Below are 57,671 nucleotides of genomic sequence, written 5' to 3' on the forward strand. Positions count from 1 at the left end.
ACAAGCAATCACATCGCCCTGTCGCGCTGACCCCAGATACATTACACACATGCCCCTATTTAAGCGAATCCGCTGGTAGAACCTGGAAAACGAATCACTTTAGTTAACTCTGTATGCCAGATTTGAGCCTTCCTACGGCTCGGGCGCTACTTTTCAGCAACTCAGCAATTGACCAATTACTTAGTCAGAGCCGCCTTGTCACCTGCGAGTCGTCGCCAAGCAGTGGCAGACGCGACCCCCATCAGCGCACCCGCACCCAGAAACACGCTGCCTGCACCCATCGCGGTAGCACCCAAACCAGCAACCGGCGGCAGGATGACCTGCGCCAAGCGGTTACCCATCAGTCGGATGGATAGCGCCTGAGCGCGCACCTCGGCATCCACCAGGGAGCTCACCCACGTCATTGACATGGGCATGACAAAACCCCACGCCAAGCCACAGATACCAACCGCGACAACCATCAGCCACGCACTCTGTAGCCACGGCATTGCCAAAAGCGGCAGGACACCGGCACAAACTGCAATGATAAGGACTCGATTGCGATTAGCTCGGTGCAAAACAGTCGGCATGAGGGCTCGGGAAATAATCGCGAGGCCACTACGCGCACCAAGGATTACCGTCACCTCGGCAACACTAAAGCCCAGTTCGCGTCCCAGCACCGGCACATATGCCGTCAACAGGTCAATGGCTACGATGACCGCAATTGATACAGCCATGGCGCTGGACATGCCGTCGATACGCAGGATGCTTAAGACCGATGCGCCGCTGGCTTCGGCCTGCCCCGGCCGCCTCTCGTCCATCCGGCTGCGGTCGCTAACAGTCGACGCCGGGGATTGCTCAGTTGAGCTAGCAGCTTGCACTTCGGCGGCTGCATTCGCTTCGTGCCGTCGATAAGCAGTTGCGACCGGCCAGCCGATGACCAGGGCGACCGCGCCGATTCCCGTCATCACCCAGAGCGCGAAAGTTGTAGCGGTCATAGTGCTGCCGTCGTGGTTGGGAGTGAGCAGACCTGCACCGACAATGCCGAGGAACTGCCCGACGGAAATTCCGAGCGTGAAATAAGCAAAGAGGCTATCGAGCCCGGCGACGCCGCCACGCAGGTGCGAAACCATGCCTTGAGCGGCGATGAGCGTGGTCATGTGGGCAAAACCCAGGGCCACGTAGCCGAGCAGAAGAATAGGTAGGTTCGGCGAGAGCGCCATTACTGCTGCCGCGATGACGGTGGCGACGAGACCGGAGTACATGACTTCGGTGGCGCGATGACTGTCGACAAGCTTGCCGGCGGGAAGCGCAATAATAAGAGGTACAAGTGAAAATGCGGCAGTGAACCAGCCGACGGTGGCGGCGGAACCGCCAAAATCGAGGACTCGCCAAGAAAGCAGCACGCGACCGCCGTTGAAAACCGCTTGTCCCAACACAGTAATGAGAACCAATAGGCCGAACCAGCGTCTCATAACTGTTTGTAACTCCCCTTCTCCTGTGTGGTCGTACTCTTCGCGGGGCGATTTCTTTGCACGTCAATACCTAAATTGATCGGTGCCTTCTCGTCGACTCGCACTCCTGCCAACCCGCGAAGAGCGGTCAAAGTGATGCGGCTTATTAAGAATAGTCCCTGAAGTTAAACATGTTTAGCGCATAGAATGAATTATTCGGGCATCCTTGTCGATGTAACCGGTTTGCTTATTTAGTTAATAAAGAATCAGGAATTAGGAGCCATGCTTGAACGCACATTGGTGTTCGTCGATACGTCATATTTATTGGCGAGCTTTTACAACTCGTGGGAAACCGGAGCCCGCGGGCAATTAGAAATCGACCTTAGAGAAGTAGTTAGTGTCCTTGACCGAATGATTAACCAGCAGCTGAACCAGCCAGTTCAGCGGCAACTTTGGTACGACGGCATCCCGGAGTCGGGGCCGCATCGTTACCAGCGCTCACTGCGCACGATCGATGGTGTGCAGCTGCGCGCAGGTCAACTCATTGAATGGGGTGACCGACGGACGCAGAAGGCCGTCGATACTCGGCTCGTCGCAGACATGGTTGTCGCCGGCCTGCGCAACCAAGTTTCCGATATCGTGCTGGTCTCGGGCGATGCGGACATGCTGCCCGGCGTCGCTGAGGCTTCGGCTGCCGGTGTGCGTGTGCATCTCTACGGCTTCGGCTGGGACTCCATGTCCGGTGCACTTCGCCATGCCTGCGATTCGACGACAATCCTCGATCCCCGCGAGGACTTCGCCGACGCCATGCAGCTCAATGTCCTCGAAGGCCCAATCCCGCCGGTCGTCCGCACGAATAAGCCGCTGGGCGATGCCGAACCAATCGAAGATCTCGGCGCTACCTGCGTGCCGGATACGCGCATCACTCCTCCGGGCGAGGGCTCGCTTGCCGACGGCACGGAGAACACTCCCTCCGCCGCCGACGGTGACGCTGCTTCGCCGGAGGCCGGAACTCCGGAGGTTCCGCAGGACCAGCGCGTTGTGCCATCCCCCACGGCTGACAGCGACTCCGACTGTCGCAGCGAAGACAATGCCGCAGCCACGCCGACGGCCAAGGCCGACTCGCCGAAGTTCAACGAGGTCGAGCACGCGGCCAAGATGGGTGCCCGGGAAATCCCGGCGCAGGCTGAGCACCGCGCTGAGGTAGAGCGCACCGGCGGTTCGGAAGCTACACGGGTGGATTCCGCTGCTTCGGGCGTTTCGGCTGCCTCACCAACGCAGCCAACGCAGCCAGCACAGCCTTCTCCAGCGGCCATGCCCGGCGCGACAGTCAACACTGGCAGTGGGGCTGGTAACGACACTGCGAACAACACCGGAGCCGAGCATGCAGGCGCGTCTGCCTCCGATTCCGCGTCGTCGACTGCAACCGGCAGTGGGGAGTCGGCGACGGAGTCGTCGACAAGCGAAGACGGTGCCAACACGAGTACGCCGAAACCAAGCCCGCGGCCGAATCCTTCGATGATGGCGCCAAGGAGGAAGCTGCGTAGTCGATACGTGCCCCTGCCGAACGAGGTGTGGGCATCCGCGGGTTTTCAGACGCCGTTCGATGTGGGACAGCAGTACGCGAACTGGTGGTACGAGAATATTGCAAACGAGCAGGCGCGCGATAGTGCCCACTTGCTCTCTGGTGGTGGGCTGCCACCGGACATTGATCGTCCGCTGCTGCAGTTTGCGTGCGAAACCCTGCACGAATACACGCTGACGGAGACGCAGCGCGTCAATCTGCGCGATGGTTTCCACGCCGGTATCCGCGGAGTGCTGCTGGCGCGGAAGAACGGCGAATTGGAGTAGTAGCGCGCCTTACGGCTTCGGCAGTTTCAGCGGCGTCAGCACCGCTGGCGCTACTGTCGCTGCTGGCGCTGCTGGTGCGAGAAAGTGTCGGGGTTTATGTCAGTTTAGGGTGGTTTTTCCCGCTCAAACTGACATAAACCCCGACACTTTCTTGTTGGCGATCGTTGGCAACTGGTGAACGCTACTTCGCTTCGTCTGCGTCCGTTGTGGTGTCCTCAACGGCCTCGGCGGACTCGGCGGACTCGGCGGCCTCGGCGGCCTCCAGCTCGCCGGCGTTATCCTTCGCGGCAGAACCGGATTCGAGAGCAGCGTTTTCATTATTCATCTGGGCACGAATTTCGGCCAGACGCATGTCAGCAGCGGCATCGCGAGTCGAAGTCTCGATCTCAGCCATACGACCTGCCTGTGAGGATTCCGCGAGCTCCTGAGCGCCCAACGCATTGGCGTAGCGGCCTTCAATCTTCTCACGGACCGAATCCAAAGTCGGCACATTCGGATCCTCGGAAATACCCTGCATGCTCTGGAGAGTCTTCGACGCGGTCTCTTGCATCTTGGCCTGATCCGCCTGCGACTCCAGCTTGCGGATATCCTGCTTAATCTGCTCGTAGCGAGCCTGCGACTGCTGCGCCTGACGCTGTGCCTCCTCAGCAGCAGATACGGCCTGCTGGTGGAGCTGCGTAGTATTGTCCAGCTCCTTTTCAACATTCACCAGCTGAGTGGCAAACACCTCAGCAGTGCTTTCCATCTTCTGTGCAGTGGCCTCATCACCCTTGGCACGAGCTTGATCCGCATTGGCGAGTGCCTGCCGGGTGTTCTCGGTAATCTTGTCACGCTCAGAGGTCAACCGCCCCAGCTGCATTTCCAGCTGATTGCGGTTGCCGATGATAGCCGCAGCCTGACGCTGAATCTCCTGATGGCGCTGACGCTCGGCCTCAGCTGCCTGTGCAATCTGAACCTTAGGATCCGCATTGTCCTCGATCTTCTTATCGAACGAAGACATCATGTACTTCCAGCCCTTGGCAAATGGATTAGCCATGCAAATCCAACCTTCCTCAACATATGCGGAATAACTAACCGGAACCGAGAAGATTCCATCTCTTAAAAAATTGTACGTGAGCTAGCTCGCTCTCTCTCGGCAAACGGAAAGAGCTGGTTACCGACAAGCAAGACTCACCCAGAGTTGTAAACTCTCTAAACATGGTTCATTGCCCTCAACGCGCGTACCGCGGACTTGCCGCGAGTCTCGCCGCGGTAATTACTCTGTCAGCAACTGCGTCGCTGGCTAACGCAACAGTCACCGCAACTGCTGACTCCACCGATACCGGCGCATTTTCACAGGTAGTCGTCGCAGCTCCATCGTCAACGGAGCCGGCTAAGCCCTCCGACGCAAAAACCAAGAAGACCACCGAAAAGCCAACTGAAAAGGCTCCCGAGAAGAGCACAGGGCGAACCGCAGAGAAGTCGGCGGAACAGTCGGCTGAGAAGTCGACCGAGAAAACCTCTTCACCGACATCGGAAACGTCCTCGACGGAGCCGTCGGAAAGCACTGTGAAAAGTGAGCCGAAGGAGTTTCCCCCACTTGTGCCAGGGGCGAAGACCCAGTGGGGCCTTGGCGTGCAAACTCGTCTCGACGAAGTGACTGAGAAGTTCGACGCTAAGGGCGGCATGCTCGGCATGGGCATTCTGGATCGCCAGACCGGTGAGTTCATCTGCAACTCACACTGTGATGATGTTTTTCGCCTCGCCAGCCTGATGAAGGTATTCGTCGCCGACGTTGTGGCCTATTCCAACTACACGCAGCCGAAGAAGGGCGAGATCGTCGCTGGCCAGGGCGATATGCCGGTTGAGGGCAACCCCGACGCCATGTTGCGCGACGACATGATTCGATACTCCAACAACGAAGCAACTGACGAGCTGTGGGATTCCTACGGCGGTGTACGCATCGTTGACAATGTCCGGCAGCGCTACGGCCTGTCGGATAAGACTGTCGGCTCACCTATGTGGGGAGCTACCACCAGTACGCCAGCCGACATGGTTGCCTACTTTGACCGGATGCTGAGCGAAGAAGGCGGGCTGAGCGACACGGAGACCAAATACATGCGTCAGCTGATGTACTCACTGCCGCGCTACTCCTACGGCGATGCAGACCAGAACTTCGGTCTGCGTGCAGCGCTACCGAAGGAAACGATTGCCAACAAGTCCGGTTGGTACGAAGAGCAGCACACCACTGCCGGATTCCTTGGCGACGATGACCGTTACGCTATCGCGGTTCTGGGCAAAAACCTGACCGCCAACGAACTCACCGAAGCTGTCAAGCACGTGTTCCCAGACGGGCAGGTTCTGCCAACAGGTGAGAAGGAGACAAAGCACGCCCGCACCAGCGCACCACTGTCGATTGAGGAGGACTCAAACAAAGTCGCTCCAGCCCTGTGGGCGCTAGTAGCAGCACTCGCTGGCTTTGGTATTGGCTGGCTCATTCGTGGCCAGCGCGCGGACTAGATACAAAAAGCCCCCCCCCCGCGCGCTTGAGGGCTAGTTCAGGCGCGGGGGCTTACGCGGAAGTGCTCCAAGTCGGAAAACGCACAGTATGCGGGCTGAACCGCAGAGTTTACTCGGTAGCGCTATCCTGTGCAGCCTGCTCGGCAATTTGCGCACGGACATCATCCATGTTCAGCTCCGAAGCCTGGCCAACCAGATCGCTCAGGGCGGCCTCCGGCAGCACACCAGAGTGCTGGAACAGCAGGATTCCCTCGCGGAAAACAAACAGCGTCGGAATCGACTGAATGCCCAGGGCTGCCGAAACCTCCTGGTTGGCATCGGTGTCCAGCTTTGCGAACACTACCTCTGAGTGCTTCTCGGAAGCCTTCTCATAAATCGGGGCGAACTGGCGGCACGGACCGCACCAGGATGCCCAGGCATCAACGAGCACAATGTCGTTGTTCTGAATAGTCTCAGCGAAAGTCTCGTTCGTAATATCAACAGTTGCCATGGGTCTAACTCCTCTTACTCTTTAACGTCGTGTTCTAACTTCACGTTCTTTACGTAGGTTTTTACCCGTTAGTCTCCCACAACGCACGCGGGGGTCGATTCATTCCCGCCGGGTTCGCGGGAACGTCGTAAAGCGGCGCGTGCTAGTGGTTGATGCGGACAGTGTTGGCCTGTTTACCCAGACCATCGATGGTGATGACCATTTCCTGACCATCCTGAAGGTAGGTCTGCGGGCTCATGCCGTGGCCAACACCCGCCGGCGTTCCTGTGGAGATGACATCGCCCGGGTTCAGCTGCACGAACTGTGAGATGTAGGCGATCAACTTCGCCGGGGAGAAAACAAGGTCCGCAATCGGTGCATCCTGGCGCAGCTCTCCGTCGACGTATGTGCGCACCCGCGCGGAGTCCGCATCGAAAGCATCAGCCGTGAGCATCCACGGCCCGAAAGCACTGGCGCGCTGCAACGTCTTCCCCTGTAGCCACTGCGCGGTGGCATACTGGAAATCGCGCTGGGTGAAATCATTCATAATCGCGTACCCAGCGATAGCGTCCTGTGCCTGCTCCTCCGACACCCGCAGGCAGGTCTCGCCGACGATAACCGCGAGCTCGCCTTCGTAATCGAGTTTCTCCGCGCAGGCCTCCGGCACTCGGATGTCATCCTTCGCGCCAGCGACGGCATCGGCAAACTTCGCGAATAACGTCGGCACCTCGGGGCGCTGGTGTCCCATCTCATCGATGTGCGCGGCATAGTTCAGGCCGACGCAGACGATCTTGCCCGGCCGCGTAATCAGCGGTGCGAACGCCCACGCGCTCTCCGCCATGACGTTGTCAGGGTTGTTCCCCGCCTCCGCCAAGAGTTCTTCCGCTTCACGACGCCACGTTGGCCGCGCTAACACATCTCCGAGACAGTGGTCATCAAAAAGGACCGCTACGCCGTCGCCGAGAACAGCGGCGCGGGTTGCACCCTGGTATCGCAACGTTGCTAGACGCATGGCTTTCTCATTTCTTCATGGCTATTCTCTGTGTCACTTCTGCCGCCTGATCGGCTCTCGGTTCCACGCTACCGCCTTGTTGAGCTGAATTAGGAAGCAGGTTCGCTCTTCGGCTGCCGCGGAGCCTCGCCTTCAGGCAGGGAAGAAGGATTCTGGCTGCGCTGAAGGGCACGCTGCCCCGGCGTAGTCATGCGCACTACCCACGCAGGACGGACAAAGAGCCACCCGGCACCGATGGCAAGCAGCAACCTGTGCAGACCAAGACACAGCATCGCCGCAATGATAGTCACCAGCGGCGTCATGATGACCAAGTGTGGGTCCTTCGGCAGGATGAGGTCACAAATAATCATGACCACAACCAACATTGGAATGTGCATGAGGAAGATAGGCAGCGTTCGGCCGCCAACCTTTTCAAAAGGCACAACTAGGCGAGTGTTCTGCAGCATCGCCATGACATTGATTGCAGCCAGTGCGCCAGTGGTGGACAGGTACACGCGGGTGAAGCCGACGTTGCCTTCGTTAAAGCTCGAGTAGGTCGCCTGCACCCAGATTGCCACCGACAGGAACGCCGTCAGTGTCACTAGCAGTGAGAGGCCGCTGCGACGCTGTGCCATCCGGAAAATCCAGGGCGCACCGTACATGCCCAGCACGTAGAAGAACAGCATTTTGCTGACGAAGTCCCACGACCAGCTGGACGAGGCAAAAGGTGCCCATGCACTAATGAGGCCTGTAACGATGAGCTGAATCACCGGATGTACCCAGCGAAATGCTCGTGTGAGAATTGCAAACAGCGCCAGCGCCCACAGGAACCACAGGTAGGAAGTTGGTTCGATGATCGCGTGAAGCGTGTTGTAAATTCGCGGCCCCCACGCGCTGTGGTCCGTGATCGGCGGCGGAGACACTATGCCATCGGCATCCACGTGCGTATATGGCATGAGGAAAAGCACGAAGTCACGCAGTGGCACCCAAATCACGTAGAGATAGACCATCACCCAGATTCGGCGATTGGCCAGCTTATGCCACGACTCCTTGAGTGCCTTACCGGCGAACAGACCAGATAACAGGAAAAACAGCGGCATACGGATTGGTCCGAGGAAGAAGTTAATCCCCGCCCACTGCGCCGTGTAGTAACCGTGCGCTTGCAGCTCTGTGATGGCATGGCCAAGCACAACTAAAAGAATGCACAGCCCCTTAGCCGCATCTACCCAACCGACGCGCTGTTTCGGCGCACTCTTCTGCCTTTTCGCTTTGGCCTCCGCTGCCACGGGAGCGGCAGTTGGTGACATAGTGCTTCCCCGCTTCCCGACGACTCCGCGTAACCCTCAAAACCTTCAAAACCATCAACGCACGAAAACTCGCCCCATTGACTGTCACTCACCTTACCTAGCCACCCGGATTGCACTAATTCTGGGTGGCTAGGCCAGGCACCTAGAGAGAACCGCTGGGCTCCTCCGCCAGGTTGGCGAACCTGGAGTAATGCAGCTGGTGGGCCACAGCAATGCTTCCGGTCGGTCCACCACGGTGCTTTGCGACGATAATATCCGCCTCACCAGCACGTTCATGGTCAGCCTCCTGCGAGTCCGGCCGGTAAATCAGCATGACGATATCGGCATCCTGCTCCAGCGAACCCGACTCACGCAGGTCCGAGACCTGTGGCTTCTTATCTGTGCGAGCTTCCGGACCACGATTCAGCTGCGAAATTGCAATCAGCGGTACCTCGAGCTCCTTCGCCAACAACTTGAGCTGACGGGAGAACTCCGAGACCTCTTGCTGCCTGGACTCGACTTTTTTACCCGAGCTCATCAGCTGCAGGTAGTCGACCACGATCATCTTCAGATCGTGCTTCTGCTTCAGCTGACGTGCCTTCGCGCGAATTTCCATCATGGTCAGGTTCGGCGAGTCATCAATAAACAGCGGAGCATCGCGGATCTTGTCGCCGACCTCGACCAGCTTTGTCCAGTCCCGCTCATCCAGGTCACCGGAGCGCAAAGATGCCATGTTGATCTTCGCCTCTGCGGACATGATGCGCATCATGATTTCGTTGCGCGACATTTCCAACGAGAAAATTGCGCTGGTCATGCCGTTGCGAATCGAGGCCGAACGCATGAAGTCCATTGCAAGCGTGGACTTACCCACACCCGGGCGAGCCGCAATAATCACCATCTGACCTGGGTGAAGACCGTTCGTCAGCTTGTCCAGGTTGGTAATCCCCGTCGGCACACCCTGCGCCAGACCGCCGTTTTGGGTAATAAGATCCAGTTCCTCCAGTGTGTCATCCAGGACATCGGCGATGGGAACGTAGTCATTCTTCGTGTTCTCACGTCCAACGCTGAAGATGAGCTGCTGCGCCTCATCCACCAGCTGCTCCGGCTCCGTGTCCTCCGCGCCCGCATAGCCAATCTGGGCGATTTTCGTGCCGGCCTCGACCAGGCGACGGATTGTCGCCTTCTCCGCAACAATGCGGGCATAGAACTGCGCATTCGCCGCTGTTGGCACCAGGGAGGCCAAGGTGTGCAGGTACAGCGGACCACCGATACGCTCCAGGTCTCCAGTTCGATCCAGACGACCTGCCAGCAAAATAGGGTCAATTTCCGAGGACTCACCGTAGAGGTGCAAAATCGCCGAGTAAATCGTCTGGTGCGCTGGACGGTAGAAATCCTCCGGCGTCAGCTGCTCGTACACATCCGCGACGACCTCTGAGTTCAGCAGCATCGCGCCGAGCACACTCTGCTCCGCCTCGATATTGTGCGGCGGCGTGCGCTCAAAAGTCGCGCCCGCGACGGCACTCGCACGAGCGCCACGACCGCGGTCTCGCTCCCAGTCCCGCGCCCCAGATCCGCTTGCCGACGATCCGTTGCCCGAGCTCTGCGAGAAGGAATACTCCTCCGGTGGCGCATCCTCTACCGGCGGTTCCGGGGGCAGCGGAACGTCATCGAAGGAATCATCGTGGGAATTTACCGAGTAGGAGGACGCCTCGTCCCCTGCTCCTGAATGACCACTATCACCTACAGGCTGACTCATCGTGAGCAGCTCCTCCCCTTCTGGACCACTTAGGTGCCTTTTCAACCCTGTTGCTGACTGACCCTCACACTCAATATGTCTGTTCGGACCGCCAGCATTGGACACCTGACTACCTACCGCAGTTATACCTGTTCGAGCGGATTGAGGGACCTGTAAAAGTACCCTTTAAGGCCCCAGAAAACAATCCTCGACAGGGGTTATCCCCGAAGTTATCCACAGCACCTGTGGATAAGCCTGGGGAGAACATGTGCACAATCAAGAAAAGTCCAGGTGAACGGTCCGTAACCCTAAACCGCCGCTTGAATGTTAACGGGGGTAGCGGAGTTTCAACCCGAAAATATTCTATCTACGCAGGTCAGTGCGTATTTGCCTTAATCCTGCACAAATGTAATCCTCTGGTACCCCTTTAGCATCGATGCTGCTCATGCGGAGATTATTAACGATGAATTAATAAAAATCTCGTGCACTCCAGAAGAGTTATCCACGGCAGCCAGGCAAGTTACCCACAGGTTTATCCACAGAAATCATCGTTAGCCTGTGGACAAGTCGTAGACGCTCTTTCCAGCACCTGCGTAAAAGGCTTTAAACCAGCCTTAAACCACGAAAAGCCCCGACCTTTCATTACGAAAGATCAGAGCTTCACGTGTGCTGTTGTCATTGGGCCTCAGAGCCCGCGCAGTCTTTAAACGCGGTGCTCGTCAGCCGCCGTCAAAGTAAAAACTCTAAACCGCGAACTTACGCGGCGACGACCTGTACGGAAACATGCGCGGTAATCTGCGGGTGCAGCGCGATGTCAACGGTGTGCTTACCAAGGGACTTGATCTGGCTCGGAGCAAGCACGACTGCGCGCTTGTCGATAGCCTGACCGGAAGCCTTACGAACTGCATCGGCGATGTCACCCTTGGTGACAGAACCGAACAGCTTGCCATTTTCCGAAGCCTTCACAGCAACGGAGACGTTGTCGAGCGAATCAATCTTCTGCTTGACTTCACGTGCATGGTCGAGGTCGCGGATAGCGCGAGCCTCCTGGGCACGACGAATGCCCTCGATCTGCTTTTCTGCGCCGCGGGTGGCAACAATTGCCAGTCCGCGAGGAAGCAGGTAGTTACGTCCGTAGCCGGCCTTGACCTCTACGATGTCGCCTGCGACACCGAGCTTGTCAACGTCGGCGGTGAGGATCAGCTTCATGATCCCTGCCTTTCGCTGGATATGTCTTTAAAAGATTATGAGAATTGTGGATGCTAAATCTGCTGCAAACTAGTCACGTAGTGCCGTGGCTGCAAGGAGCTTAGAACGGAGGCTCATCGCCGCCGAAGCCGCCACCGGCCGGAGGAGCTGAGTTCCACGGATCTTCCGCAGGAGCTCCGCCACCAAAACCGCGATCGCTCTGTCCACCCTGGTTGCCCTGGTTTCCACCAAAGCCACCGCCGAAACCACCGCCGGCATTTCCACCCTGGCCGCGGTTGCCGCCGCCAAAGTTTCCACCGCCGTTGCGTGGAGTGCGCGTGACCTGAGCTCGAGCGAACTTCAGGGACGGACCCACCTCATCGACCTCAACCTCAAAGACGGTACGACGCTCGCCCTCGCGGGTCTCGTAGCTGCGCTGGCGCAGACGACCCTGGACGATGACGCGCATGCCCTTGGAGAGACTTTCGACAGCGTTCTCCGCTGCCTCACGCCACAGGCTGCAGGTGAGGAACATGCCCTCGCCGTCAACCCACTGGCCATCTCGGTACACCCGCGGAGTCGACGCGACGCGGAAGTTCGCGACGGCGGTGCCGTTCTGGGTGTACTTAAGCTCCGGATCAGCAACCAAGTTGCCAACCACTGTGATTTGTACGTCTCCCTGAGCCATGCTTCTTCTCCTCGGTTGTATTCTGTCGAGCTGATGATGGGGCTTTCGCCCGCTATCCTACGGCTTTCGCTTTACCGGTGTGCCCCATTCGAGCACTCTGGCTACGCAAATATGACGCAGATTAACGATCAACCCGCAGCACCTTGGTGCGCAGGATGCTGTCGTTCAGATTCAGACGACGGTCGAGTTCCAGCACGGTTGCGGACTCGCAGGTGAGGTCGACGACAACGTAGATGCCGTCTTCCTTCTTCTCGATCGGGTAGGCGAGGTGGCGCTTACCCCAGATGTCCACCTTCTCCACCTTGCCGTTCTCCTTGCGGACAACGTCGAGGTACTTCTCCAGGGACGGGCCTACGGTGCGCTCATCCTGAGACGGATCGATAATAATCATTACTTCGTAGTGACGCACGGACCTCATCACCTCCTATGGTCTAGTTCTTGTATTTCGGCTACACAGCGTGTTGCGCTGGCACTGTCTTTCATGCCAACCGCTATGCAGCAGGAGGATCGTTGCGTCAAGCAACCCTGCCAGGGTACCGCAGGCAGAGGTATATGTCCTAATCGCAGGCGCCGTCGGCAAGCAGTACTGGCAAGCGGTGTCAGGGCGCCGAATAAAAAGAGACGCACACAGAGCTACTGCGTGCGTCTCTTTGAATTGTGAAGTTGTCGCGTGCTTGGTGGGCAGTTAACGCTCTAGCAGCTGACTACCTGGCCTGCGTCCTACATTGATGTCGAGGAAGCATGTGCCAACGCAATAATCACCGGAATGACTGTCGCGAATAGGAAAGCTGCTAGGCACAGAGCCCAAATGATTGCCGGTTTCCACTTCTGCATGAAGCCCCAAAAGGCCGTGCCGAACATCAGGAAGCCGATCGCGACGCAGACGATGGTGAAAATCACCCACGTGTCCACTTACTGTCCACCTCCAGGGTTACCGGGGTCTCCGCCGCCTTCATTGCCATCGCCGAAACCACCGCCTCCCGGAATCGGGATGGGCAGTAGGTCAGCGATTCCGCCGCCACCGCCGCCGCCATCGCCACCCGGAACCGGAAGCGGTGCAGGCTGCTCCTCGGAGGACTCAGAGGTCGACTCCTCGGCCGACTCCTCTTCTGTGGTCTCCGGGGCATAGCCCTGGTCATAGCCAGAGTCAGAGGTCGACGGCGCCTGGTACTGCGGCGCACCTGCGACACCACCGATTGGCTCCGGCTTGGTGAAGTACTCAAAGTCCTCGTTAGACAGTGCGTTATCCATGGTGTACTTCCACAGATCGCCCGGGGTTTGCGAGCCGTACATGATGCCACCATAGGAGTTGTAGAGCGCCGAACCATCGACGTTGCCAACCCACACTGCAGTCGACAGCTGCGGTGTCGAACCGATCATCCACGCATCCTTGTTCTGGCCGGTGTCACCCAACTGCGTAGTACCGGTCTTGGCGGCCGACGGGCGACCACCACTCAAGGGCTTGTTGCTGTAACCGGCAATAGGCTCCATGGCCGATATCATATTGGTGGCCACTGCCTTGGAAACTCGACGGTCGCCCTTGTCAGCGTTGGACTCGTAAACAATCTCGCCCTTGGAGTTTTCGACCTTCTCTACGAAGTGAGTCTGCTGATAGACGCCATCGTTAGTCAGGGTAGCCAGACCAACGGCCATATCCAGCGGACGTGAGAGGTACTGACCCAGGGCGATACCGTCCTGCGAGTGACCGTTGTCGTCCATCAGAGTCTTTTCAATACCCGGGATGGACTCAGCCACGCCCAGACGATGAGCCATTTTGGCGGTGTCATCCGGACCATTCTTCAGGTCGCGCTGCAGGCGAATAAACGGGGTGTTCAGCGACTGCTTCAGGGACTCATAAAGCGGAAGCACGCCACCGCCGGCACCGCCGTCGTTGTGCAGAGTGACGTTACCGGACTGCACAGGTGCCGAAGAGTACTGCGCGGTCAGTGGAATACCTTGATCGAGAGCTGCTGCCAGCGCAAAAATCTTGAAAGTAGAGCCGGTCTGCAGACCGCTGTTTGCGTAGTCCCAACCAGTCGGATCGTCGCCACCGTAGTAGGCGCGGACAGCACCGGTCTTCGGCTCCACCGAAACGATGGCGGCACGCAAACCCGTTGACTGATCGACGTAGTTTTCCATCGCATCCAGGGCAGCCTGCTGCACCGTCGGGTCAATGGTCGTCGTAATGCGTAGACCGCCAGTGTTGACCTCCTGCTCGGAGATACCTTCGCGCTCCAACTCAGCCAGAACCTGATTCTTAATCATGGCAGCCGGGCCGGGCTCCGGAGCCTGCTTCGGCGCCAACGCCGGATCGATGGTCTCCGGGTACTGCATTCCCGCGCGGTCCTGCGGCGAGACGATGTTCATCTCCACCAGGCCATCGAGGACGTAGTTCCAACGCTGCTCAGCCTCCGGGCGGTTAGTCCACGGATCCAGTGCAGATGGACGCTGAATCGAGGCTGCCAGCACAGCACCCTCTTCGGCATTCAGCTCACCGACTTCCTTACCGAAGTAGGCCTTCGACGCTGCCGCGATACCGTATGCGTTACGACCAAAGTAAATCGTGTTGAGGTAGGCCTCAAGGATTTCGTCCTTAGTCCACTCCCGCGCCATCTTCGCCGACATGACCAGTTCCTTGGCCTTACGGGTCAGCGTGCGCTCATTGCCCACCACAGCATTCTTGACGTACTGCTGCGTAATGGTCGAGCCGCCACCGGCACTGGAATTACCAGTCACGACTCCCAGAGCCGCACGGGCATAACCAGTCAAGGAAAAACCCGGGTTGGTATAGAAATCACGATCCTCAGCTGCCAGCACTGCATTGCGTACAGCATCCGGCACCTTGTCGATAGTGATGTTGCTTCGGTTACCGCCCTCGGGGACGATGCGCGTGATTTCCTTTTCACCACTGCGGTCATAAATCACCGCAATCTGGCTATTGGCCAACTCCTCTGGCTCCGGCACGTCCGTTGTCGCATAAGCAACACCGAACACAACTACCGGCAACAGCACGACCAGCGCCACGGCTAGACCGAGCCACGCTAAAATTCGCCGCTTATTATCAGTCGGCTGTTCTTCTTGCGCCATCGAGCTTTCCTCTTCATGGTCATCTGGTTCATGGTCATCTGGGGCGGACTGCCCCTTCTCCGGGTCCGGCTCGCTTGCCGACGTCATCTCTGAACCGGTAGCCAGACCCTCGTCATTGCCACCGACCGAAACAGCATCAATACTGTCGCTGGAATCGTCGTCGAGCGATGCGTCATCGGAGTGTGCATGCGTATTGAAGGAATCAGCATCCGGCTGATCCCACCACTCGCCTGATGAATTAGAACCCTGGCCCTCGTGAGGGCTGTTAGGACCGCCTGGGCTATCGGGTCGATCATTGCTCACGGGTGCTCTCCCTAGTTTTCTGACTCTTCTCGAGCTGCCTGAAGTGTCCGGGTCAGGAAACTCCACTTGCAGTCGGGGCACACCTCAACTTCTTTGACGGTGCACGAACCATATTCATTAACTATTGCGGATAATTCGTTTTCAGTACAAGCAGAGCCGGAACGACGGCCCAAGTTTTCTCCGAACACCCAGAATACGAGTCGGAGGTCGAATTTGCGACATACTGGGCACTCTTCCTGGGGCTTTCTGCCGTGAAAACGCGCGGCAGCGACCAGCCGAGCATCGGCATCACAGAGTGATTTCCGTGAAATCTCCCCTGCACGCCACTGCTCCAATAACTGCTTCTTGAGCAAGGAGTGATCGATCTCGCCCTGCCATGTCATCACGAAGACAGATTAGCAGGCGCGTGCGGGCTGATTTCACCCCCGCTTTATCGGTAAACACATGCCCCCTCACGGTTCGGGCATCGGCAAAAAACGCATAAAGGTATAACGTCACGCTCGTTACTTCAATGCGTGCACCCACTCACGGCCGCACCGCTGGCGTAAGGCCCTGGCGCGGGGTCCTGATGCTTGGTCCTGATGCGGGTTCCCGGTGTGAGTTCCCGGCGCGAGGTCAAAGCCTCCGAGCACATAGTTTCAAGGAGAATTACCAAATGAGTTCAATTCGCGTCGCTATCGTCGGCGTCGGCAACTGCGCCTCCTCCCTGGTGCAGGGTGTCGAGTTCTACCGCGATGCAAAGCCCGATGAGACCATTCCTGGCCTCATGCACGTCGTCTTCGGCGACTACCACGTCTCCGATGTCGAGTTCGTCGCAGCTTTCGATGTTGACGACAAGAAGGTCGGCAAGGACCTCTCCGAGGCCATTGTTTCCTCCGAGAACTGCACCATCAAGATCGCCGATGTCCCGACTCTCGGCGTTGAGGTTCAGCGGGGCCCGACCCTGGACGGCGTTGGCAAGTACTACGCGGACACCATCGACGAATCCCCAGCTGAACCGGTCGACGTTGTTCAGGCGCTGCAGGATGCCAAGGTCGATGTCCTGGTCTCCTACCTGCCAGTTGGTTCCGAGCAGGCCGACAAGTTCTACGCACAGTGCGCCATTGACGCTGGTGTAGCCTTCGTCAATGCCCTGCCGGTCTTCATCGCTTCCGACCCGGAGTGGGCCAAGAAGTTCGAAGACGCAGGCGTTCCGATCGTCGGCGACGACATCAAGAGCCAGGTCGGCGCAACCATCACCCACCGCGTCATGGCCAAGCTATTTGAGGACCGCGGTGTTCGCCTCGAGCGCACCCTGCAGCTCAACGTCGGCGGCAACATGGACTTCAAGAACATGCTCGAGCGCGACCGCCTCGAGTCCAAGAAGATCTCCAAGACCCAGGCCGTCACCTCCAATCTCACCGGTCCGCTGGCCGGCAAGATCGACGACCGCAACGTCCACATCGGCCCGTCGGACTGGGTGGACTGGCTGGATGACCGCAAGTGGGCCTACGTCCGACTCGAGGGCAAGGCCTTCGGCGAGGTGCCGCTGAACCTTGAGTACAAGCTCGAGGTCTGGGACTCCCCGAACTCCGCTGGCATCATCATCGATGCTGTTCGCGCTGCCAAGATCGCCAAGGATCGCGGCATCGGCGGCCCGGTCTACGCCGCTTCTTCCTACCTGATGAAGTCCCCGCCGAAGCAGCTTGCCGACGATGTTGCGCGAGCACAGCTCGAAGCATTCATCAAGGGCGAAGACTAAAAGGTACAAGCACTCAAAAGTACAAGCGAGCAGCTCCGAGAGCATGTGCCTTGAAAAGTGCCAGCCGGTTACCCATGCGGTAGCCGCTGGCGCTTTTGTGCTTCTCTCTCCCCTATCCTCCCCGCGTCTCTTCCACGCCTTCTCGCCCTACTCGCTGCTGCGCCCATCTCGTCCCCGCCATGGATGCGTGCGCTGCAGTCGTCGTAAAGCTGACAGCAATACACCCGCGAGGATGAATCTGCGAGACATATCACAAGCCAAAAGCATTCGCGAAAGTAGCCGTATGGCTACCTCCAACCCAACGTTCTAAGTACAGAAGAAGTGACACTTTAGGGGGTTTCTGCCAGCACCGAAAAACCTTATACGCAGATAGGTTTAATGTTTTGTACTGGGGTTTTAGATGTTTGGTGGAAAATTCCTGGTGATTTCATCGCCGAAATCACCAGTTGTAGAAAAATAAATAGCACCCCAAATAAATTTCGTATTGGCAACTAGCACTGTTCGCATATAACATCGTCGCTATGACATTATCTTCGGGCTCGATTGGCAATCCTGATGCCGTTACTCCTCTGTCGCTCGCTAAGCGCATTCGCCCTCTCCTGACTCGCGCTGAGCTGCTCTACAGCCGCCGCTCCTCGGAGTCCCAGCTCAGCCGCGCGCAGCTGTCCATCATGATGACCCTGGAGGCACTGGGCGCCTGCCGTATCAGCCAGTTGGCTGAGGCCGAGGCCATCCGCATGCCCACCGCCTCCAACGCCGTGCACCACTTGGAGGTCGCCGGCATGGTGGAGCGCGTCCGCGACAGCAAAGACCGTCGTGGCGTCCGCGTTGAACTGACCGACCGTGGCCGTGAAGAGCTGCACCGTGTTTCTGAAGAGCGCAATCAGCAGATGGCGGAGATGTTCAGCACGCTGACCCAGGAAGAGCTGGAATTTGGTGCTGGTCTTGAGACGATTCTGTCCAAGATCCTCGAAAACTACCCGGAGCACCCAAAGACAAACCCAAGCGTCTAGTCTCTTTTCCAGCTAGCCCTGCCCGCTTTAAGCCCACAGGCAGGATACATAGCTTTTACACGTCCTCGGTGCCGTTTTAAATATGCCCGCCTATCCACGTAGGCTATTACCCAGAAGCACCACTTGGATATTTCTGAGTAATCACAGGAGGATTAGCGATGGCTTCCCGCCCGCTTCGTATCATGATTGCGTGGCGTCCAGGCGAGTACGGCACCGAAACGCTTGCTTACGCCGCTTGGTTAGCTCGCACCACGAAGGTGCAGATTCGCGTTGTCAGCGCACTGTCGCGCGGCTGGCCGCTGACCTCACTGGCTCGGTTGAGCACCAATGACTCCTGGGTTTCCCACGAAACCGAGTCTCTTGAAAAAATCATCAAGGATGAGCTTAAGCTCGCTGGCCTGCGCAAGGGCATGCTTGACGACGATGCCGTACGGATCATCGAATCCTCCAGCGAATCCACAACTATCTGCAACGAAGCCGAAGAATTCGAAGCCGATGTGGTTTTGCTTGGCACCCGCCGAAGCAATACCAAGGACTGGACCGCCAAGAACCGCAGTCGCTTTACTGCGGGATCAACCTCTGATGCGCTGCTGCATTACTCGCCAATCCCGCTGGGATTGGCGATCCCCGGCGCGAAGCTTTCTAAGCACGGTGTGACCCGTGTCAGCATTTGCTACATTGACACCCCACAGTCGCACCACGCATTGAATAAGGCTGCTGACCTGGCATATCGCTGGGAAGTTCCCCTGCGTTTGGTCTCGTTTACGCCGCGTGGTGCGACCATGTACCCGACGGAGAACGGCTACGGCCCCTCCTCTGACCTGATGATTGAGTGGCGCGAGCAGGCTATGGGCCTGCTCGACCGCGGTATGGACCGCGCGCATACCCGTTACCCAGACCTTTCCATTGATGCGGAAGTAGCCTCCGGCAACGGTTGGGAAGAGGCCATTCAGTCCATCAAGTGGAAAAAGGGAGACTTGCTCGTTTTGGGTTCGTCTACTCTTGGCCCATTCGGGCGAATTTTCATCGGCTCGTCGACTAACCACATCGTTCGCCACAGCCCGGTGCCAATGCTGATTACTCCGGCCTAGTATGGCAGGCACATCAGACGGCATTTAGAGGCGAGGGGAGCAGAAGGTGGATAATTCATCGGAACGCAGTACACCAGGGCGCAATGAGGATGAAATCTTCGACGAGCTTGAGCGCAAGATGTATTCCGGCAAGCGCGCCTACATCTACACCGCGGGTGTGATTCTTACGACGCTGCTCGCGGGCCTCATTATTGGCATCGCCGGCGCCATTGTCGGTGGCCCCACCTGTGATGCGGGTAAGTCCAGCTTCCTCTGCTCCCGCACTTGGGAGATCCTTTTCCCCGTTGTCCCGGGCGTAATCTCCCTGGTCGGCTGCCTTTTGGGCTTTTGGCAGACCTACGTGGAGTGGAAAAACTTCCGCAACTGGCGCGCGTGGCTCGCTATGTGCTGGGTGCTCATGCCCTTCACTTTGATGTGGATGCTCTCCACATTCGGCGTCCTGATTCTGGGCGTTAAGTAGGGGTAAGAGGCGGCCAGCCTCGGAGCCACCCCTTGAGGCTTTTGCGAGAAAGTCTCAAGCGAGAAAGTGTCTGGGTTTATGTCAAATTTGAGCCGATTTTAGGCTTCAAACTGACATAAACCCAGACACTTTCTTGTAGGCATTAGCCTCCCGGCTACTTCTTCACAACCAGGTTGACCATCTTGCCCGGAACGACAATGACCTTCACGATATTGCCACCGGCGTTCTCCACAGCTGCGACAACCTTTTCGTCGGCACGCGCGACGGCCTCGATGTCCTCGCGGGAAGCATCGGTAGCCACGTCAATGCGAGCGCGAACCTTGCCGTTAATCTGAACTGGCAGCTCAACGGTGTCGTCGACCAGCCACTTCTCGTCAACTGCCGGCCACGGGCCGTGTGCCAGGGACTCGGTGTGGCCGAGGCGGCTCCACAGTTCCTCCGCGATATGCGGCGCGACCGGACCAAGCATGAGGGCCAGCGGCTCCACGGCGGCGCGCGGTGCACCGGCCGAACCGTAGGTCTTAGTCAGGTAGTTGACGTACTCAATGAGCTTTGCGACGGCCGTGTTGTCACGCAGCTCTGCGTAGTCAGAGGTAACCCCTTCCACGGTGCGGTTGAGGGCCTTGAGGTCGTCGTCGGAAAGCGCTGCGTCCGTGACGGCGAGCTCACCGGAGTCCTCATTGACCACCAGGCGCCAAGCGCGCTGGAGGAAGCGCTGCGAGCCGACCAGATCCTTCGTCGCCCACGGGCGGGAGGTGTCCAGCGGACCCATGGCCATCTCGTAGACGCGCAGGGTGTCAGCGCCGTAGTTGTCGCAGACCTCGTCGGGGGAGACGGCGTTCTTCAGGGACTTGCCCATCTTGCCGTACTCCTGGAAAACTTCCAGGTCAGAGCCGTCTTCGGCGCCGCCTGGGATGAGGAACTTACCATCGCGCTCAACAACCTGATCCGCCGGCTGGTAGACACCACGGGCATCGGTGTAGGCGTAGGCCTGGATGTAGCCCTGGTTGAACAGACGGCGGTACGGCTCCTTGGAGGTCACGTAGCCGAGGTCGAAGAGGACCTTGTGCCAGAAGCGGGAGTAGAGCAGGTGCAGCACTGCGTGCTCGACGCCACCGACGTAGAGGTCGACGCCGCCTGGGTCGTCCTTACCGTGAGTCTCCGGGCGAGGGCCGGTCCAGTAGCGCTCGTTTTCCAGGTCAACGAACTCCTCAGCGTTGTTCGGGTCGATGTAGCGCAGCTGGTACCAGGAGGAACCTGCCCAGTTCGGCATGACATTGGTGTCACGGCGGTACTTCTTCTTGCCATCGCCGAGATCGAGCTCGACATTGACCCAGTCAGTGGCCTTGTCCAGTGGAGCCTTTGGCTCGGTGTCGGCGTCGTCCGGGTCGAAGGTGACCGGCTTGTAGTCCTCGACCTCTGGCAGCTCGACCGGAAGCATGGACTCGGGCAGCGCGTGGGCGTGACCGTCCTCGTCGTAGACGATGGGGAAGGGCTCGCCCCAGTAGCGCTGGCGGGCGAACAGCCAGTCGCGCAGCTTGTACTGGACCTTCTCGTGACCAGCACCTTCCTTCTCCAACCACTCAATGACGGTGGCGATGGCGGTGTCCTTGTCCAGGCCATTGATGTCCAGGCCGGAATCATTGGCGGAGTTCACGCACGTACCGTTACCGACGTACGCCTCCTTTGCAATGTCACCACCTGCGACGACCTCGCGGATTGGCAGACCGAAGGCAGTGGCGAACTCGTAGTCGCGCTCATCGTGGGCCGGGACAGCCATGATGGCACCGGTGCCGTAGCCAATCAGGACGTAGTCGGAAATGAATACCGGCACCTGCTCACCGCTCACCGGGTTGGTGGCGTAAGCGCCCAGGAAGACACCGGTCTTTTCCTTGTTCTCCTGGCGTTCCAGGTCGGACTTGGAGGCAATTGCGGCGCGGTAAGCGGCGACGGCCTCGGCTGGGGTTTCCTTGCCGAAGGTCCAGCGCTCATCCACGCCCTCGTAGGAACCGCTGCCGGCTTCAACCAGCTGATCCACCAGCTCGTGCTCAGGAGCGAGCACCATGTAAGAGGCTCCGAAGAGAGTGTCCGGACGAGTGGTGAAGACCCTGATCTTGGTGGAGACCTTCGGGCCGACCTCGGCTGTGAAGTCGACCTCGGCACCGCGGGAGCGGCCAATCCAGTTGCGCTGCATGGACTTGACCTTGTCCGGCCAGTCCAGCAACTCCAGGTCGTCGACCAGGCGGTCAGCGTATGCGGTGATGCGCATCATCCACTGGCCCAGCCGCTTGCGGAACACCGGGAAGTTACCGCGCTCCGAACGACCCTCGGCGGTCACTTCTTCGTTGGACAGCACAGTGCCGAGGCCCGGACACCAGTTGACCATCGAATTCGACTGGTAAACCAGACGGAATTCGTCGACTGCTTCGCGCTGCTCGGTCTCGCTGAGCTCAGCGTAGACGCGACCATCCTTGGTAGTCATCTCGCCCGACTCCAGCAGCGGAATCAGCTCATCGATGCGACGGGCCTTCTTCTGATCCTCATCGAACCAGGCGTTGTAAATCTGCAGGAAAATCCACTGCGTCCACTTGTAGTAGTCCTGGTCAGTGGTCGCGAAAACACGGCGGCGGTCATGGCCAAGTCCCAGGCGGCCCAGCTGGCGCTCCATGTTGGCGATATTCGCTTCCGTCGTCACGCGCGGGTGCGTACCGGTCTGGATTGCGAACTGCTCCGCCGGCAGACCGAAGGCGTCGTAGCCCAGGGTGTGCAACACGTTTGCGCCCTGCATGCGGTGGAAGCGCGCGAAGACATCGGTGGCGATGTATCCCAGCGGGTGGCCTACGTGCAGACCGACACCGGACGGGTACGGGAACATGTCCTGGACGAAAAGCTTGTCCTTCGGCGGAGTCGAGCCGTCGGCAGCTGCCAAATCGCCCACCGGGTTGGGGGCGTAGAAGGTGCCGTTATCTTTCCAATACGCCTGCCACTTTCCCTCTAGCTGAGTCGCCAGCTCGGGGGAGTAGCGGTAGTCGGTGGCTTCTGCCGAGGACGAGGGCTTTTCGCTGTTGGTCATGGTCTCACAGTCTAATAGGTGCGTTTGGCACGTGCTCAACCACCTATATAAATTGGAAGCATGATTGTCATCCCTGTAATTACCCTGGTTCTGGCTGTTTGCATAGCCGTTGTCGCTGGTTTGGCATGGTCGGCGAAGCTACCGGGTAATAACTGGATCGGAATTCGTGCGCCTGAGGCTCGAAAGTCCCAGGAAAACTGGGATATTACGCACCGCGTTGCCGGCCCACCGTGGGCTGTGTCCGCTGTCGCTTTCCTCGGCGCCGCCATGCTCGGCTTCCTCGCCATACGCCCGGAGGCCTCTGGTTGGATGTGGCTGTGGTACGCCGTCGCTCTGCTCGCCGGTATCGCCATGCTCGGCATTGGTGCGGCTATCGGCTCGCACACCATCGCGCTTTACGACGCCAAGGTCTCCGCCGAGTCCGGCTCCGGTTGTGGGTGCGGTGACGGTGACAGCGGCTGTGGCTGTGACTCCGCCGCCACTGATGCCGCCGACACTGCGACTGATGATGCCTGCTGCTCCGACAACCCGGCAGCAGACTGCGGTGTCTCCGGTGGCTGCAGCTCCTGTGGTCTGGAAGGACTGTGCACGGACAAGGGCTCATCCGCGAATGCCACTTTCAAGCCTGTGGACAAGGATGCGCTGCGCAAGGCAGCTGAGCAGAAGAAGTAAAAAATTATTGCAGAGAAAAGCTTCTGCAAAACAGTAAGACAACCTCTGGTTGCCCACTAAGCTATTTGTCCATGTGGCAACGAATTGTGAATTGGCGTCCAGATCCCCTCATCGTCGGTATCGTTGCTGCAGCGATACTGGCGATTATTTTTCCTGCAAGCGGCACTACCGCTGAGGTTTTCAGCTGGGCCACAAAGATCGCCATTGGCTTCTTGTTCTTCCTCTATGGCGCGCGCCTGAGCCCGCAGGATGCGTTGGCCGGTGTTAAGCATTGGCGGCTGCACATAACCATTCTGGCTTTCACATTCGTGCTGTTCCCAATCCTCGGCCTGCTGATGAAACCCCTGGATTGGATTCTTTCTCCTGGCCTCTACCTGGGCATTTTGTACATGACGCTGGCACCGTCGACGGTGCAGTCGAGTGTGAACTTCACCTCCATCGCCAAGGGCAATGTCGCCGGCGCAATCGTCAGTGCCTCGGCATCTAACCTGCTGGGCATTGTGGTCACACCGGTGCTGGTGATGCTGTTGATGGCCACCGGCGGCGGCATTCATGTGGATTCGTCGGTGTTCTTGGATATCTCGCTGCAGTTGCTGCTGCCATTCGCAATCGGCCAGCTCACTCGCCGTTGGACCCTGAAGTTTGCCGCCGCGAAGACGACTAAGAACGTTGACCGCCTATCTATCGCAATGGTCGTTTACGCGGCGTTCTCCGAGGGCATGGTGCAGGGCATCTGGTCGAAGGTGCCGGCAGGGGACATTGTCATCCTGTGTGTGCTTTCGGTCGTGCTGGTGGAATTCGTTTTGCGGTTGTCCGGATTCATCGCAAATAAGATGGGCTTCGACCGCAAGGACCGCATTGCGATTCAGTTCTGCGGTTCGAAGAAGTCCCTGGCCACCGGTCTGCCCATGGCTGCCGTTATCTTTGGTGCCGATGCCAGCCTCTACATTTTGCCGCTGATGATTTTCCACCAGATTCAGCTGATGATCTGTGCGGTCTACGCCGCTCGCTGGGGCAAGGAAGCAGAAGCTGAGCCGGAGCCACAACCCGCTTAACGCGGTCTAGCGCATGGACCCGAGGGGCGAATCCGGCTTGGCACATATACTGGGGCGCACAACATATGGTTCGGTTTTAAACGAGCAAACGAAAGTGTGAGATTCAGCATGGCTAACGAGAATCCGGCTCCGTTCTCCCCGGAACAGCGCGCCGCAGAAGAGACCGCAATCAACGAGTTCTGGTCGTGGTGGAACTCTTTTGGCGCCGATGCGCTCGACTCGATGTTTAGTGTCCAGCTCGGTATCGATGGTGCTCCGAATGCCGCCGATGTGGACATTATTGATGTCCAGAAGGAGGTCGGCGGCCGCATCGCCGCTATTAATGACCGGCTCATCTGGGGGTTTGAGGCTGGCGCTCCGTATTCTCGCCACCTTCTGACTGTTAGCGCTGCCGGCGATCCGGAGCTGCGTCCGGTCGCTCGCCGTTGGCTGGAGGCCGCGCCTGACGACGGCGCGGTGTGGTCTTTCACCGACCTCCGTCAGGCGGATCCGGCGATGAAGCTGTCGCTGGGGGATGTCGCGGCCACGTTGGTTGCACAGGGTGCGCTCGAGGCCGATGCTCCCGCCGAGGTCGATCCGGCAGACGCCCGCGTGGCTGTTAGCAGTGGTCATGGGGCAGTGGACGTTCGCCTATTCCACCCGCTGTTCCCGGCAATTGCTCAGTTGGAGGACGGTGAGCGCTTGGTAGCTCAGCTCGGTTTCACGCTGCTGCAGCTGGCGCTGGGGGAGGAGGACTTCGGCCTATGGCTACGCGGCTTTGCCTTCGCTGGCGAGGAACCGGAAGGTGCTATCCCGCTACCGGAGCTGGGCGATGTCGTCGAGAAGCTCGCGGAAGAGTGCCCCGAGTGGCTCACCATTGATGCCGAAGCCAACGGCCAGCCGCTCGTCGTCGCTACTCGTGCGCCGATTACGCAGCTGGTGAGCCCGACTATGACGCAGCATGTGCTGATTCAGCTCATGCTCGGCAATATTGACGACAAGGGCTTGCCGACGGACGAATCGAAGGAATCCCTCTCCGAGTTCAATACCGCTGCCGCTGAAGCCATCGCTGAGGACAAGGGTATTTTTGTCGCAACTGAGCAATCCGATGGCATGGCTCTGATGCACTTCTTTATTGACCCGGCATCTGATGCGGAGGCGGGTCTGCGAGCTGTTGCGGAGACGTGGGCCGAGGGAGAGCATGTCGTCGATACCGGTTACGATCCAGCTTGGCAGCGCGTCGGTCACCTGCGCGTGTAGATTGGTTTTTTGTTATGAACGCTCGTCATCGTCTTACTCCACGGCCTTCCCGCGCGATTCGCATGGGTCTTACCGGTGTCATCGCTGTCACCAGCCTTCCGCTGGCAGCTGGAAACGTCGCTGCGGCTCCGCAGCCAAAACTGACTCCGCAGGGCACTATTGATGCTCCGGGGCGAACCCAGATCAGCTTTACCCACACCCCAAGTGGCACGCACTACGGTACGGCGAACGAAAATGAGGCTCGTCCGGGGCTTTCGATTGTCAAGCTCTACATTGCGGACTACGTCTTCAAACATGGCACAGAGGCGGACAAGGCGAAGGCCACAGAGATGATTCGCTACTCCGATGACAATATCGCCAGTGAGCTCTATGGCCGTTACCCGGATTCCATCAACGCCACTGCGCGTGAGTACGGCCTCAGCAACACCCACGGTGCAGATCACTGGGGAAATTCAACAACGTCCAGCGCGGACACTGTGAAGTTCTTGGAGGCCAAGAAGCGTGAGAACTCTTCTGACCCGGTGCTGGTTGCTATGAGCACCGCGTCACCTGTGGCAGCGGATGGCTACCGTCAGGATTACGGCACCGCCACGCTGCCGGGTGTTATTGGCACAAAGTGGGGTTGGTCCGATGACCGCCAGAGCGTTCACGCCTCGGCATCCATTGGACCTGACTTCAGCGTCGCTGCTAACACCTACGGCACGAAGGAAACTCACACCAGTGATGTTCAGAATGCCTTCGACGGCACGCTGGGCACTCCATCGCTGCCTGGCCTGCCCGACAGCCCGAGCCTGCCGGACATCCCAGGCGTCCCGAACCTGCCCGAGAGCCCGAATCTCGGCGAACTACTGAATCTGCCGGAATCCCCGCAGCTGCCCCAGATTCCGGGACTACCGGACTTCACTGGTCAGGTACCGGCACAGTTCTAGCCACTGCCGCTAGCCACTGGTCCGCTGGCACCGTCCCACACACAGCGCACCTCACGCGACAAGGTTCACGAGGACCATATACAGCGCCGTGCCTACAAAAATCGAAATCACGGTGTTACGCCGCCACCAGTGCAGGCCAATGGTGACCACCAGTGCTACGGGCACGGCCCAGGCAGCGCCGGGGTCGCCACTCTCACCGCTGAGTCCTAGCCGCCCGAAGACGGTGTAGGCAACCAACGCCACCATGACTCCAACCGGCATGGTCGTGCCGAGGAACTCGAACAGGGGAGACCCCTTCAGAGTGCGCACGAACGCAAACGGCAGCGCACGCAGCGCAACTGTCACCGCTCCCATCGCAAAGAGCGCGGCAAGCACATAGCCGGAATCGGGCAACGCAGTCATGCTCGCTCTCCCTCCGTCGTACGCGGCTTGCTTGCCGACGTCATGCGCATCACCCGATCCACCCGCGGCGACCACACGCGCAACAGCAGCAGGCCGAAGTACATCAGCAGTCCGATAACCAGCATCTGGTTCGGGTTAATCAGCCAGCCCACCAGCGTGCAGACGATAGCGGACAGGGGCAGTGACCAATCCTTGGAAGTCTCAAACGCGTCCATGGCCAGCACCGTAAAGAGCGCCACCAGTGCGAACTCGGCACCGCGGATACCCTCGGGCAGTGCTGCGCCGGTTAGAGCCCCGACAATACCGGAGCCCACCCACAATAACTGGCAGAGAATCTGAATCGTCAGCAGGCGGCGGCCCGACATCTTTTCAGCCGGATTTGCCGCAGAGACGATGGCATACGACTCGTCGGTAAGCGCGTATGTGGAGTATGCGCGGCCGAGACGAGACTGTATCCGATCGCGGGGGAACGTCAGCCCGTAGAAGACGTGGCGGAAGTTGACCATAAACGAGGTCACGGCACAGCCGAGCAGACCCGTATGGGCCATAACCAGGCCGACAGCGAGGAACTCCATCGACCCCGCGTAGACCACGAAGGAGAAGATGGGTGCCCACCACCAACTTAAGCCAGTCTGTGCGATGAGTAGGCCGAATGCGAGCCCCAGCGGAATGAGACCCATGCCCACGGGCAGTGTCTGCCGAATGCCGGCAGCTATGTCGCTGCGGTCACTAGTTGCGGCACTGTTTCCTTCGGCATTGATGTGCTCACTCATCTAGTTGTCACGTACATCTACGGGGTAGGTGCCATACAGCGGCAGCGGCCAGGGCTGACGGCGCATGCAATCACCCCAGATGTCAGCGGCAGCAGGCGCGAGTACATCAGAGGGCAGGGCAGGGGCGACGTACCAATCACCGCGATCGAGCTCTTCTTCCAGCTGCCCCGGATCCCAGCCCGCGTAACCGGCGAAGATACGCGCGCCATCGATGCGGTCGCGTACATCCTCCGGCTCCGCGCCGAGGTTGACCAGCGCAAACCTATGGGCGATGCGTTCCATCAGCGGTGCACCGGTAATACTGTCGGTCTCCTCTGGGAGGGTAGCGCCATTTCGCACCACACCAATGCAGATTGGCTGCGTCTGGTTGACCGGACCCCCGACGTAGAGCACCGGCGGCTTAGTCATCAGTGACGCCCAGGGCTCGAGCACATTGTGCACAGGCGTCTGCGAACGCTGCGTGAGATCGACACCAAGGGTGCCGTGCTCATCGTGTTCAATGAGGAAAATCACCGAACGAGCGAATTCCGGCGAGAGCATGCCGGGTGCTGCGAGCAGCAGCATACCGGCAGCCGGGTCGTTGCGCTCGAGGCTGGTAAAAAGCCGGTCGCCATAGAGATTCTCCGGATTAATCGATGCCATTAGCTCTCACTTTCGCTTTCAGCCTGCTCACCGGACTGCTCGTACCACCATTTCTTCAGCGCCAAGATAGCATCTTCACGCTCCAGCGGACCGGACTCCAATCGCAGCTCTTTCAGGTAATTCCAGGCCTGTCCGACTTCCTTGCCAGGCTTCAGGTCCAGAATTTCCATGATTTCGTTGCCATCCAGATCGGGGCGGACGCGTGCGAGGTCCTCCTGCTCGGCGAGCTCCTTGATTCGCGCTTCCAGGCTGTCGCAGGCTCGTGCGAGGCGTGCTGCTTTACGACGGTTTCTCGTCGTACAGTCGGCCCGCACGATTTTGTTGAGTCGTTCCAACAAATCTCCGGCGTCGTTGACATAACGTCGCACCGCCGAGTCCGTCCACTTGCCTTCGCCATAGCCGTGGAAGCGCATGTGCAAGTAGACCAGCTGGGAGATTTCATGGCTAATTTTCTTCGGAAACTTCAACTTGCGCAGGCGGCGACGCACCAGCTTCGCACCGACGACCTCGTGCTGGTAGAAGGTGACATTGCCCTGCTCGTTGTAGGCGCGGGTAGCGGGCTTACCACAGTCGTGCAGCAGTGCCGCCCAGCGCAGCACGAGGTCCGGTTCACCGGGTTCTTCCTGATCAATAGCCTGCCGCATGACCTGCAGGGAGTGTTGATAGACATCCTTGTGCTGGCGGTGTTCATCCTGCGTCATGCGCATATCGGAAATCTCCGGCAGCACGCGGTCGGCCAACCCCGATTCCACCATCAGGTCGATACCACGGCTGGGATCTGCCCCCAGGATGAGCTTGTTCAGCTCAGTGGAGATGCGCTCAACCGTGATGCGGTCAATTTCGCTGGACATTTCCTTCAACGCCTTGAGTACGCGCGGCGCCACGTCGAACCCGAGCTGGGATGCGAAGCGGCAGGCACGCAGCATGCGCAGGGGATCATCGCCAAAGCTGACCTCCGGCGCCCCCGGGGTGTCCAAGACACCCGCGACAAGATCCTCGAAACCTCCGAGCGGGTCGAGGAAGGTGCGAGTGCCGTCGCCATGCAGTTCAACGGCGATGGCGTTACAGCGGAAGTCACGGCGGATTAGATCGCCTTCCAGCGTGTCGCCGAAAGTGACCTCCGGATTGCGACTGACCTGGTCGTACGTATCCGCACGGAACGTGGTGATCTCCACCTGACGGCCATGCCGCTCTGCGGACAGCGTGCCAAATTCAATGCCGGTATCCCAGACAATGTCCGCCCAGTCATCAAGAATCGCGCGCGTCACCTCCGGGCGTGCGTCGGTGGTGAAATCGAGATCCACGCCCAGTCGCCCTAAGAGAGCATCGCGCACAGAACCGCCCACAAGGTACAGACGGTGGCCAGCTGCACTAAACGCAGCTGCCAGCGAATCGAGAATCTCCGACTCCTTGGCAATCGCCTGATCCGCCACTGCCAGCATTGCCGTCCTGCGCACCTGTGGGTCCGCATCAGCAGCCGCCGGAGTAGCGCCGTGAGGTGTAGTCGCCCCGGGCTGGTCACCATTTGTCGTTGAAGGAGTCGATTGTGTCACGACCGACACAATACCCGCTTATACCTATAAACCCGGTAGTCTAAGTGGAATGAACAACGTGGTACGCAATGACAACTCGGCGGCGAAGAGCCGTCGACGTCGTCGGCGACCGCGCAGAAGGGGTGGCGCTTCCGCGTCCACCAACACCAATAGCGCTACTACCAGCGGAAATTCCGCAAAACGCAGTGGCTCCAGTGCCAATGGCCCCAAATCGGCCAAGCCAAACTCCGGTGGCGCCAAGAAATCTTCCAAATCACCGAAGTCGGCACGACCCTCGAAGCAGTCGAACAACCGCGGTGGCCGTAAGAACGGCCAGGATAGGAACAATCGCCGTCGTCACGCACAGACGAAGCGCACGAACAATCGCCGTGCGCACTCGTCGCGCGCGCAAAATGCAGCGCCGATGCAGACCTCGATTGAGACTTCGGCGGGCGGACTGGTCGTCTCGGGTCTGGCCGAGGCGGTCGGCGAGGGCGGCAAGGTCGACCTGTCGCGGATTTATGTCGCGCTGATTGGTCGGCACGACCGCCGCGGGCGCCTGCTGTGGTCAATGCCCAAGGGCCATGTCGAGCCCGGCGAAGCTTTCGATTCCACCGCCGAACGTGAGGTGTGGGAAGAAACGGGCATTCGCGGCGAGGTCATCGAGGAGCTCGGTGTGATTGACTACTGGTTTGTCTCCGATGGCACGCGGATTCACAAGACCGTGCACCATCACCTTCTGCGCTACGTCGATGGCGATTTGAACGACGAAGATCCCGAGGTCACTCAGGTCATGTGGGTCCCGGTAGACACCCTGGTGGAGCGGTTGGCCTACGCTGACGAACGCAAACTGGCCCGGCGCGCGCACAATCTGCTGCCCGATCTCGCCCGCGCGGAAAAGCGAGCAGGCCGGCAGACGCCGAGGTGATTGCGCATGTTCAGGTTGCAGTTGCCAAGGAATGTTGTTCGTAAAGTCACGGCCGCCACCGCAGCGCTCATACTGTGCTTGCCGACGGCCGTTGCGCCCCCAGCTTTTGCGCAAGATGAGCAGTTGTGGGGCAGTGGTACCAATCGAGTCGGTGAACAGGGACCCCTTCGGCTTTCGATAACCAGCTTCGCTCCGCATGTCGCGGCTCTACATTCGACACTGACCATCAAGGTGCAGGTGCACAACACCTCCAACGCGGATATCAGCAATGTTGCGCTGCGCCCACAGCGGGCCGGCGCACTAGCTTCCTCTGCAGATGCGCAGACGATTCTCGCTGAGCCTGAATCGGTGTTTGATGTGGCTGGTACCTTCAGTGCCCCCATCGAGCTGAAAGCGGGCGAGACGCGTGAGGTTACGCTAAGTGTTCCTATCTCCGCACCGGCCCCAGAAGGACTCGACATCACGGAAGCCGGCACGTTTCCGCTGCTCATCAACGCTAACGGGCAACCGGAAGATGACATCGACCGCCTGCTGGCGGAAACACGCGCACTGCTACCGGTGACGGATTCGCAAGCTGCAGGTGATGAGCCGGAACCGCCTGCCGGTGATGAGAACGACAACGATGAGACCGACAATTCCGATGCGCCCACCCGCCGCGACCCAGTGCCGTTTTCGCTGATTTGGCCCATCAGCCAGCCAGTGCCACTGGTCGGCGGTGAGACCGGTGACGCACCCTCGTCGCCGAATCTCATCCTCACCGACAATTCTTTGGCCGAGTCTCTCGAACGCGGTGGCCGCCTCGACGGTTTGCTCACCTCGTTGGAAAAAGGCTTTGCCGGCCCCGATGGGGAGAGATTGCGGGAATCGACATGCATCGCCATCGACCCGGAGACCCTCGATGCAATCTCCCGGATGACCCGTGACTACTGGATTGGCACCAGCCGCCCAAGTCCTGTCGAGTCCTCTCCACGACTGCGGGATTCCTGGGGAAACGCGGATGACACCAATCTCACGCATATGCCCGCCAGCGACAATGCCGCCGACTGGCTTAACCGGCTGCACGATCTCACACAGGACACCTGCACACTGTCACTGCCGTGGGGCGGCACCGATGCCAGCGCCGTGGCTCGCGTGGGGGATCACGAGCTTTCCATGGAGGCACTCGCCGCTGGTCGGCAGACCATCGCCAAGCATTTGGACGTTCAGACACTGCCGGGTATCTATTTGCCCGCCGAGGGATACGTAACGTCGGAAAGCGCCCCGCTGTACTCGGCGGCGACAGCTCTGAACGGAACCACTCCGGAGCGCGCATTCGAAGACCGCGTAGATACCGGCGAGACGATGCCTCCCTCGCCCACTCCACGCGAAGCCGCGCACGACACCACCGTATTAGTCGCGGACAACACCACTATCACCGCCGATGGTCAGACACTACGGCCTGGCCACAGTGGCGTGCTTGCCGACGGTAGCCGCGCCTTCGCCCTCTCTGGGGCACTGACAGCCTCTCTGGCTGTAACAGGACGGTCTCCCCAGACTGTGGCGTATTCGAATCTGCTCGGACGCTACGATTTCCGAATCGACTCCGAGGCTGCACGGATGCAGACAGCGATTGGCACTCTGTTCCAATCACTGACTGATTCGGATGCCCCTCGCGCGGCTGTAGTGGCAGCACCACCGTCCGGTTGGGATCCACACGCTAGCGACGCTGAAGATTTCATGGCCGCGGTTCGGAAAGCCGTGGACGCTAACCTGGCTGAGCTAACTCCGCTGATGGACTCCATCACCGCCGCAGCTCGTGACCTGGATGCGGGCTCGGTTACCCCAGTTGACGAGCTCGCCGATCCCGCGCCAGTGAGTGAGACGCTCGTGGAGAAGGCTCAACTGGCCTCCCGCGAAATCACGGACCTGACCACAATCATGTCCAACGATCCCAATGTCGCACTGACGCGGTATGAATTCACCCGCCCCCTGCGGCACGACTTGCTGCGCTCGTTTACAACTCTCGGCCGGCGAAATCAGCTGCAGTCACCTGACGTGCAGCGGCGGAGCGAAGAACTCAGCGACCAGGCACTGATTATGACTCGACGCCTGCGCAATTCAGTGACGTTGGTAGCTCCCGGCGGTGTCTACACCCGCGCAACGCAGCTGTCGCCGATTGCGGTGCTGGCTCGCAATGGCCTGCCGCTGCCGGTTCCCGCGTTCGTGCGCGTCGGCGCTGGAGATTCGGTGATGGAGGAGAAGTATGAGGCCGCCATCCCCGCCAAGGGGTCGGTGACTGTTCAGTTCACTCCGAAGTCGGGTGATGATGCAGAATCCACTCCGGCGACCAATGCTCCAGAGGGAGACCGGCCACGGGATAGTGGAGACAACTCCCACAACCTGTTGCTGTGGCTCGAATCACCTGGCGGCACGCCGATTTCTCGATCAGTGAGTATTTCCGTGCAATCGGGCGCTTCGGTTGGGGTTTTGGCTATCGTGACCCTCGTCATCGTCACTGTTGGTGGGTTTTTTGCCGCAAAACGGTCTCAGTACTTTCGGAAATAGACCCCCTTTTAAGCAACAATAGGACATGTGACTGACTCAGACGCGCATAAATCTGGACTTCGAGGCCGCATTCGTCGCCCCGCGCCACCGGCCCCAGTTCCGGCGGCGCGGCCAACGGCTGAATCTCAGCCGGCCGAAGCGGCCCCGGACCTAACTCGCGTATCCGGCCATAAGGCAAATGCCGATACCGCCGCTGACGCGATGACGGAATCGGCATCACCATCGCCAGCAAAGGCGGCAACTGCGACAGCAACCGCTTCCAGCGATTCCTCCGCAGGCTCGACGGCGGACGCAAATCAGGGACAGTCGAACTCGGACATCGTCGCCTCCACGGGCTCGATGGCAATCGCTACCCTGATTTCGCGCATTACGGGTTTTTTGCGAAACCTGCTCATCGGCGCGACGCTGGGTCCGGCTGTGGCTTCAGCCTTCAACGTCGCCAACACACTGCCGAACCTGATTACGGAAATCGTCCTCGGCGCGGTGCTGACTTCTCTGGTGGTGCCGGTGTTGGTGCGCGCGGAGAAGGAGGATCCAGATCACGGTGCCGCCTTCATTAGACGTCTCTTGACTGTCTCTATGACGCTGCTGGCAGTGGTGACGGTGCTGGCAGTGATAGGTGCGCCACTGTTGACCAGATTGAGCCTTAACGAGGCCGGTAAGGTCAACGTTCCGCTGGCAACGTCCTTTGCGTTCTTATTATTGCCGCAAATCATCTTCTACGGCATATTTGCGCTGCTCATGGCGGTGCTAAACACCAAGGGAATCTTTAAACCCGGTGCGTGGGCACCTGTCGCTAACAACGTCGTGGCCATTGCCACGCTCTTGCTATATCTGTTCCTGCCCGGCCAATTGAGTCCGGATTCGGACGGTTCACTCTCCGATCCGCACATCCTGCTTTTGGGTCTTGGTACCACCCTGGGTGTCGTCATTCAGGCAGCCATCATGATTCCCTACCTCAAGCGCGCGGGCATTGATTTGCGTCCGCTGTGGGGTATCGACGACCGCATCAAACAGTTCACCGGCATGGGTGTCGCGATTATTACCTACGTGGCAATTTCCCAGGCTGGTTACTTCATCACCACCAATATTGCCTCGACTGCCTCCAAGGCAGCGCCGACGATTTACCAGCAGGCTTGGCTGCTGTTGCAGGTGCCCTACGGCATCATCGGAGTTACCTTGCTGACCGCCATCATGCCGCGACTGTCCCGCAATGCAGCCGATGGCAACGATGGGGCAGTGGTCCGCGATCTGTCCATCGGTACGCGCCTGACCATGATTGCGCTGGTGCCGATCGTCGCATTCTTCACCGCATTCGGCCGCCCCATCGCCGTCGGTCTTTTCGCGTATCTGGAGTTCCCCCGCGAAACCGCAGAGATTCTCGGTTGGACGCTGTCCTTCTCGGCGTTCTCGCTTATTCCATACGCCATTGTGCTTTTGCACTTGCGTGTTTTCTACGCCCGTGAAGAGGCCTGGACCCCGACTTTCATCATCCTCGGCATTACCACCGTCAAGGTGATTCTGTCGTTCTTCGCTCCTCGTCTGGCTTCTGACGATGAGACCGTCGTCGTGTTGCTCGGTGCCGCCAACGGTTTCGGTTTCGTCGCCGGCGCGGTAATTGGCTTCTTGCTCTTGCGCCGCGCTCTCGGACACTTGGACAGTAAGGCGACCATCCACACCGTGCTGTGGGCACTGGGGGCGTCGCTCGTCGGTGTCGCCGTCGCCTGGGGCGCATTCGCATTGACCGACCTTGTGCTGTTCGATTTCTTCGGTTCCTTCGGCGTGCTGCTGCAGACCATCGTCACCGGCGTGGTCTTCCTCATCGGTACCGGCCTGGTGCTCGCTCAGGCTCCATTGGAAGAGGTCCGCGTTCTGGGCGGCTTCCTCGGCCGCATCCCGGGTCTACGCCGCTTTGCTCCGCAGCCTCATGCAGCCGACAATGCCGTCGCCGACCGTGAGGATATGGAGCGCGAACGTGGCTTCGCCGCTGATGCTTTCTCGATTGCCCCGTCGAACCTGATCGGCGAGGCCACGGGTCTGGCAAACGAGGGCTTCACCGCTTCGCCGCTGCTGCCGCCGATGCCGACGCAGGGTTCTCGCCCAACCCGCTATGTACCCGGCGAGATGGTCTCAGGTGGTCGTTTCCGTCTGCGTTCTGAAGTCGCGACCTACCCAGGTCTGCGCCTGTGGCGCGCCATGGATATGGGCGATCCCAACAACTCAGATGTCGCACTCGTCTTCGTCGACACGATTGCACTGCCGTACTACGACACTTCGCCATCGGTTGCCACCCAGAAGATTGCCACGACGACCAATGAGCTGCGTGACCTGGCTGGCACCGGGATGTCCCACATTCATAGTGTGGCGAAGACACGCACCGAGGTGCTCATCGTCGCCGACTGGACCAGCAGTATCGGTATTGAGCGGTTCGATCAGGCCGCCCACCCGGATGCCCTGGCACTCGCAATAGCATCACTTGCCGAGACAATCGCCGACGCCCACGAATCTGGACGCTGCCTTGGCCTGACAAACAAGCCTGGACAATTGCGCATCAGCAGCGACGGCCACATCTACGACGCTTTCCCCGTCGTTTTGCCCGATAGCTCGCAACGTTCGGACTACAACGCGTTGCTTTCTGTCATCGACGAGCTGTTCTACAACGTGCCAAATATCCCCTCCGATATTTCTGCTGCCATCGACCGCGCGAAGCAGGTTCGCCCGGAGAACTTCAACCAAAAGGAGTCGCCAGCTCGCACACTCGCGGAGGATTTGCGCACTGCAGCGCTCGGCCCCGACTCTTCGGAGTTTCTCGCAATCGACCCCGACACCGGTGCGCGCGAATCCGTCGATGCCGACGGTGCAGCCCAATCAAACGCTCACCACACCAAGAATCGCACCCGCGCATTCAGCACCGGCGCAGTCGTTGTCGGTGTAGTCATTGTCGGTGCACTTGTCGCCGCGGGCATCTTTGGTCTGGTTAACCGTTCCTCAGACGCACCGATTAACTCCGAGTCCGTACGACGCGGCCCGGCTCCGATCACGACGCTTTCGCTTGCCGACGCTAACGAGTGGCAGGCCGACAGCGACAACCCGGCAGCCGGTCCAGACAATCCAGACATGGCTGAGCTGACCATCGATAGTGACGAGGAAAGCTTCTGGGTAACTTCGACTTACCTCAGCCAGTTCGGCAATCGTCCAGAGGACTTCAAACCTGGCGTTGGTATTCGGGTCACTCTCGATGAACCGGCAACCATTCGAGAGCTTAAGGTCGCGGCGACCCCGGGCGCACACATTGAAGTTCGCGGCCTACGAGATGCTGACTCGACGAACTTGGATGACACAACGGTTCTCGGAAGCGCTACTGCCACCTCAGGTACGACGACCATCGAAATCGATAGCCGCGACACTGAGTGGAAGAACCTTGTTGTCTGGATCTCCGGCTTGCCGACGGCTGCGGAAGCGGTAGCCGACAGCGACTCAGACACTGACGCTGATACAGATGCTGATACAGATGCTGAGTCGCAGAATTCCGATGCGGACAACCCACTTGTCGGCGACCGCAATCTGGCTGAGCAATCTCCGGATTCGTTGCTGCCAGTTGCTATTGGCGACATTCAGGTGCGTGGTACGGAATAACGCTCTGAGCTTGCCTTAGGTGGCAACAGTTCAAGTTGTCCCAAGTTATCCACAGCTACTGGGACGTTTTGAAATTCATCCACAGCCCGCGGTCTCCACGGCAGTTTTGCCAAGCGGAGAGCGCGGGTTTCGTGTTTGCATAGGAGCCATGAACTTTGGGGGAAGAAATCGAATTGGGGACAGTCACCGTAAGGCCCGCATGGGTCGGCGACTGGGGGATTGTGGCGTCGTCGGTATGCAAAAGCATGCATCTGCGGACGAGGTCGATCGTGAATTATTGAAGGCGCACCTGGCGGGGGATCGTCGCGCGTTCGCGGTGTTGGCACGGCGTTATTATCCGCAGTTGGTAGCGATGGCGCGGCGCTATCGTCGGGATGATTTCGATCCCTTGGATGGGGTACAGGAGGGGCTGGCGCGGGCAATTGCGGGGGCGGCGAATTTTCGCGGGCGTTCGACGGTGGCGACGTGGCTGACGTGCATCGTGAAGAATGCGTGTATTGACCACAACCGCGGTCGTTTCGGGGAGATCCCTCTCTGCGATAAGGAGGAGGATTTTGAGACGTTTATGAGTTCACAGCCGATTCCCTGCCCGGATGTTCCGCTACGTGTGACTATGGCCGCCGCATTGGAGCAGCTGCCAACGGATCAACGGGATGCCCTGCTGTACTTGGACATCTTTGGATATTCGCTGCAGGAGACCTCTCGCAGTATTGGGCAGCCGAGCGGGACGTTGAAGTCTCGGCGGGCGCGGGCGCGTCGTACGCTTCGGCGACAATTGGAAGAAGTGCAGGTGGCCTAACAACTGCGGAGCAGGGGAGAGGCTGGGGGAATAGAGATGGCTAACCTCACGTTGGTTGAGGTGGCTGGTTCCGGTAATTTCTTTCCCGGAGCTGAAAAATTTGCTTACTACTGAGCATCACTGTGCGCCATGTGATGTGAGAGATAAAAATTATAGGAGTCTTCATGAGCGATATCGTTCACGACCTGATCATCGTCGGTTCCGGTCCCGCCGGTTACACGGCTGCCACCTACGCAGCCCGTGCCGACCTGAAGCCTGTGGTGTTCGAGGGCATCGAGTTTGGCGGCCTGCTTATGACGACTACCGATGTGGAGAACTACCCAGGTTTCTCCGAGGGCATCATGGGCCCAGAGCTGATGGATCAGATGCGCGCACAGGCAGAGCGCTTCGGCGCTGACCTGCGCATGGAGATTGTCGATCGCATGGATCTCACCGGCGATATCAAGTCTGTCTGGGTTGGCGAAGAAGAGCACAAGGCTCACGCTGTCATCCTGGCAACCGGTGCCGCTCCGCGTTATGTCGGTGCTCCGGGTGAGCAGGCGCTGCTTGGTCATGGTGTCAGCGCCTGTGCCACCTGTGATGGTTTCTTCTTCCGCGACCACGATATCGCCGTCATCGGCGGCGGTGACTCCGCAATGGAAGAGGCAACCTTCCTTACCAAGTTCGCCCGCTCGGTGACGATTGTCCATCGCCGCGATGAGTTCCGTGCGTCGAAGATCATGGTCGAGCGCGCGCAGAACAATGACAAGATTCGCTTTGCGACGAACAAGGTTGTGTCCCAGGTTCTTGGTGAGGACAAGGGTTCGGTTACCGGTCTCGAGCTGGAAGACACCGTCACTGGTGAGAAGTCCGTCCTGGATGTGACTGCCATGTTCGTAGCAATTGGCCACGAGCCACGTTCGCAGATGGTTCGCAATCAGCTGGATTGCGATGAGAATGGCTACATTCAGGTAGCCGCTCCGAGCACCCAGACCTCTCTCAAGGGCGTCTTTGCGGCGGGCGATGTTGTTGACTCGCATTACCAGCAGGCAATTACCGCCGCTGGTTCTGGCTGCAAGGCTGCGCTGGATGCTGAGCACTACTTGGAAACTGTTACTCGGTAGATGACAGCAGGGCAGTCGCACTAGCTGGATAAACACCTAATAGTTGGGGTATCGCAATTGTTGGATAAGCCCTACGATTGCAGATATCCAACTATGGGGAATATCCGATAGTCGGTAAGCCCAATTGTTGTTAGCTGTAGCTCAATCAGGGTGCAGCGGGACGTGTTATAGCCCGGTACGCCCCGTACTCATCGAGCACTTGCAGCGTTCTCAAGAACACCATTAATTAACAATTTAGTACTTCACTCGCACCACCGGAAGCCCTAATTTTTGACGCCTTGAGCGCCAAATCCGTACGCGAGGCTGAAGAAGCTAGGTTGAAAAATTAGAATCAAGACCACAAAACAAAACCACTAAGAACTCAAACGAGCTCATTCTAAGGAGAAGAATTTCATGGCTCCGGTAACCGTCACCGCCAACACCTTTAAGTCCGATGTCCTCGAATCCGATAAGCCGGTGCTTGTTGATTTCTGGGCAGAGTGGTGTGGCCCGTGTAAGAAGATTGCTCCCGTTTTGGACGAGGTTGCGACCGAGCTCGATGGCAAGGCCGTCATCGCCAAGGTCAACGTCGATGAGGAGCGTGCACTGGCTGGCATGTTCCAGATTATGTCCATCCCAAGCCTGCTCCTATTCAAGGACGGCAAGAAGGTCGAAGAGATTCGCGGAGTCCGCCCGAAGGGCGAAATCACGTCGCTCATCGAAAAGCACCTTTAAAAGAACTTGGGGTTGCTCCTTATCCGATACGAGGTTACGACTGCCCACCCGTCACTTCGCTACTGCCACCTTCGTTGGACACACCCCATTATGATGTGACTGAAGTTGTGGTTGTGATTTAGAGTTAGTCCTGGGGTTCTGCCGTCGGGCTAGCCGACGCGCCCTCGTAACAATCAATTCGCGCCTGCGACCTGGTAATCTTGCTGGAAATGGCGGTTTACGTCTTCCTTAATACCGTGAAGGAACCAGGTTGCCGCCAACTTGAGAGGTATTGCTGACCATATCCTCTGAGAGTGCGCGGGATTTCTTAACTGAAGTTTCGTTTAGCTCACTGGCCAGTAATACTGATTAAGTGTTGTGAGGACCCACAACGGCCTAAACATAATTGTGGAGTTCGGAAGGGAGTTTTCGTGCCAGAGTTTCTGAAGGTGGGCGATAGGTCACCTCGTGTAGCCGAGGTACGTTCTACCCTGGCTCGTCTTGGGCTTCTGCCCAATTGGGAGGGCTCAGCCGCGGAGGAGAACTCGCCTCAGTGGTCTGGTGACGATGACCTCTTTGATGAGGACATGCGCAACGCTCTTCTGGCGTTCCAACAGTCCCGCGGTGTCTATGCCGACGGGATTATCCGCGACAGCACCCTGCGCCTACTGCGAGAAGCCTCGTACACTCTGGGCACCCGCGTACTGTCCTACGATCCACTGTCACAAATGACCGGTGAGGACGTAGGCGTTCTCCAAGCTACCTTGCAGGAACTCGGCTTCCACGATGCCCGAGTAGACGGCCACTTTGGCCCGAAGACCGATGCCTCTGTACGTGAATACCAGCTCAATTACGGGCTGGAGCCCGACGGTATCTGTGGTCCCGTTACTCTCCGGGCGCTCAGCTACTTGGGCAGGAGGGTTACTGGTGGCTCTGTAAACGCCTTCCACGAGAAGGAAATACTGCGCACGATGGGGCCGAAGCTCTCTGGAAAGCGCATTGTCATTGATCCAGGTCTTGGGGCAGGGGAGCCCGGCATTGTGGTCGACGGCCCTTACGGTCAGATTTCTGAAGAAGAGATTCTTTGGGATTTGGCCTCTCGCATTGAGGGTCGCCTTGTCGCGGCAGGTGCAGAGACTATTCTGTCTCGTCCTCGTACCGACAATCCGTCCATCGAGGATCGCGCTGAGATGGCCAACGCATTTGGCGCTGACGTCTTCATCTCCCTGCAGGCTGACCACTATCACAACAACCGCGCCAGCGGTATTGCGACCTTTTACTTTGGCTCGATGAAGGGCTCCAACTCCATTCTGGGCGAACAGCTCTCTGGCCTTATCCAGCGAGAGATTGTTGCCCGTACGAGCCTGGTAGACTGCCGCTCGCACGCCCGTACCTGGGATCTCCTCCGTCTGACCAGGATGCCCACGGTGGAAGTCGCCGTTGGTTACCTGACCAACGAGGATGACGTCGCAATTCTTTCTTCCCCAGATCAGCGGGACGTAATTGCCGAATCTATCGTTGTCGCTGTAAAGCGTCTGTACCTGGGCGATGAAGAGCAGCAGCCAATGACCGGCGCTTACAGCTTTGCGCAGCTGATTGAAGAGGAAAAAGCCTAAACACGGCTGACCAATGAAACCCAGCGCTAAAGACTGAACAGCTTTGAGCGCATAAAGGGTTCTTTCGCACTTAGATCCAACGCATGGCCGATTTCTTCGTCCCAGTCCAATTCCGCATCCAACTCGATACGGAGTTTCGGATGAATCGGATGTGGAGTCACCACCCGAAACCCGGAGTCAAGAAGGGTTCGCGTACGAATCAAATCACCGGCGTTATGGTTAATCGCCGCCAACGAATCTGAAATACACGGCTTTGGATTCAGCTTTTCTTCGAGTTGCGCTTCGAAATCAGCGATTAGATTCTCCGTACCGTCGTCAGGCGTTGGCGACGACGGCGTGGATGCCGACATAGAATCCGCCGTGCCACTGCAACCAAACGCTTCTACCGCTGAAATCCCGCGCAGCGCGAGCTTGTGCAGAGCGGTCACAATGAGCACGCGGAGCATGTCATCGTCAACCTCTAAAGCGTTGTAATGCAGACTCGTCAGCGCAATCGCATCCGGCGATATTGGTCCGGAAGGCATGGAAAATGTCGTCGGGCAGAAGCGTGGCGGAGCAAAGAGCAGCGTGCCGACGGTCTCAAGTTTCCCATCGATAAGTGATGCCGGTGGCTTTCGTCGTAGTGAATATCCGCACGGTCCCCAGGAAAGGTAGACGGTATTGAGCCATGCTTCCTTCTCCAAGCGCACCTGGGCGGCTAAATCAGGGCTTAAATCGCCATTTAAGAGGCTTTCACTAGCTCCGCCTGGCCGAGTAGGGGGTTGGCCGTCCGAATGCTTTAAATCACCGTTGAGCGCTTCATCCTCTTCTGGCGTGCTGGGGTCCAAATTAGGTTCGCGCGGCTCAGTCGAGAACTGGGGTAGGGCAGTTGCTGTACGGATATGCTCCATGCCCTGTTCCCAAAACAGGCTTAACATCGTCTCTGGATAGATTCCTTCGATGTCGGCCAGCGAAATTTTCTCGATGAATACTTCAGTCACAGTAACCGGGTTTACTCTTCGTCGAGATGCATCAGTGACATGATGCGATCAAAGTCCTCGAGGTTGCCGAATTCGATAACGATTTTGCCCTTACGCTTGCCCATCTGGGCAGTCACCTTCGTATCAAAAGAATTGGACAGGCGGTCAGCCCAATTGTGAAGGACCTCCGGCTGCGGAGTGGGCTCGCGGTGCTGCTTTTTCGGTCGCTCGCCGGCATTGAGTAATGTCACTGCTTCTTCGGTCGCACGGACGGATAGTCCTTCAGCAACAATTCGCTCGGCGAGGCGCTGCTGTTCTTCCTTACCTGCCTTAACTCCAAGCAAGGCACGTGCGTGACCAGCCGACAGAACACCGACCGCTACTCGTCGCTGTACCTCCACCGGCAACTGCAAGAGTCGAATCATGTTGGTAATAACGGGCCGCGAGCGACCGATTCGATCCGCCAGCTCTGCCTGAGTTACACCAAACTCTTCGAGTAGCTGCTGGTACGCAGCGGCCTCTTCGAGTGGGTTCAGCTGAACGCGATGGATGTTCTCTAGTAGGGCATCGCGAAGCATGTCCTGGTTTGGAGTATCGCGAACGATGGCGGGAATCGTGTCGACCCCAGCTCGCTGAGAAGCACGCCAGCGCCGTTCACCCATGATGATTTCAAACTCGGGTTGCGGCGCGTTCGGATCTTCCTTGCGCGCTGCCTCGAGTGCGGCCGCACGACTATCCTCAGAGATTGGTCGTACGATAATCGGCTGCAATAGACCGAACTCACGAATAGAGTGAGCGAGCTCATTTAGGGGCTCCTCATCGAAGACCTCTCGTGGCTGCTTCGGGTTCGGCGTGATCAGCTTCAAGTTGATTTCGCGATAGGTCGCGCCAAACTCGTTTGCGGCCGAAGTGTCAACATCGGTCGGCTTGGCGCCGCTATGGTCCGCTACTCCCGATGTCGTCGAGGGCGATGTTTCACGTGAAACATCGCTACACTTACCAATAGTCTTATTGTCACTGTGACGTTTCTGCGCCTCATTGGTATGAGGTTTGCTCTGGCCGGATTTTGCAGATTTTCCGGCGTTTTTCCCTTCAGTCAACGAGGTGCCGGATCCCGTCGCGGCTGCCCCCAGTACGTCGGCAACTCCGCTACTTCCAGGCTGCTTCGTCCCCTGGGTACGGCGGGGACCGAAGATAATATCCGCGGCACTCTCACCTACCGAGGGGTTAGCCGCCGGAGCAGTTGGGATCAGCGCGGCGATACCGCGACCGAGCCCTCCCTTGCGGTTCTCCTTTTTTTGATTCGACATCGGTAACTACTCCTAGTGGCTTTAATTTGTCTCAGTGGAATTGGACGGGGTAGGGGAGGAAGCTGGTTTTTGCCCAATCGCACTTCCACCCGAAACTGCTGAATAGTCGCCACGCGTTGCCAATTCCTTCGCGGCGTCAAGATAAGCAACTGCGCCCCGAGACCCTGGATCGTAGGAAATTACGGTCTGCGAATATCCCGGCGCCTCCGATACCTTCACAGATCGAGGGATGAGATTACGTAGCACAACCTCACCGAAGTAGTTACGAACCTCATTGGCAACTTCTTCCGAAAGCTTGGTGCGGCCATCGAACATAGTGAGCAGCACAGCAGAAATATGTAGCTCCGGATTGAGATGCTGACGAATCATCTGCACGTTATTCATCAGCTGAGTCACACCCTCCAAGGCGTAAAACTCACACTGAATCGGGATCAAAACCTCGTTGGCGGCAGTCATCGAATTCAGAGTCAACAGACCGAGCGAAGGAGGGCAGTCAATAATGAGAAAGTCAAAGCCGTTGTCAATCAGGTACTGATCTGACACTGCATCGAGAAGTCGGCGCTCACGGTTCAGGAGCGAGACCAGCTCAATCTCGGAGCCCGCCAAGTCCAATGTCGCTGGCACACAAAAGAGATTCTCAGATTCAGGGGAACGCTGGATGACATCGTCAATCTGTAGTTCGCCAATTAGAAGCTCATACGTCGACGGGGTCCCGGAAACATGCTCAATCCCCAGGGCCGTAGAAGCATTTCCCTGCGGGTCATTATCGATGACTAGCACCTTGAGACCATGCCGCGCGAGCGCCGACGCGATGTTGACTGCCGAAGTGGTCTTGCCCACGCCACCCTTCTGGTTGGCGATAGTAATACGGCGCGGGCGTTCGGGGCGTGGAAGCGATAAACGGTTCGGGGCCTTAACTTGCGCTGCCCGTTGAGCTGCCGCAGCGATGGGTGTGTCTTGCCAGGACTTCCGGCTCATTAACTATTCCCCTTACAAGCACAGCAATCACCAATCATGGCCACTGGAGTGCGAATAAAAACTTAGTAACTATCTGCAAAAGCGTAATCATCAAGCCCCAACAAGCGTTAGACGCCGACGATTGTGGAAATGTTTCACGTGAAACATCCACCTTGGCCGGTAGGACTTTGCCATACCGCGATACTTATCCCACTCTAGCCCGACGGCACTACGCGCCTCAATGTCGAAACCAAAACACAAGCGAACCGGCAGTGGAGTAGGGGAGGGGGACTTACAACCTACTTCTTCTGAATAATCACGGCGTACGTCGAAGTTCCCAACACGGAACCGCCAACCTCTACAACGCGGGGATTAGTTCCCTTCGCCTTGGCAATAAGCTTTGCGTCCCGATCAATCTCCTCTTGCGCAGTTCCACCCTTCAGTGCAACCATCGCGCCTCCGGATTTAACTAAAGGAAGCGACCAGCCCGCCAATTTCCCAAGAGGGGCAACAGCGCGAGAAGTGACGACATCTACTTGGCCAACCTCAGCGCGAACCACTTTCTCCTCAGCGCGGCCGCGAACCACGGTCACATTGTCCAGCTCGAGATCTTCCACAACCTCGTTCAAGAAAGTCGTACGGCGCAGCAATGGTTCCACAAGAACCACCTTCAAATCTGGTCGTGCAAGAGCAAGCGGAATCCCGGGCAAGCCTGCCCCCGAACCAATGTCCGCAACTAGAAGCCCTTTGCCTATCGCTTCTCCAACTACCGCAGAATTGATAATGTGCCGATCCCACAGCTTTGGAGTTTCACGTGGCCCAATCAAACCTCGGACTGTAGCCTCCTCAGCCAACCATGAATGGTAGCGGTATGCTCGATCGGCATTCCCTCCAAACACGGTATCTATCACCGAACGCAGATCCGGATCGACCAAACCTGCGGAGGCTTCTTGATTATCGACGTCTTTCGCGGAGTTACTCAACAGTTCCACTAACCTTTCCAATGGGGCAGCTGTGCCGTCACCCGTCGAGCTTTTCATTACCCCTAGTGTACGACAGTGCAACAGCCATGTTTCACGTGAAACATTGACCGGAGTTGGATGCCAAACTCCAGGCCCCACAGAAAATTACATGCCTGTAATAACAGTGACGTTGTTTGCTCGATAGAGCACCAAGGCAAGCAAAAACGCCCCGCATCAACTGCGGGGCGTTTCGATTAATTAACTTATGTAGACGAAGGGCGATTCCACTTCAGCTATTTCTTTTTCCGCTTCCGGTTCTTCCGATTTGCGGGTTTCTGTCCTGGCGCTGGCTTCGAGGCTGGGCCCTGCTGTCCCTTCCCCGAATTGCCATCCGGAAGATGGCTAGAAGCCTTGTTCGCTGCAGAGGCCTGACCGGACTGCGCCTGCTGCGCATTCTGCGCTGCCTGACGCTTGCCACCCTTCTTCGGATTGATTGGCTTCTGGCCAACCTTCGGAGCGAGCTTCTCCTGTGCCTCGCGCTTGGCAGCCTTCTTAGCTGCGACAGCTTCCTTCTCTTCCTCATCCAGCTTGCCGAAGATGTAGCGCTGCTGGAAGTAGGTCCAGACGTTGTTAGTCACCATGTAGACAAGAAGGCCGATGTGCCAGAAAGCACCGGTAACAAGAATCATGATTGGGAAGAACCAAAGCATCATCTTGTTCATCATGTCCATCTGCTGACCCATAACGCCTTCCTGGCGCTTCACCAGACCGGCTTCCTGGCGGGCACGCGTGCGGTCAACAGACATGCGAGCGTTGAAGTGCGTTGCAAGTGCCGCGATAACAATCAGCGGAATGGCAACGATCATGATGTCCATGCGGGTGAAGTCCGCAGGCGTACCAGGCACAGTAAAGGCTGCGTATTGATCCTCACCCATACCAACTGAACTGGACAGTGGAGCATTGAGCACACGAGCCAGCAGGAAGGACCGCACCTCATCTACGCCGAAGATGTAGTTAGGCGTATTCCAGTTCTGTTCCACCGACATGCCGAGCGCATTGCCCGACGTACCCGTTCGGTTGAACGAACGCAGCACGTGGAAAAGACCAATGAACACAGGCATCTGAACCAGAATCGGCAGACAGCCGCCGAGCGGGTTGACACCCATTTCCTTCTGTAGCTGGCGCATAGCAAGGGCCTGCGCCTGCTGATCGTTCTTGTACTTCTCCTTGATCGCCTGCATCTCAGGAGCGAGTTGCTGCATCTTGATGGCAGAACGCTGCTGGTTCAGCATCGGCTTAAACAGGAGGATACGGATGGTGACCACAAGCAAAACAATGGCCAGCACCCATGAGATACCCGAGGAGGGATCGAATAGGAAACCTGAGGCCTTATGCCAGAACCACAGGATGGCCGAAATCGGCCAATACACGAAATTGAGCACGGTCTAAGATCACTCCGTTCTTTAGGGGACAGCGCACTCGCGCCTTCGTCTACAAAGCCGGTCAAAGGCTAAGCATTACTAGAGGTTACCTGTGCATTCGCTTCAACCACGAACCCAGGCCGGGGAATGTGGCAGGAACTGGATCCCAGCCGCCCGGATGCCAGGGTGCGCAACGGAAGATACGCAGGAGAGTCAGCCACAGGCCACGAATAGCTCCAAAGCGGCGCACGGCCTCAAGACCATATGCGGAGCAGGTCGGTTCAAAACGACATGTGCTCGTTGGCTTCAGATTAGAGATACGACGGCGGTAGAAGAGAATCGCCCTCTCAGCCACACGTGCAGCGGGGGCCTGGGCGAGGGGGCCGTCGTCAAGCGAATTAGCGCCGACGTTCGTATGTGGCGAGTGCCGATTGCACATCGTGGGACAGCTCCTGGCTGGTGGCTGTGGCAGATGCAGGCAGCGCGCGAACGACAATGTCCATGGTGGACGGAAGATTCTGCGCGGCCGCGGCCATAACATGGCGGAGCTTGCGGGATACAGCGTGACGAGTCACGGCGTTACCCACAGCTTTAGATACGACAAGACCGACACGCGGACCACCAAACCTGGCAATCTGCGTATCGGTCTTATCTTCACCGCCAGAAGCGGCGGTGTCACGAATATGCAAGACCAAGGTCTTGCGTCCGATTCGGCGTCCACGTCGTACGGTGACCGTGAAGTCACGCGAAGAACGCAGCTTATTGCTCTGAGGGAGCACCGAAATCGGCGTCCTCTTACTTAAGCGGACAGGCGGGCACGGCCCTTGCTGCGGCGTGCTGCCACAACGGCGCGACCGGAACGGGTACGCATACGGGTACGGAAGCCGTGCACGCGTGCACGACGGCGGTTATTCGGCTGGAACGTCCGCTTCGACACGGTTGACACTCCTTGAAACTCAAACGACCACGAGTCCACGCTGAACACACCGCAGTAAACTCCTCGCTTCGAGTGCGAGGCAGCGATGCGTCTGACGCATTCCCGTGATGCACGGAAAAATTACTTACCGACAGATTGAAAGCTACATGCGTTCTGTCGGGTCCAAGCACAAGCTCGGACTCATATCTCAATGGATATGAAACACCCAGATAGGTTACGTCGAATCGAGCGAGAAATTCAAATCAACACGCCGGATTTACCTGGAGAATCATTTTCCAAGTTTTCCGACGGTACCGATGTTGACCTGTGGAAATACTAACCTATGCACTGCAATCCACAGGGCGTTTATCCCATCAGCTGTGGATAACTTCCACACCATGAATCACAGCGAGCAGGGGAAATAACGTGTTTACCTAGGTAAACGCAGACTAGGGGGCTATTTTTCATTGTGGGCAAACTGTGGATAAACTGTTAGTCAATTAGCGACAAGGTTTATCCACAGGTGTGGACAAACATGTGGAAGTCCTGCTCGGGGCGTATAGCACCTTGTGTAGAAACACCCCACAGGGCGAATTACAAGAAATAGCCCCCAAATGGGCAGATATGGCGCTCTCGCCATGCCAAAAACACTCCACAAAAACAGGTCGCCTCGATAAATTTGATGAACGTAAACATGTAAAAGGACATTCACACAGTGAGCGAACAACCAGAATTGCCAGGTGGACTCTGGGAGCAGGTCGTTTCTATCCTGACTTCACCAGAAGGTGCGCCGGAGTTGGGCATTGCACCACTACGCCCGCCACACAAGGCACTGCTGCGGTCAGTGACGCACACTGGTGACTTTCCAGGTTTTTTCCTGCTCAGCACTCAATCGCCAGTGGTGCAGGCACTGGTAAAAGAAGAGCTCAAGGGCATTATCGAGGCCGTCTTAGCCTCGCTGACCGGCGAGGAGTTGGAAACGGTCATCACCGTTGCCGATCCTGCTGACGACGCTGAAGATAGCCAGGCAGCAGAGACCACTCAACCATCTGCACAGCACTCGGGGCAGATGCCATCTGCAGCTTCGCGTCCGCAGCAGGCTCAGCGTCAACAGCCAAACCAGCAGCACCAACAGCAATCTGGCCGCAACTACCCGTTCCCCAGTGCAGATGCGAATGACTTCAATCGCCACGAGCAGCACCAGGGATCGACGCAGACGCCACAGGTGCCGCAGACACACCAGCAGAATGTCCATAATCAGCAGAGTGCCCAGTCACAGCACCGATCGATGGACGCAGTGGATTCAATGGCGCAGGGGCTTTCGCACTCATCTGCCGAGAATCCGATGACTATTGCTGATCAGCGCCAGGTCACAAGTCCTTTCCGCTCCGAGAGCCACGGCACTCCAACCGAGATGAGCATGCCTTTCGAGGAGCCCACCCTCAACCCGAACTACACCTTCGAAACCTTTGTTATTGGTCCGCAGAATAAGTTCGCCGCCGCAGCCGCCGTCGCTGTTGCAGAGTCTCCGGGGCGCACCTACAACCCGCTGTTTATCTCCGGCGGTTCGGGTCTTGGCAAGACGCACCTGCTCCACGGCATTGGTCACTACGCCAAGCATTTGTACCCTAACCTGCGGGTTCGTTACGTTTCTTCGGAAGAGTTCACCAACGACTTCATTAATTCCGTGCGTGACGACGCCCAGGAATCCTTCAAGCGTCGCTACCGCGATTTGGACATGCTCATCATCGATGACATCCAGTTCTTGGAGGGCAAGGAAGGTACACAGGAAGAGTTCTTCCATACGTTCAATGCCCTGCACCAGTCCAATCACCAAATTGTGCTGTCGTCGGACCGCCCACCACGCGAGCTTAAGACCCTGGAGGATCGCCTTCGTACCCGCTTCCAGTGGGGGCTCAATCCGGATCTGCAATACCCGGACTTGGAGACGCGAATCGCAATTCTGTCGAAGAAGGCACAGCTGTCTGATTTGGTCGTTCCGCATGATGTACTCCAGTACATCGCGGAGAACACCTCGTCTTCTATTCGTGAGCTCGAGGGGCGTCTACTGCAGATTAGCGCTCACGCATCCATGATTCATGAGCCTGTGACCTTGAAGTTTGCGCAGGAGATCCTCGGTGCCGACGAAATCGAGGTGCAGATTACCCCGGAGATCATCATCTCCACCACCGCTGAGTACTTCGACCTAACGGTTGCGGATTTGGTGGGCCCGGGTAAGACTCGCCCGGTCGCTCATGCTCGCCAGATCGCGATGTACTTGACAAGGTCCTTCACTGAGCTTTCGTTGCCGTCGATTGGCCGGGAGTTCGGAAATCGTGACCATTCGACGGTTTTGCACGCTGAACGCAAGATTGTTAAGGAAATTCAGGAGAAGAAGCCCTCAAAGGACCAGGTCAACGACCTGACTACACGCATTCGAGACCGAGCTCGCGGCACGGCTTAAAAACCTTGGGCTCGGCGTGCGGAATTCTTGTTATTAACTGCGGTTTTTCCGTGCACAGAGCTGTGGACAACTCGTAAATTTTGTGGATGAAAGATGAAGCCCGAACACTATCCACAGACACCCCAAGTTATCCACAGTTAGACGCACTGGTTATCCACAGCGCGAAATCAGTGAAGACCAGCGGGAATCATGTAATTTCACAATGTGCACACCCCCTATTACTACTCCCGACTTTAAAAATCTCTAGAAACTTCTAGATAAAAGGGGGCCAGCGCACAACCTCTGGCAAGCAACCTCTCGCGCACAACTTCATAAATGCCAAGAACGAGCAAGAACTAGGATTAAGCACTAGACGGACTACAAGAATGCCAGTGAGGTCTTTGGCAGTCTGCAGTAGAGTTGTACGATGGAATCTTTGTAACTCCAGTCATGTGCGCTGACATAGCGTGCTGACAACACAAAAGACGGCTAATAACAGACATCCAATACCGGTGGAGGAACGATGGAGCAGACCGAAGTCCGTATTCGCGCGGCTAAGGACGATCTCGCGGGTGCGGTGAGCTGGGTTGCTCGTAACCTGCCTGCACGCCCGACTCAGCCGATTCTGCGTGGCATGATTTTTCTCGCGGATGACAATGGTCTGCAGCTCGCTGGCTATGACTACGAGGTCTCGACTCAGATTCGTATTAGCGCAGAGGTCGATGAGCCCGGTCGCTTCGCCGTCAATGGCAAGTTGGTTTCTGACATTGTCTCTAAGCTGCCGAATAAGCAGGTAGAGATGCACTTTGATGGCACGAAGGTCATCGTTCGCTGTGGTTCTTCCCGCTTCGAGCTACCAAGCCTGACCTTGGAGGATTACCCTCAGCTACCAGAAGCTCCGGCTGCTACCGGCACTGTCGATGCCGCTCTGTTGGCTGAGGCTATTGGTCAGGTCGCTATCGCTGCCGGCAAGGATGAGTCGCTGCCGATGCTGACCGGCATCCGGATGGAAACCGAAGGTAACGAGGTCACTCTCGCTGCCACCGACCGTTTCCGCCTGGCGGTTCGCAGTTTCGAGTGGGAGCAGATCCCGGAGGGGGAGACCAAGCTGCTCATCCCGGCAAAGACCTTCGCGGAGACTGCCCGCACTCTCGATACCACTTCCAGCGAGCCAGTGACCTTGGCATTCGGCGACGGATCTGATGATCGTGAGGTCGGCTCCGAAGGTCTGCTGGCTATCCTCGCCGATCCTCGTCGCACTACCACGCGACTGCTGGACGCCGAGTTCCCGAAGTTCCGTCCGCTGCTGCCGAAGCAGCATTCCTCCATGGCTGTTGCTCGTGTTGACCAGCTGCAGGATGCCATCCGTCGTGTGTCTCTGATGGCGGATCACGGTGCGCAGATTCGCATGGACTTCTCCGACGGCCAGGTTGTCCTTTCCGCTCATGGCGACGAGGTCGGTCACGCAGAAGAGACTGTGGCCTGCAACTTCTATGGGGAACCACTTCTGATCGCCTTCAACCCGCAGTACCTGCTCGAGGGGCTCAGCGCTGTTCGCTCCCACCGCGTTCTGCTGGGCTTTACGCAGCCGTCGCGTCCCGCGATTCTCATTCCAGAGCCGGAAGCTATCCCGGAGCTCGGTGAGGACGGCTTCTACCCAACGCCGGAGACCGACTTCACTTACCTGCTGATGCCTGTGCGCCTGCCGGGCTAGTTTGCGGCTATGCACATTCGGTATTTGTCCTTGCGGGACTTCCGCTCCTGGCCGGAGTTGGAAGTCGAGTTCACGCCTGGAATTACCGTATTTACCGGGCAAAATGGCTACGGCAAGACCAATATTGTTGAGGCCGTTGGATATCTCTCCACGCTCGGCTCGCATCGAGTGTCTACGGATGCTCCGCTGGTTCGTTCGGGGACCCCGTCGGCACGCATTTCGGCGACGGCAGTCAATGATGGCCGCGAGCTGACGGCGCATCTGCTCATCAATCCGCATCGCGCGAATCAAGCGCAGATTAATCGCACGCGGCTGAAGTCTCCGCGGGAGCTGCTGGGGATCGTCAAGTCGGTCTTTTTCTCGCCCGAGGATCTCACGCTGGTCAAGGGCGAGCCCGCTTCCCGTCGCCGATACATCGATGATTTGCTCGCTTTACGACGGCCACTGTCCGCCGGTATCCGCATTCAATATGACAAGATTTTGCGTCAGAAGAATGCGCTGCTGAAGTCGGCGGGCTCGACGCTGCGCCGTGGCTATTCTTCCTCGGAGGGGCAGGCCGCACTGAGCACGCTGGATACCTGGGATGCGCAATTGGCGCAGGTGGGAGCGGCGTTAATGGCTGCGCGCATGGATTTGATCGCCGAGCTTTCCGAGCATGTCAGCGAGGCCTATGCCACGCTTGCCCCGCACTCGCGCCCAGCCACGATTGCCTATGCGCCGAAGGTCGACAGCCTGGATGGCGGGCCATTGCCCAGCGAACCGGAGCTGCTCGAGGCACTGCTGCTGACGAAGATGGCGGAGCGCCGCACCGCGGAGATTGAGCGCGGTTCCTGTCTCGTTGGTCCGCATCGCGATGATCTCGACCTCATTCTCGGCAATGACCCCGCCAAGGGCTTTGCTAGCCACGGCGAAACCTGGTCTTTTGCACTCGCGCTGCGTCTCGGCGCGTACTTTTTGCTCCGGGCCGATGGACCCGACCCGATTTTGGTGCTTGACGACGTGTTTGCGGAGCTCGACCGGCATCGTCGGGAAGCTCTCATGGAAATCGCGCAGCAGGCTGAGCAGGTGTTGATCACCTCGGCGGTGGGGGAGGAGTTGCCTCAGGCACTGGTCGAGGATTCTTCTGTCACTCATCACACGGTGACGGTGGCGCAGACTGAGCAGGGGAGAATCTCACTGCTGGATGAAAACCCAGTCGCGGAAGAGTGACGGGTATGGTCGAGAACATGGAGCCGGATAACTCACCGGAAGAAGAAAAGGACCTGATCAGCGACGCTTTCTTCCGCATGCGCGATGCCGCTAAGGAGGGCGGTCACAAGTTACCGAATCTCCAGCGGCCACCGAAGAAGAAGGGCTCGTGGTCTGGCCTCGATAGCCGTGTGCCTGTGAAGGCCGCGGAGGGGATTGTTGCGGACGTCGATAAGCAGCGGGCAGCGCAAGCAGTGGTACGAGATCGTGCCGGTACGGTGATTTCGCCGAGCTTATTGAAGGAGGCGGGGATTCGGCTGTACCGGAAATATGACCGTCGACCTGCGCCGATTGGTGCGGTGCTGAATAAGGCAGTAGTTGATCGCGGCTGGCAGATCCATATTGCCCACGGTGTGATCATGACGGAGTGGGATTCGATGGTCGGCAAGGTTGTCGCGGAACACTCCCAGGTCAAGGAGTTCAAGGACGGCACTTTGGTGGTCGAGTGCCAATCGACAGCATGGGCAACACAGCTGCGGCTAGCACAGCGACAGGTTTTGAAGTCGATTGCGGAACGCGTCGGGGATGGAGTGGTTGAGGAAATTAAGGTGCTTGGGCCAAAAGCGCCGAATTGGCGCAAGGGCAAATTGCACATCGAGGGCCGAGGACCGCGTGATACTTACGGGTAAAGGTCGGTAAACGGTCTACGAATACCCGTCGGTATGCGTAAAACTGCGAAATTTGGTCCTTTGAGCGCATCGGCTATATCCACAGTAGGGGACTACGTTGGGGTAAGATGGGCAGGAGAAAACCGGCAGGCGGTTCTTGAGACGTTATCGACTTCCAAACTAGCCAGACCTATCTAGTAGTCCTATGTAGTTCTGGCTGGCGCTGATAGCGCTTGACCGCCGGCCTATTTTTCGCGCGCTGACGAATGTTGCGCGGGGAGAGAACCAAGAATAGGAGACGCGCCGAACCGTGGCTGCTACCGAACATCAATATGACGCCTCATCGATTACCATCCTCGAGGGCCTCGAGGCCGTGCGTAAGCGGCCGGGTATGTACATTGGCTCAACTGGTGAGCGTGGCTTGCACCACCTGGTGTGGGAGGTTGTAGACAACTCCGTCGACGAGGCGATGGCGGGTTACGCCACCGATGTTGAGGTCACTCTGCTGGAAGACGGCGGCGTTCAGGTCCGCGATAACGGCCGTGGTATTCCTGTCGAAATGCACCCGTCGGGTATGCCGACGGTGCAGGTGGTTATGACTCAGCTGCACGCCGGCGGCAAGTTTGACTCCGAGTCCTACGCTGTTTCCGGTGGTCTGCACGGTGTGGGTATTTCGGTGGTTAACGCGCTGTCGACGCGTATGGAAACCGAGGTCATCCGCGATGGCTACACCTGGTACCAGAACTTCGACCAGGCTGTTCCGGAAGAAATTATCCGAGGTAAGAAGACGCGCGGCTCGGGTACCACGCAGCGTTTCTGGCCGGACCCGGAGATTTTTGAGACCACCGATTTCAAGTTCGACACCATTTCTCGCCGCCTGCGCGAGATGGCGTTTTTGAACAAGGGCCTGACCATCACGTTGGTGGACAAGCGTGTCTCCGAGGAGGAGCTCGAGGCCGAGGCTCTGGCGGAGCAGGCGGAGACCGAATCCGCTGAGATCGCCAAGGATGCGGTTGAGGAGCAGAAGGAGAAGGCAGAGAAGACCACCAAGCCGAAGGAGCGCCGCAAGGTCTTCCACTACCCGAATGGTCTGCGGGACTATGTCGAGACTCTGAACAAGTCGAAGAACATCATCCACCCGACCATCATTTCCTTCGATGCTGCAGGTGACGGCCATGAGGTCGAGATCGCCATGCAGTGGAACTCGGGTTACTCCGAGTCGGTGCACACCTTCGCCAATACCATTAACACCATTGAGGGTGGCACGCACGAAGAGGGCTTCCGTTCTGCGTTGACATCGCTGATGAACCGCTATGCGCGTGAGCACCGCCTGTTGAAGGAGAAGGAAAACAACCTCTCCGGCGAGGACTGCCGTGAAGGTCTCGCTGCCGTGATTTCGGTGAAGGTCGCCGATCCGCAGTTCGAGGGCCAGACGAAGACGAAGCTGGGTAACACCGAGGTGCGTTCCTTCGTCCAGCGCATGACTAATGAGCACATCGGTCACTGGCTAGAGGCCAATCCGGCCGAGGCCAAGGCCATTGTTAACAAGGCCATTGCTTCGGCACATGCCCGTCAGGCGGCTCGTAAGGCTCGTGACCTGGTGCGTCGTAAGTCCGCGACCGATCTTGGCGGTCTTCCGGGTAAGTTGGCGGACTGCCGTTCGAAGGATCCGAAGCAGTCCGAGCTGTTCATCGTGGAGGGTGACTCCGCAGGTGGTTCTGCAAAGGCAGGCCGAAACTCGCTGTTCCAGGCCATTTTGCCGCTACGCGGTAAGATCTTGAACGTCGAGAAGGCGCGCCTGGATAAGACGCTGAAGAATAACGAGGTCCAGGCCATTATTACGGCGCTGGGCACCGGTATTCACGACGAGTTCGACATCGAGAAGCTGCGCTACCACAAGATCGTGCTGATGGCCGACGCCGATGTCGATGGTCAGCACATTGCCACGCTGCTACTGACGCTGCTGTTCCGCCTGATGCGTCCGCTGATTGATGAAGGGCACGTCTACCTCGCCCAGCCGCCGCTGTACAAGCTCAAGTGGGCCAAGGGTGAGCCGGGCTACGCCTACTCAGATGCTGAGCGCGATCAGCTGCTGGAAGAGGGGCTGGCTGCCAACCGCAAGATCAACAAGGACGATGGTGTTCAGCGTTACAAGGGTCTCGGTGAGATGAACGCCGCTGAGCTGTGGGATACCACCATGGATCCGGATCACCGCGTGCTGCGTAAGGTCGCCCTCGAGGACGCGCAGAAGGCGGACGAACTGTTCACCATTCTGATGGGCGATGACGTCGCTTCACGACGTTCGTTCATCACCCGTAATGCGAAGGACGTTCGCTTCCTCGACGTCTAAGCCGATACCAAGTCTGGTTATCGGCTTGTCGGTTCCCCTGACAAAACCTCCGTTCAGCCATTAATGTTTATGAAATGGAAGATACTCGGGGAAGCATGGTCAACGGGGAACCGCCAGTCGAGCCACGTATTGTGCAGGAGACATTGCCAGATGGCTCCGTGACCCCGATGGCGCTTCGGTTTCCCGAAGGTTCGCCTCGGGGCATTGTCGTTATTTGGCCGGGCTTTGGCATGGGTGCTCGCTACTACCGGCCGATTGCCCAAGAGTTACAGCGTCGAGGTTTTTGCGTCCTGACCTCGGAGTTGCGCGGCCAGGGTAACCAAACTGCGGTGGCCACCCGCCGTCACAATTGGGGCTACCAGGATCTCGCGTCGGTGGATTATCCCTTGGCGGTGGCTTGTGCTCGGAAGGAATTCGACCATCTGGCAGCAGGGGAGAAGCTTCCCGTTTATTTGCTGTGTCATTCCATGGGCGGCCAGATTGCTTCTCTGTATTTGGCCCGACCGGAAGCGGATGTGGCCGGCGTGGTGATGGTCGGATCCGGCACCCCGCACTATAGGTGTTTTACTGGCAACGAGTACAAGCGGCTTCGTTACGGTGCACCATTTATGCAGGTGGTATCCCAGATTTTGGGTTATTGGCCGGCAGGCAGGTTCGATGTGGCTGGTTACGGTCGGCAGGCTCGCAATCATGTGGTGGAGTGGGCGCGCTTCTCGCGCACGGGCTTTCTGCGACCACGGGGTGCAGACATCGACTATGCCGCTGAGATGCCGAAAGTAACTACCCCAGCGTTATTGCTGAACTGTGGCGGTGACCGTGATTGCCCAGCGGAATCTGCGCAAGCGCTAGCTCGGATGTTGCCTAAGTCTGCGAAGTACGAGTTCATTGAGCAGCGCCTTGGCCATAATCGGTGGGCGCGTGAGCCACAGGCTGTGGTTGACCGTTTCGAGCGATTTATCGAGGAGAATTAAGCGGCAGTTCGCCGGCTGGTAATCTGCGCTTCTTAACGTAGATGCCTATGGCAACTTCACCTAAAAATATATCTGAATTTTCCCGTCGGCACTTCCTGCAGACCGCCGCTGGAGTCGGTGCTGTCACCGCTGCGAGCACGCTGCTGCCGCCATCGTTGCTCCATGCACTCGCGCAGCCCCGACCGGCTGGCTCCCTCGACCAGGTTGAGCACGTTGTCGTGTTGATGCAGGAAAACCGCTCTTTTGATCACTACTTCGGCACGCTCCGAGGTGTGCGGGGGTACAACGACAATTCCGCTTTGCCGGGCGTTTTCAACCAGAGTGGGGTCAGTCCATACCTG

Annotated in this window: 49 protein-coding genes (1 of these 49 running past the window's edge); 24 read left to right on the forward strand and 25 right to left on the reverse strand. The window is 58.1% G+C overall.

Annotation, left to right across the window (positions count from 1 at the left end; translation table 11 throughout):
* Positions 1-176: 176 nt before the first annotated feature.
* Positions 177-1,454, reverse strand: a complete 1,278-nt coding sequence (locus tag HMPREF2547_RS04080) for an MFS transporter (protein WP_069358885.1) — start codon at positions 1,452-1,454, stop codon at positions 177-179.
* Positions 1,455-1,715: 261 nt separating this feature from the next.
* On the opposite strand from HMPREF2547_RS04080, the gene HMPREF2547_RS04085 reads away from it, so the two are divergent.
* The gene (locus HMPREF2547_RS04085) at positions 1,716-3,284 is read left to right on the forward strand and encodes an NYN domain-containing protein (RefSeq protein ID WP_070604806.1); all 1,569 of its coding nucleotides are present in this window, start codon (positions 1,716-1,718) and stop codon (positions 3,282-3,284) included.
* Between the two features lie 181 nt (positions 3,285-3,465).
* Here the strand turns inward: HMPREF2547_RS04085 and HMPREF2547_RS04090 are convergent, their stop codons facing one another.
* A complete protein-coding gene (locus tag HMPREF2547_RS04090) occupies positions 3,466-4,320 on the reverse strand; it encodes a PspA/IM30 family protein (RefSeq protein WP_049189422.1) in 855 nt (284 codons plus the stop codon).
* Between the two features lie 161 nt (positions 4,321-4,481).
* On the opposite strand from HMPREF2547_RS04090, the gene HMPREF2547_RS04095 reads away from it, so the two are divergent.
* A complete protein-coding gene (locus tag HMPREF2547_RS04095; protein ID WP_070604809.1) occupies positions 4,482-5,783 on the forward strand; it encodes a serine hydrolase in 1,302 nt (433 codons plus the stop codon).
* Positions 5,784-5,892: 109 nt separating this feature from the next.
* On the opposite strand, the gene trxA (HMPREF2547_RS04100) is transcribed toward HMPREF2547_RS04095, so the two are convergent.
* From trxA (HMPREF2547_RS04100) to HMPREF2547_RS10730, 10 genes are all read right to left on the reverse strand, one after another.
* A complete protein-coding gene (trxA, locus tag HMPREF2547_RS04100) occupies positions 5,893-6,273 on the reverse strand; it encodes a thioredoxin (protein ID WP_016421700.1) in 381 nt (126 codons plus the stop codon).
* A 142-nt stretch (positions 6,274-6,415) separates the two neighbouring features.
* The gene (locus tag HMPREF2547_RS04105) at positions 6,416-7,264 is read right to left on the reverse strand and encodes a fumarylacetoacetate hydrolase family protein (protein WP_016421701.1); all 849 of its coding nucleotides are present in this window, start codon (positions 7,262-7,264) and stop codon (positions 6,416-6,418) included.
* Between the two features lie 89 nt (positions 7,265-7,353).
* Entirely contained in the window at positions 7,354-8,550 is a 1,197-nt protein-coding gene (locus HMPREF2547_RS04110; protein WP_069358888.1) for an acyltransferase family protein, read from the reverse strand.
* 142 nt (positions 8,551-8,692) lie between these two features.
* Positions 8,693-10,285 carry a replicative DNA helicase gene (gene dnaB, locus HMPREF2547_RS04115; protein ID WP_070604812.1) on the reverse strand — a complete coding sequence of 531 codons (1,593 nt, stop codon included), beginning with the start codon at positions 10,283-10,285 and terminating at the stop codon, positions 8,693-8,695.
* Between the two features lie 735 nt (positions 10,286-11,020).
* Complete coding sequence (rplI, locus tag HMPREF2547_RS04120) at positions 11,021-11,473, reverse strand: 50S ribosomal protein L9 (RefSeq protein WP_005511982.1); 453 nt, start codon at positions 11,471-11,473, stop codon at positions 11,021-11,023.
* A 100-nt stretch (positions 11,474-11,573) separates the two neighbouring features.
* A complete protein-coding gene (locus tag HMPREF2547_RS04125) occupies positions 11,574-12,140 on the reverse strand; it encodes a single-stranded DNA-binding protein (protein WP_005511984.1) in 567 nt (188 codons plus the stop codon).
* Between the two features lie 121 nt (positions 12,141-12,261).
* The gene (gene rpsF / locus HMPREF2547_RS04130) at positions 12,262-12,549 is read right to left on the reverse strand and encodes a 30S ribosomal protein S6 (protein WP_005511978.1); all 288 of its coding nucleotides are present in this window, start codon (positions 12,547-12,549) and stop codon (positions 12,262-12,264) included.
* A gap of 311 nt (positions 12,550-12,860) precedes the next feature.
* A complete protein-coding gene (locus HMPREF2547_RS04135; protein WP_016421704.1) occupies positions 12,861-13,052 on the reverse strand; it encodes a hypothetical protein in 192 nt (63 codons plus the stop codon).
* Positions 13,053-15,530 carry a transglycosylase domain-containing protein gene (locus HMPREF2547_RS04140; protein WP_070604815.1) on the reverse strand — a complete coding sequence of 826 codons (2,478 nt, stop codon included), beginning with the start codon at positions 15,528-15,530 and terminating at the stop codon, positions 13,053-13,055.
* Between the two features lie 11 nt (positions 15,531-15,541).
* On the reverse strand, positions 15,542-15,913 hold the full coding sequence (locus HMPREF2547_RS10730; protein ID WP_224433683.1) for a DUF5318 family protein: 372 nt from the start codon (positions 15,911-15,913) through the stop codon (positions 15,542-15,544).
* Between the two features lie 272 nt (positions 15,914-16,185).
* On the opposite strand from HMPREF2547_RS10730, the gene HMPREF2547_RS04145 reads away from it, so the two are divergent.
* From HMPREF2547_RS04145 to HMPREF2547_RS04160, 4 genes are all read left to right on the forward strand, one after another.
* The gene (locus HMPREF2547_RS04145; RefSeq protein ID WP_070429058.1) at positions 16,186-17,271 is read left to right on the forward strand and encodes an inositol-3-phosphate synthase; all 1,086 of its coding nucleotides are present in this window, start codon (positions 16,186-16,188) and stop codon (positions 17,269-17,271) included.
* A gap of 521 nt (positions 17,272-17,792) precedes the next feature.
* On the forward strand, positions 17,793-18,284 hold the full coding sequence (locus HMPREF2547_RS04150) for a MarR family winged helix-turn-helix transcriptional regulator (protein ID WP_016421708.1): 492 nt from the start codon (positions 17,793-17,795) through the stop codon (positions 18,282-18,284).
* 158 nt (positions 18,285-18,442) lie between these two features.
* Positions 18,443-19,375: a universal stress protein gene (locus HMPREF2547_RS04155; RefSeq protein WP_069358890.1), complete on the forward strand. Its 933-nt coding sequence runs from the start codon at positions 18,443-18,445 to the stop codon at positions 19,373-19,375.
* Positions 19,376-19,421: 46 nt separating this feature from the next.
* Positions 19,422-19,835: a hypothetical protein gene (locus tag HMPREF2547_RS04160; protein WP_070439181.1), complete on the forward strand. Its 414-nt coding sequence runs from the start codon at positions 19,422-19,424 to the stop codon at positions 19,833-19,835.
* 154 nt (positions 19,836-19,989) lie between these two features.
* Here the strand turns inward: HMPREF2547_RS04160 and leuS are convergent, their stop codons facing one another.
* Positions 19,990-22,908 carry a leucine--tRNA ligase gene (gene leuS / locus HMPREF2547_RS04165; protein ID WP_070604817.1) on the reverse strand — a complete coding sequence of 973 codons (2,919 nt, stop codon included), beginning with the start codon at positions 22,906-22,908 and terminating at the stop codon, positions 19,990-19,992.
* Positions 22,909-22,968: 60 nt separating this feature from the next.
* Between leuS and HMPREF2547_RS04170 the strand changes: the two genes are divergently transcribed.
* The 4 genes from HMPREF2547_RS04170 (at position 22,969) to HMPREF2547_RS10965 (ending at position 26,803) form a co-directional block, all read left to right on the forward strand.
* Positions 22,969-23,580, forward strand: coding sequence for an SdpI family protein (locus HMPREF2547_RS04170; protein ID WP_070604821.1), 612 nt, complete (start codon positions 22,969-22,971; stop codon positions 23,578-23,580).
* Positions 23,581-23,651: 71 nt separating this feature from the next.
* Positions 23,652-24,635 carry a bile acid:sodium symporter family protein gene (locus HMPREF2547_RS04175; protein WP_016421713.1) on the forward strand — a complete coding sequence of 328 codons (984 nt, stop codon included), beginning with the start codon at positions 23,652-23,654 and terminating at the stop codon, positions 24,633-24,635.
* A 108-nt stretch (positions 24,636-24,743) separates the two neighbouring features.
* Positions 24,744-25,874: a DUF695 domain-containing protein gene (locus HMPREF2547_RS04180; protein WP_070604825.1), complete on the forward strand. Its 1,131-nt coding sequence runs from the start codon at positions 24,744-24,746 to the stop codon at positions 25,872-25,874.
* A 14-nt stretch (positions 25,875-25,888) separates the two neighbouring features.
* Complete coding sequence (locus HMPREF2547_RS10965) at positions 25,889-26,803, forward strand: hypothetical protein (protein ID WP_053087271.1); 915 nt, start codon at positions 25,889-25,891, stop codon at positions 26,801-26,803.
* Positions 26,804-26,854: 51 nt separating this feature from the next.
* Here the strand turns inward: HMPREF2547_RS10965 and HMPREF2547_RS04190 are convergent, their stop codons facing one another.
* The 4 genes from HMPREF2547_RS04190 to HMPREF2547_RS04205 are packed head-to-tail and all read right to left on the reverse strand — an operon-like array spanning position 26,855 to position 30,062.
* Positions 26,855-27,205, reverse strand: coding sequence for a branched-chain amino acid transporter permease (locus tag HMPREF2547_RS04190; protein WP_016421723.1), 351 nt, complete (start codon positions 27,203-27,205; stop codon positions 26,855-26,857).
* Positions 27,202-27,978: an AzlC family ABC transporter permease gene (locus HMPREF2547_RS04195; protein ID WP_070604827.1), complete on the reverse strand. Its 777-nt coding sequence runs from the start codon at positions 27,976-27,978 to the stop codon at positions 27,202-27,204. The genes HMPREF2547_RS04190 and HMPREF2547_RS04195 overlap by 4 nt, the downstream gene beginning before the upstream one ends.
* Positions 27,979-28,620 carry a YqgE/AlgH family protein gene (locus HMPREF2547_RS04200; RefSeq protein WP_038627070.1) on the reverse strand — a complete coding sequence of 214 codons (642 nt, stop codon included), beginning with the start codon at positions 28,618-28,620 and terminating at the stop codon, positions 27,979-27,981.
* A complete protein-coding gene (locus HMPREF2547_RS04205; RefSeq protein ID WP_070604831.1) occupies positions 28,620-30,062 on the reverse strand; it encodes a CCA tRNA nucleotidyltransferase in 1,443 nt (480 codons plus the stop codon). Before HMPREF2547_RS04205 ends, HMPREF2547_RS04200 begins: the two co-directional genes overlap by 1 nt.
* Before the next feature lie 160 nt (positions 30,063-30,222).
* Between HMPREF2547_RS04205 and HMPREF2547_RS04210 the strand changes: the two genes are divergently transcribed.
* From HMPREF2547_RS04210 to HMPREF2547_RS04240, 7 genes are all read left to right on the forward strand, one after another.
* A complete protein-coding gene (locus HMPREF2547_RS04210) occupies positions 30,223-31,080 on the forward strand; it encodes an NUDIX hydrolase (protein ID WP_191620910.1) in 858 nt (285 codons plus the stop codon).
* A 6-nt stretch (positions 31,081-31,086) separates the two neighbouring features.
* Positions 31,087-33,624: a hypothetical protein gene (locus HMPREF2547_RS04215; protein ID WP_070604852.1), complete on the forward strand. Its 2,538-nt coding sequence runs from the start codon at positions 31,087-31,089 to the stop codon at positions 33,622-33,624.
* 27 nt (positions 33,625-33,651) lie between these two features.
* Entirely contained in the window at positions 33,652-37,260 is a 3,609-nt protein-coding gene (locus HMPREF2547_RS04220; protein ID WP_070604834.1) for a murein biosynthesis integral membrane protein MurJ, read from the forward strand.
* 235 nt (positions 37,261-37,495) lie between these two features.
* Positions 37,496-38,059: a sigma-70 family RNA polymerase sigma factor gene (locus tag HMPREF2547_RS04225; protein ID WP_224783764.1), complete on the forward strand. Its 564-nt coding sequence runs from the start codon at positions 37,496-37,498 to the stop codon at positions 38,057-38,059.
* A 164-nt stretch (positions 38,060-38,223) separates the two neighbouring features.
* Positions 38,224-39,162: a thioredoxin-disulfide reductase gene (trxB, locus tag HMPREF2547_RS04230; protein ID WP_049170102.1), complete on the forward strand. Its 939-nt coding sequence runs from the start codon at positions 38,224-38,226 to the stop codon at positions 39,160-39,162.
* A 393-nt stretch (positions 39,163-39,555) separates the two neighbouring features.
* The gene (gene trxA, locus HMPREF2547_RS04235) at positions 39,556-39,876 is read left to right on the forward strand and encodes a thioredoxin (protein WP_016421730.1); all 321 of its coding nucleotides are present in this window, start codon (positions 39,556-39,558) and stop codon (positions 39,874-39,876) included.
* Between the two features lie 410 nt (positions 39,877-40,286).
* A complete protein-coding gene (locus HMPREF2547_RS04240) occupies positions 40,287-41,471 on the forward strand; it encodes an N-acetylmuramoyl-L-alanine amidase (protein WP_048733139.1) in 1,185 nt (394 codons plus the stop codon).
* 26 nt (positions 41,472-41,497) lie between these two features.
* On the opposite strand, the gene HMPREF2547_RS04245 is transcribed toward HMPREF2547_RS04240, so the two are convergent.
* The 8 genes from HMPREF2547_RS04245 to rpmH form a co-directional block, all read right to left on the reverse strand.
* Positions 41,498-42,451: a hypothetical protein gene (locus HMPREF2547_RS04245; RefSeq protein ID WP_049170104.1), complete on the reverse strand. Its 954-nt coding sequence runs from the start codon at positions 42,449-42,451 to the stop codon at positions 41,498-41,500.
* 11 nt (positions 42,452-42,462) lie between these two features.
* Entirely contained in the window at positions 42,463-43,740 is a 1,278-nt protein-coding gene (locus HMPREF2547_RS04250) for a ParB/RepB/Spo0J family partition protein (protein ID WP_049170106.1), read from the reverse strand.
* Between the two features lie 21 nt (positions 43,741-43,761).
* The gene (locus HMPREF2547_RS04255) at positions 43,762-44,718 is read right to left on the reverse strand and encodes a ParA family protein (RefSeq protein WP_048733133.1); all 957 of its coding nucleotides are present in this window, start codon (positions 44,716-44,718) and stop codon (positions 43,762-43,764) included.
* 278 nt (positions 44,719-44,996) lie between these two features.
* Entirely contained in the window at positions 44,997-45,632 is a 636-nt protein-coding gene (gene rsmG, locus HMPREF2547_RS04260) for a 16S rRNA (guanine(527)-N(7))-methyltransferase RsmG (RefSeq protein ID WP_224783766.1), read from the reverse strand.
* 320 nt (positions 45,633-45,952) lie between these two features.
* Positions 45,953-47,101 carry a membrane protein insertase YidC gene (yidC, locus tag HMPREF2547_RS04265; RefSeq protein ID WP_070604836.1) on the reverse strand — a complete coding sequence of 383 codons (1,149 nt, stop codon included), beginning with the start codon at positions 47,099-47,101 and terminating at the stop codon, positions 45,953-45,955.
* Between the two features lie 85 nt (positions 47,102-47,186).
* Positions 47,187-47,519, reverse strand: coding sequence for a membrane protein insertion efficiency factor YidD (yidD, locus tag HMPREF2547_RS10590; protein ID WP_083296856.1), 333 nt, complete (start codon positions 47,517-47,519; stop codon positions 47,187-47,189).
* Positions 47,479-47,859 carry a ribonuclease P protein component gene (gene rnpA, locus HMPREF2547_RS04270; RefSeq protein ID WP_048731381.1) on the reverse strand — a complete coding sequence of 127 codons (381 nt, stop codon included), beginning with the start codon at positions 47,857-47,859 and terminating at the stop codon, positions 47,479-47,481. The genes yidD and rnpA overlap by 41 nt, the downstream gene beginning before the upstream one ends.
* Positions 47,860-47,879: 20 nt before the next feature.
* Positions 47,880-48,017 carry a 50S ribosomal protein L34 gene (gene rpmH, locus HMPREF2547_RS04275; RefSeq protein ID WP_005511646.1) on the reverse strand — a complete coding sequence of 46 codons (138 nt, stop codon included), beginning with the start codon at positions 48,015-48,017 and terminating at the stop codon, positions 47,880-47,882.
* Between the two features lie 694 nt (positions 48,018-48,711).
* Between rpmH and dnaA the strand changes: the two genes are divergently transcribed.
* The 7 genes from dnaA to HMPREF2547_RS04310 form a co-directional block, all read left to right on the forward strand.
* Positions 48,712-50,460, forward strand: a complete 1,749-nt coding sequence (dnaA, locus tag HMPREF2547_RS04280) for a chromosomal replication initiator protein DnaA (protein ID WP_049170112.1) — start codon at positions 48,712-48,714, stop codon at positions 50,458-50,460.
* Positions 50,461-50,962: 502 nt separating this feature from the next.
* Complete coding sequence (gene dnaN / locus HMPREF2547_RS04285; RefSeq protein ID WP_048731377.1) at positions 50,963-52,153, forward strand: DNA polymerase III subunit beta; 1,191 nt, start codon at positions 50,963-50,965, stop codon at positions 52,151-52,153.
* A 9-nt stretch (positions 52,154-52,162) separates the two neighbouring features.
* The gene (gene recF, locus HMPREF2547_RS04290) at positions 52,163-53,362 is read left to right on the forward strand and encodes a DNA replication/repair protein RecF (protein WP_049170115.1); all 1,200 of its coding nucleotides are present in this window, start codon (positions 52,163-52,165) and stop codon (positions 53,360-53,362) included.
* Between the two features lie 5 nt (positions 53,363-53,367).
* On the forward strand, positions 53,368-54,030 hold the full coding sequence (locus HMPREF2547_RS04295) for a DciA family protein (protein ID WP_049170117.1): 663 nt from the start codon (positions 53,368-53,370) through the stop codon (positions 54,028-54,030).
* A 289-nt stretch (positions 54,031-54,319) separates the two neighbouring features.
* On the forward strand, positions 54,320-56,359 hold the full coding sequence (gene gyrB, locus HMPREF2547_RS04300; RefSeq protein ID WP_016421743.1) for a DNA topoisomerase (ATP-hydrolyzing) subunit B: 2,040 nt from the start codon (positions 54,320-54,322) through the stop codon (positions 56,357-56,359).
* Between the two features lie 74 nt (positions 56,360-56,433).
* A complete protein-coding gene (locus tag HMPREF2547_RS04305) occupies positions 56,434-57,330 on the forward strand; it encodes an alpha/beta fold hydrolase (RefSeq protein ID WP_370449400.1) in 897 nt (298 codons plus the stop codon).
* A 47-nt stretch (positions 57,331-57,377) separates the two neighbouring features.
* Positions 57,378-57,671, forward strand: the 5' portion of a protein-coding gene (locus HMPREF2547_RS04310; protein WP_070604838.1) for an alkaline phosphatase family protein. Its footprint extends 1,659 nt past the window's final position; the window shows 294 of its 1,953 coding nt (coding positions 1-294); it begins with the start codon at positions 57,378-57,380; the stop codon falls past the right edge of the window.

The organism is Corynebacterium sp. HMSC055G02 (assembly GCF_001809065.1).
In the GTDB taxonomy this organism is placed as follows: domain Bacteria; phylum Actinomycetota; class Actinomycetes; order Mycobacteriales; family Mycobacteriaceae; genus Corynebacterium; species Corynebacterium jeikeium_D.

Bases quoted from the DNA above. Each gene is read 5' to 3' on its own strand.
- HMPREF2547_RS04150 (WP_016421708.1), top strand. From the start codon at position 17,793: ATGACATTATCTTCGGGCTCGATTGGCAATCCTGATGCCGTTACTCCT.
- HMPREF2547_RS04095 (WP_070604809.1), top strand. From the start codon at position 4,482: ATGGTTCATTGCCCTCAACGCGCGTACCGCGGACTTGCCGCGAGTCTC.
- trxA (WP_016421730.1), top strand. From the start codon at position 39,556: ATGGCTCCGGTAACCGTCACCGCCAACACCTTTAAGTCCGATGTCCTC.
- dnaN (WP_048731377.1), top strand. From the start codon at position 50,963: ATGGAGCAGACCGAAGTCCGTATTCGCGCGGCTAAGGACGATCTCGCG.
- HMPREF2547_RS04110 (WP_069358888.1), bottom strand. From the start codon at position 8,550: ATGTCACCAACTGCCGCTCCCGTGGCAGCGGAGGCCAAAGCGAAAAGG.
- HMPREF2547_RS04105 (WP_016421701.1), bottom strand. From the start codon at position 7,264: ATGCGTCTAGCAACGTTGCGATACCAGGGTGCAACCCGCGCCGCTGTT.
- dnaB (WP_070604812.1), bottom strand. From the start codon at position 10,285: ATGAGTCAGCCTGTAGGTGATAGTGGTCATTCAGGAGCAGGGGACGAG.
- HMPREF2547_RS04305 (WP_370449400.1), top strand. From the start codon at position 56,434: ATGGAAGATACTCGGGGAAGCATGGTCAACGGGGAACCGCCAGTCGAG.
- HMPREF2547_RS04085 (WP_070604806.1), top strand. From the start codon at position 1,716: ATGCTTGAACGCACATTGGTGTTCGTCGATACGTCATATTTATTGGCG.
- yidD (WP_083296856.1), bottom strand. From the start codon at position 47,519: ATGTGCAATCGGCACTCGCCACATACGAACGTCGGCGCTAATTCGCTT.
- HMPREF2547_RS04180 (WP_070604825.1), top strand. From the start codon at position 24,744: ATGGCTAACGAGAATCCGGCTCCGTTCTCCCCGGAACAGCGCGCCGCA.
- leuS (WP_070604817.1), bottom strand. From the start codon at position 22,908: ATGACCAACAGCGAAAAGCCCTCGTCCTCGGCAGAAGCCACCGACTAC.
- rplI (WP_005511982.1), bottom strand. From the start codon at position 11,473: ATGAAGCTGATCCTCACCGCCGACGTTGACAAGCTCGGTGTCGCAGGC.
- HMPREF2547_RS04155 (WP_069358890.1), top strand. From the start codon at position 18,443: ATGGCTTCCCGCCCGCTTCGTATCATGATTGCGTGGCGTCCAGGCGAG.
- HMPREF2547_RS04295 (WP_049170117.1), top strand. From the start codon at position 53,368: ATGGTCGAGAACATGGAGCCGGATAACTCACCGGAAGAAGAAAAGGAC.
- HMPREF2547_RS04250 (WP_049170106.1), bottom strand. From the start codon at position 43,740: ATGTCGAATCAAAAAAAGGAGAACCGCAAGGGAGGGCTCGGTCGCGGT.
- trxA (WP_016421700.1), bottom strand. From the start codon at position 6,273: ATGGCAACTGTTGATATTACGAACGAGACTTTCGCTGAGACTATTCAG.
- HMPREF2547_RS04200 (WP_038627070.1), bottom strand. From the start codon at position 28,620: ATGGCATCGATTAATCCGGAGAATCTCTATGGCGACCGGCTTTTTACC.
- HMPREF2547_RS04225 (WP_224783764.1), top strand. From the start codon at position 37,496: ATGCAAAAGCATGCATCTGCGGACGAGGTCGATCGTGAATTATTGAAG.
- HMPREF2547_RS04205 (WP_070604831.1), bottom strand. From the start codon at position 30,062: ATGCTGGCAGTGGCGGATCAGGCGATTGCCAAGGAGTCGGAGATTCTC.
- recF (WP_049170115.1), top strand. From the start codon at position 52,163: ATGCACATTCGGTATTTGTCCTTGCGGGACTTCCGCTCCTGGCCGGAG.
- HMPREF2547_RS10730 (WP_224433683.1), bottom strand. From the start codon at position 15,913: ATGACATGGCAGGGCGAGATCGATCACTCCTTGCTCAAGAAGCAGTTA.
- HMPREF2547_RS04210 (WP_191620910.1), top strand. From the start codon at position 30,223: ATGAACAACGTGGTACGCAATGACAACTCGGCGGCGAAGAGCCGTCGA.
- HMPREF2547_RS10965 (WP_053087271.1), top strand. From the start codon at position 25,889: ATGAACGCTCGTCATCGTCTTACTCCACGGCCTTCCCGCGCGATTCGC.
- trxB (WP_049170102.1), top strand. From the start codon at position 38,224: ATGAGCGATATCGTTCACGACCTGATCATCGTCGGTTCCGGTCCCGCC.
- HMPREF2547_RS04190 (WP_016421723.1), bottom strand. From the start codon at position 27,205: ATGACTGCGTTGCCCGATTCCGGCTATGTGCTTGCCGCGCTCTTTGCG.
- HMPREF2547_RS04215 (WP_070604852.1), top strand. From the start codon at position 31,087: ATGTTCAGGTTGCAGTTGCCAAGGAATGTTGTTCGTAAAGTCACGGCC.
- HMPREF2547_RS04255 (WP_048733133.1), bottom strand. From the start codon at position 44,718: ATGAGCCGGAAGTCCTGGCAAGACACACCCATCGCTGCGGCAGCTCAA.
- HMPREF2547_RS04090 (WP_049189422.1), bottom strand. From the start codon at position 4,320: ATGGCTAATCCATTTGCCAAGGGCTGGAAGTACATGATGTCTTCGTTC.
- HMPREF2547_RS04125 (WP_005511984.1), bottom strand. From the start codon at position 12,140: ATGGCTCAGGGAGACGTACAAATCACAGTGGTTGGCAACTTGGTTGCT.
- HMPREF2547_RS04195 (WP_070604827.1), bottom strand. From the start codon at position 27,978: ATGAGTGAGCACATCAATGCCGAAGGAAACAGTGCCGCAACTAGTGAC.
- HMPREF2547_RS04175 (WP_016421713.1), top strand. From the start codon at position 23,652: ATGTGGCAACGAATTGTGAATTGGCGTCCAGATCCCCTCATCGTCGGT.
- HMPREF2547_RS04145 (WP_070429058.1), top strand. From the start codon at position 16,186: ATGAGTTCAATTCGCGTCGCTATCGTCGGCGTCGGCAACTGCGCCTCC.
- HMPREF2547_RS04080 (WP_069358885.1), bottom strand. From the start codon at position 1,454: ATGAGACGCTGGTTCGGCCTATTGGTTCTCATTACTGTGTTGGGACAA.
- HMPREF2547_RS04170 (WP_070604821.1), top strand. From the start codon at position 22,969: ATGATTGTCATCCCTGTAATTACCCTGGTTCTGGCTGTTTGCATAGCC.